Origin of the sequence: Nostoc sp. (assembly GCF_036917635.1) — a bacterium.
In the GTDB taxonomy this organism is placed as follows: Bacteria; Cyanobacteriota; Cyanobacteriia; order Cyanobacteriales; family Nostocaceae; genus Nostoc.
Genome location: NZ_JBALCW010000067.1, coordinates 57,672 through 115,342 on the forward strand (window position 1 = coordinate 57,672; position 57,671 = coordinate 115,342).

General features: G+C 42.3%; 40 protein-coding genes and 1 pseudogene (2 of these 41 cut by a window edge). 25 read left to right on the forward strand and 16 right to left on the reverse strand.

The window, feature by feature from the left end; all coding sequences use genetic code 11:
• Positions 1 to 2,072, reverse strand: partial view of a beta strand repeat-containing protein gene (locus V7K32_RS16690; RefSeq protein ID WP_334994949.1) — the 5' portion only. Its footprint begins 475 nt before the window's first position; only the first 2,072 of its 2,547 coding nucleotides appear in the window; it begins with the start codon at positions 2,070 to 2,072; the stop codon falls past the left edge of the window.
• Between the two features lie 827 nt (positions 2,073 to 2,899).
• On the opposite strand from V7K32_RS16690, the gene thrC (V7K32_RS16695) reads away from it, so the two are divergent.
• Together thrC (V7K32_RS16695) and V7K32_RS16700 are read left to right on the forward strand one after the other, a co-directional pair.
• Positions 2,900 to 4,204: a threonine synthase gene (gene thrC, locus V7K32_RS16695; RefSeq protein WP_334994950.1), complete on the forward strand. Its 1,305-nt coding sequence runs from the start codon at positions 2,900 to 2,902 to the stop codon at positions 4,202 to 4,204.
• Positions 4,205 to 4,305: 101 nt separating this feature from the next.
• Complete coding sequence (locus tag V7K32_RS16700) at positions 4,306 to 4,581, forward strand: ubiquitin-like small modifier protein 1 (RefSeq protein WP_334994991.1); 276 nt, start codon at positions 4,306 to 4,308, stop codon at positions 4,579 to 4,581.
• Between the two features lie 516 nt (positions 4,582 to 5,097).
• Here V7K32_RS16700 and V7K32_RS16705 read toward each other — a convergent pair.
• Positions 5,098 to 6,753, reverse strand: coding sequence for an iron uptake porin (locus V7K32_RS16705; protein ID WP_334994951.1), 1,656 nt, complete (start codon positions 6,751 to 6,753; stop codon positions 5,098 to 5,100).
• A 304-nt stretch (positions 6,754 to 7,057) separates the two neighbouring features.
• Between V7K32_RS16705 and V7K32_RS16710 the strand changes: the two genes are divergently transcribed.
• Positions 7,058 to 9,436, forward strand: a complete 2,379-nt coding sequence (locus V7K32_RS16710; protein WP_334994952.1) for a hypothetical protein — start codon at positions 7,058 to 7,060, stop codon at positions 9,434 to 9,436.
• Between the two features lie 100 nt (positions 9,437 to 9,536).
• On the opposite strand, the gene V7K32_RS16715 is transcribed toward V7K32_RS16710, so the two are convergent.
• Positions 9,537 to 9,728, reverse strand: a complete 192-nt coding sequence (locus V7K32_RS16715; RefSeq protein ID WP_334994953.1) for a hypothetical protein — start codon at positions 9,726 to 9,728, stop codon at positions 9,537 to 9,539.
• 967 nt (positions 9,729 to 10,695) lie between these two features.
• On the opposite strand from V7K32_RS16715, the gene thrC (V7K32_RS16720) reads away from it, so the two are divergent.
• Together thrC (V7K32_RS16720) and V7K32_RS16725 are read left to right on the forward strand one after the other, a co-directional pair.
• Positions 10,696 to 11,787, forward strand: coding sequence for a threonine synthase (gene thrC / locus V7K32_RS16720; protein WP_334994954.1), 1,092 nt, complete (start codon positions 10,696 to 10,698; stop codon positions 11,785 to 11,787).
• Positions 11,788 to 12,038: 251 nt separating this feature from the next.
• On the forward strand, positions 12,039 to 12,629 hold the full coding sequence (locus V7K32_RS16725) for a chromophore lyase CpcT/CpeT (protein ID WP_334994955.1): 591 nt from the start codon (positions 12,039 to 12,041) through the stop codon (positions 12,627 to 12,629).
• Positions 12,630 to 12,821: 192 nt separating this feature from the next.
• Here the strand turns inward: V7K32_RS16725 and V7K32_RS16730 are convergent, their stop codons facing one another.
• Positions 12,822 to 14,063, reverse strand: a complete 1,242-nt coding sequence (locus tag V7K32_RS16730) for a methionine gamma-lyase family protein (RefSeq protein ID WP_334994956.1) — start codon at positions 14,061 to 14,063, stop codon at positions 12,822 to 12,824.
• A gap of 91 nt (positions 14,064 to 14,154) precedes the next feature.
• Here V7K32_RS16730 and V7K32_RS16735 point away from each other — a divergent pair, with 91 nt between their 5' ends.
• The 6 genes from V7K32_RS16735 to V7K32_RS16760 all read left to right on the forward strand — a co-directional run bounded on the left by V7K32_RS16735 (position 14,155) and on the right by V7K32_RS16760 (position 20,730).
• Complete coding sequence (locus V7K32_RS16735) at positions 14,155 to 14,976, forward strand: acyl-CoA desaturase (protein ID WP_334994957.1); 822 nt, start codon at positions 14,155 to 14,157, stop codon at positions 14,974 to 14,976.
• A gap of 216 nt (positions 14,977 to 15,192) precedes the next feature.
• Positions 15,193 to 16,245, forward strand: a complete 1,053-nt coding sequence (locus tag V7K32_RS16740; protein ID WP_334994958.1) for a fatty acid desaturase — start codon at positions 15,193 to 15,195, stop codon at positions 16,243 to 16,245.
• Between the two features lie 217 nt (positions 16,246 to 16,462).
• Positions 16,463 to 17,542, forward strand: coding sequence for a fatty acid desaturase (locus tag V7K32_RS16745; RefSeq protein WP_334994959.1), 1,080 nt, complete (start codon positions 16,463 to 16,465; stop codon positions 17,540 to 17,542).
• Positions 17,543 to 18,024: 482 nt separating this feature from the next.
• The gene (locus V7K32_RS16750; protein ID WP_334994960.1) at positions 18,025 to 18,720 is read left to right on the forward strand and encodes a LabA-like NYN domain-containing protein; all 696 of its coding nucleotides are present in this window, start codon (positions 18,025 to 18,027) and stop codon (positions 18,718 to 18,720) included.
• A gap of 205 nt (positions 18,721 to 18,925) precedes the next feature.
• Positions 18,926 to 19,636, forward strand: coding sequence for a response regulator transcription factor (locus V7K32_RS16755; RefSeq protein WP_324978015.1), 711 nt, complete (start codon positions 18,926 to 18,928; stop codon positions 19,634 to 19,636).
• A gap of 5 nt (positions 19,637 to 19,641) precedes the next feature.
• A complete protein-coding gene (locus V7K32_RS16760; protein ID WP_334994961.1) occupies positions 19,642 to 20,730 on the forward strand; it encodes a sensor histidine kinase in 1,089 nt (362 codons plus the stop codon).
• Positions 20,731 to 21,554: 824 nt separating this feature from the next.
• Here the strand turns inward: V7K32_RS16760 and V7K32_RS16765 are convergent.
• A complete protein-coding gene (locus tag V7K32_RS16765; protein ID WP_334994962.1) occupies positions 21,555 to 23,081 on the reverse strand; it encodes a BamA/TamA family outer membrane protein in 1,527 nt (508 codons plus the stop codon).
• Positions 23,082 to 23,453: 372 nt separating this feature from the next.
• Between V7K32_RS16765 and V7K32_RS16770 the strand changes: the two genes are divergently transcribed.
• The 3 genes from V7K32_RS16770 to V7K32_RS16780 all read left to right on the forward strand — a co-directional run bounded on the left by V7K32_RS16770 (position 23,454) and on the right by V7K32_RS16780 (position 25,215).
• Positions 23,454 to 24,551 (forward strand): Gfo/Idh/MocA family protein, encoded by a 1,098-nt coding sequence (locus V7K32_RS16770; RefSeq protein ID WP_334994963.1) that lies wholly within the window; start codon positions 23,454 to 23,456, stop codon positions 24,549 to 24,551.
• 7 nt (positions 24,552 to 24,558) lie between these two features.
• On the forward strand, positions 24,559 to 24,804 hold the full coding sequence (locus tag V7K32_RS16775) for an HNH endonuclease (protein WP_334994964.1): 246 nt from the start codon (positions 24,559 to 24,561) through the stop codon (positions 24,802 to 24,804).
• Positions 24,805 to 24,969: 165 nt separating this feature from the next.
• Positions 24,970 to 25,215: a hypothetical protein gene (locus V7K32_RS16780; RefSeq protein ID WP_334994965.1), complete on the forward strand. Its 246-nt coding sequence runs from the start codon at positions 24,970 to 24,972 to the stop codon at positions 25,213 to 25,215.
• Positions 25,216 to 25,371: 156 nt separating this feature from the next.
• On the opposite strand, the gene V7K32_RS16785 is transcribed toward V7K32_RS16780, so the two are convergent.
• The gene (locus tag V7K32_RS16785) at positions 25,372 to 28,083 is read right to left on the reverse strand and encodes a DUF3536 domain-containing protein (protein WP_334994966.1); all 2,712 of its coding nucleotides are present in this window, start codon (positions 28,081 to 28,083) and stop codon (positions 25,372 to 25,374) included.
• Positions 28,084 to 28,700: 617 nt separating this feature from the next.
• Between V7K32_RS16785 and cax the strand changes: the two genes are divergently transcribed.
• Positions 28,701 to 29,795, forward strand: a complete 1,095-nt coding sequence (gene cax / locus V7K32_RS16790; RefSeq protein ID WP_334994967.1) for a calcium/proton exchanger — start codon at positions 28,701 to 28,703, stop codon at positions 29,793 to 29,795.
• Positions 29,796 to 30,099: 304 nt separating this feature from the next.
• A complete protein-coding gene (locus V7K32_RS16795) occupies positions 30,100 to 31,305 on the forward strand; it encodes a serine/threonine-protein kinase (protein ID WP_334994968.1) in 1,206 nt (401 codons plus the stop codon).
• A 116-nt stretch (positions 31,306 to 31,421) separates the two neighbouring features.
• Here the strand turns inward: V7K32_RS16795 and V7K32_RS16800 are convergent, their stop codons facing one another.
• The 4 genes from V7K32_RS16800 to gndA all read right to left on the reverse strand — a co-directional run bounded on the left by V7K32_RS16800 (position 31,422) and on the right by gndA (position 36,006).
• Complete coding sequence (locus V7K32_RS16800) at positions 31,422 to 32,462, reverse strand: aldo/keto reductase (RefSeq protein WP_334994969.1); 1,041 nt, start codon at positions 32,460 to 32,462, stop codon at positions 31,422 to 31,424.
• Positions 32,463 to 32,521: 59 nt separating this feature from the next.
• The gene (locus V7K32_RS16805) at positions 32,522 to 33,427 is read right to left on the reverse strand and encodes an SDR family oxidoreductase (RefSeq protein ID WP_334994970.1); all 906 of its coding nucleotides are present in this window, start codon (positions 33,425 to 33,427) and stop codon (positions 32,522 to 32,524) included.
• A 101-nt stretch (positions 33,428 to 33,528) separates the two neighbouring features.
• On the reverse strand, positions 33,529 to 34,248 hold the full coding sequence (locus tag V7K32_RS16810; protein WP_334994971.1) for an AraC family transcriptional regulator: 720 nt from the start codon (positions 34,246 to 34,248) through the stop codon (positions 33,529 to 33,531).
• 324 nt (positions 34,249 to 34,572) lie between these two features.
• A complete protein-coding gene (gene gndA / locus V7K32_RS16815; RefSeq protein WP_334994972.1) occupies positions 34,573 to 36,006 on the reverse strand; it encodes an NADP-dependent phosphogluconate dehydrogenase in 1,434 nt (477 codons plus the stop codon).
• Positions 36,007 to 36,272: 266 nt separating this feature from the next.
• Between gndA and V7K32_RS16820 the strand changes: the two genes are divergently transcribed.
• The 6 genes and pseudogenes from V7K32_RS16820 to hisC all read left to right on the forward strand — a co-directional run bounded on the left by V7K32_RS16820 (position 36,273) and on the right by hisC (position 41,395).
• Positions 36,273 to 37,010, forward strand: a complete 738-nt coding sequence (locus V7K32_RS16820) for a Ycf66 family protein (protein WP_334994973.1) — start codon at positions 36,273 to 36,275, stop codon at positions 37,008 to 37,010.
• Positions 37,011 to 37,719: 709 nt separating this feature from the next.
• A pseudogene (locus V7K32_RS16825) lies at positions 37,720 to 37,987 on the forward strand (RNA-dependent DNA polymerase); the annotation flags it as partial.
• Between the two features lie 67 nt (positions 37,988 to 38,054).
• Positions 38,055 to 39,179 (forward strand): magnesium chelatase ATPase subunit I, encoded by a 1,125-nt coding sequence (gene bchI / locus V7K32_RS16830; RefSeq protein ID WP_334994974.1) that lies wholly within the window; start codon positions 38,055 to 38,057, stop codon positions 39,177 to 39,179.
• Positions 39,180 to 39,315: 136 nt separating this feature from the next.
• Positions 39,316 to 39,612, forward strand: coding sequence for a hypothetical protein (locus V7K32_RS16835; protein WP_334994975.1), 297 nt, complete (start codon positions 39,316 to 39,318; stop codon positions 39,610 to 39,612).
• Positions 39,613 to 39,969: 357 nt separating this feature from the next.
• Positions 39,970 to 40,233, forward strand: coding sequence for a hypothetical protein (locus V7K32_RS16840; protein ID WP_334994976.1), 264 nt, complete (start codon positions 39,970 to 39,972; stop codon positions 40,231 to 40,233).
• Positions 40,234 to 40,333: 100 nt separating this feature from the next.
• Positions 40,334 to 41,395 carry a histidinol-phosphate transaminase gene (gene hisC / locus V7K32_RS16845; RefSeq protein WP_334994977.1) on the forward strand — a complete coding sequence of 354 codons (1,062 nt, stop codon included), beginning with the start codon at positions 40,334 to 40,336 and terminating at the stop codon, positions 41,393 to 41,395.
• 130 nt (positions 41,396 to 41,525) lie between these two features.
• On the opposite strand, the gene V7K32_RS16850 is transcribed toward hisC, so the two are convergent.
• The 6 genes from V7K32_RS16850 to aqpZ all read right to left on the reverse strand — a co-directional run bounded on the left by V7K32_RS16850 (position 41,526) and on the right by aqpZ (position 54,204).
• Entirely contained in the window at positions 41,526 to 46,949 is a 5,424-nt protein-coding gene (locus tag V7K32_RS16850) for a trifunctional serine/threonine-protein kinase/ATP-binding protein/sensor histidine kinase (protein WP_334994978.1), read from the reverse strand.
• A gap of 316 nt (positions 46,950 to 47,265) precedes the next feature.
• The gene (locus V7K32_RS16855) at positions 47,266 to 47,520 is read right to left on the reverse strand and encodes a DUF7219 family protein (RefSeq protein WP_334994979.1); all 255 of its coding nucleotides are present in this window, start codon (positions 47,518 to 47,520) and stop codon (positions 47,266 to 47,268) included.
• Positions 47,521 to 48,375: 855 nt separating this feature from the next.
• Entirely contained in the window at positions 48,376 to 50,901 is a 2,526-nt protein-coding gene (locus V7K32_RS16860; RefSeq protein WP_334994980.1) for a sigma 54-interacting transcriptional regulator, read from the reverse strand.
• Between the two features lie 130 nt (positions 50,902 to 51,031).
• On the reverse strand, positions 51,032 to 51,259 hold the full coding sequence (locus V7K32_RS16865; protein WP_334994981.1) for a hypothetical protein: 228 nt from the start codon (positions 51,257 to 51,259) through the stop codon (positions 51,032 to 51,034).
• A gap of 538 nt (positions 51,260 to 51,797) precedes the next feature.
• Entirely contained in the window at positions 51,798 to 52,583 is a 786-nt protein-coding gene (locus V7K32_RS16870) for a hypothetical protein (protein ID WP_334994982.1), read from the reverse strand.
• A 922-nt stretch (positions 52,584 to 53,505) separates the two neighbouring features.
• Entirely contained in the window at positions 53,506 to 54,204 is a 699-nt protein-coding gene (gene aqpZ / locus V7K32_RS16875; protein WP_334994983.1) for an aquaporin Z, read from the reverse strand.
• Between the two features lie 123 nt (positions 54,205 to 54,327).
• Between aqpZ and V7K32_RS16880 the strand changes: the two genes are divergently transcribed.
• The 3 genes from V7K32_RS16880 to V7K32_RS16890 form a co-directional block, all read left to right on the forward strand.
• Positions 54,328 to 54,963 (forward strand): transaldolase family protein, encoded by a 636-nt coding sequence (locus V7K32_RS16880; RefSeq protein WP_334994984.1) that lies wholly within the window; start codon positions 54,328 to 54,330, stop codon positions 54,961 to 54,963.
• Positions 54,964 to 56,057: 1,094 nt separating this feature from the next.
• Positions 56,058 to 56,612: a type IV pilin-like G/H family protein gene (locus V7K32_RS16885; protein WP_334994985.1), complete on the forward strand. Its 555-nt coding sequence runs from the start codon at positions 56,058 to 56,060 to the stop codon at positions 56,610 to 56,612.
• A 118-nt stretch (positions 56,613 to 56,730) separates the two neighbouring features.
• Positions 56,731 to 57,671: the beginning of an O-linked N-acetylglucosamine transferase, SPINDLY family protein gene (locus V7K32_RS16890; RefSeq protein WP_334994986.1), read on the forward strand. Its footprint extends 1,267 nt past the window's final position; only the first 941 of its 2,208 coding nucleotides appear in the window; it begins with the start codon at positions 56,731 to 56,733; its stop codon lies off the right edge, out of view.

The window sequence follows — 57,671 nt, forward strand, 5'->3', positions numbered from 1 at the left end:
GCACCAACCGCAGGACCTGTTCCTTGTAAAACTCGTGACACCTTCACCAGTTGTAAGAAGCCAGTGTAGACGCGATCGATGGAGATGTTGTTAACTTCACCAGTATCAACGACACCATTACCATTAGTATCAATCAAGGCAGCAACGGATAGTGGGAAACCTTTGCCAGTATCAGTCGATAGTTTCGTACCAGCAGGTAGGTCAACTTCTACACCATAATTAACACTAGCCCCAGGAGCAACAGCAAGGACTTTAACTGCTGTACCGCTTGTTAGGGTAAAAGCACCAGTAGCACTATCGTAATTATAAACAGCAGATACACTGTTATAGGTAACAGTCACCTTTGTATTATTTGGCAAATCTGTCTTAGATGCTGGTGGGGTTGGCACTATTGTGATGTCGTTAGGGCTAGTGCCGTTATTCTTAATCGTGTTAGTGAAACCAACTGATTGGGGATCAACTGTACTACCAGGTGCGGTGTTAGGAGCAACAAAAGAAGATTTGTTGGTGAAGTCATCGTTGGTTAAACCAGATGGGCCAGTAGCATCAGGCGCACTATTAGGTCCGTTTAAAATTGAGTTCGACTGGGCGACTGAAACGGTATAAACGTTGACATCCCCTGTTATAGAGTTAGTACCTTGGTTGTTATTACCTGTGTCAGTTTGAGCGGCGGGGACTGTTCCGGGATAATAACCAGAGTCAGGTGTAGTAGTAAAGGTTCCAGTCGCGGCGTTAAAGTTACCTGGGTTTTGGTCACCTGAATCGTCAACGATTAGGGCGCTAGCTGGATTACCAGCAGTTTTACCGAAGACTTGAGCGACGTTGTTGACATTTGTCGGTGTCGTTGCTGTGATTCCAGTGGTCTTTACTTGCACTGTAAAGCCTGTAAGGGTTGTGCCAGTCGCAACTGTAGAAATAGAGGCAGGATTGTTAATAAAACCAACCCGTTTTACAGTGCTTAGTGTTCCAGGTGCTGTAGTGGTCCACTGAGCATTATCGGCAGTTATAGTTGCAGGATCGTCAATAGTGTAAACTACTATCCACCCTGGAGGTGCGGTTGGAGTTGCATTAAGAGTCGTGGATGCTGGAAGTGCATCAGAAACTAAGATGCGAGTAACTGAAGCACCATCTACCTTAATAGTTGTACCAGCTAAAGCTGCGGGTGTTAATCCGGTATTGGTTACGTCACTGCTCTCAACTCGCAAGCTTAAACCATAGGTCAATAGATCATCATTGAGTACAGTCGCATCGCCAGCACTGTAGGCTGTCCGAGTTTTGAGTATTGTGGCTAAAGCAACGGTTTTAACTGTATTGCCTACTAAAATTTGCTGAGTAATACTAGCTTCTCGTGTACCGTTAATTGGTGCGCCTGCAACTTCTCCAGGACTTCCATCAGCGTTATCTACGGTATAAACGTCACCACCATCGGGACTCCGTAGTTGGTTTTGAGCATCACCAGGAGTGTTACCAAGGGTGACTTTAACTATATCACCGGATACAGCGCCAGCCTGTACGGTGACTGGTACACGTACCAATACAGTACCGCTAACCGGAATTGAGGGTGTATCTACACCACCTGCTGCTACGTTTGTCCAAGTTGCACCACCATCGGTACTGTATTGCAGTGTGCCACTAGCGGGTACAGCACCAGTTTTATCAGCAGGAAGAACACCAGAAACGGTACCAGGACCGGTTGTTGTTGCTTGGTTAGGAATATGGAATTTGGTGGGGTCGTTACCTACGTTTGTGAGGGTGTAGGTGTAAGTTAATAAATCGTTAACTGCAACAGTGCCACCATTATTATCTGTAACACCTGACGCTGTAACGGTGATACCAGCAACTTCTGCAACGGTTACAGTTACAGTGTTAGAAGTAGCATTGATACTTGTCCCTGGGGTGTTGGGATCTTCGTAGGTAGCAGTTGCTGTGTTGCTGATGGATTGACCCCCAGCTGTACCGTCAGCTAGTGCAGGTGCAATAAATTGGAAAAGGCTACCAGTTAATAGCGCTGTTGCTACTAAAGATTGATAACGCTGACGCTGCTTGTTGAGAGATTTGTTTGCGCTTACCATAGAAGTTGATTTGTTTATTTGCTGAACTTGTATCTTGGCTCTTGAGACAGGATCAAGTTCGGCAATTCCTTAAAGAACTACCGGCTAGACCTGCCTAAAACCCTAATGTTTCCGAGATGGCTATCTAAGGAGTTAACTTATTGACACTCCTAAAAAACTAGATTGAGGCAATACGCAGAAATAACTTGCCTACCTGTCTGATACTTACCTTTGATGGTCAAGGCTAGCGATCGCAAATATGCCTAACTTACCACTGTGTCCTGCTGAATCATCCATGTAAGTAGCAATGTAACTTTGGCCGCAAAATAAGTCTTCCGTATAAATAACTAACTTCTTTAACGATGAATTGAGTGCATCAAAGCTGAAAAATCAACTTCATTTTGGCAATACATAGAGCAATTTTAGGGGTTTAATCAGACGTTAAAAACTATAAAGCTTATATATAGAAAGGCTTTTGAGTTTTTACTGTCGTAATATCACTAGCTTGTGGAGTCATTTAGATAAGCTTAACTAAATGATAAATCACTTAAAATTGGATAAAGATTTAAATCAATGCAAGTTCATCATAGATGTAATGCAATTTAATCATATTAAATCGCAGCGTTAACGTTAATACTGATGTACCTGAAGCTATGATCTAATTTTTTAACAAAAGCAGTAAAAGCATAAATACCCAATATAGCGATTACGGATATAAAAATTTTACAGAAATCTATTTTCTCAATACCAAGAATACCCGATATTTTTAGTCGGGTATGTTTGACTGGTATTTTTGCTCGTGTTAGTATCAGGCGACAGCAGACAGACAAACTTATTAAAGCTAGTTTATGACTCAGGCAACCCAAACTCAAACCCAAAGCAGCACTGCCTACTTTAAAGCCTTGAAGTGTAAGGAATGTGGTGCAGAATATGAACTAAAAGCCAGTAACGTTTGTGAGTTATGTTTTGGGCCCTTAGAAGTCAAGTATGACTACAGCGCCCTCCGTCTAACTGTCACTCGTGAAACAATTCAAGCTGGCCCCAATTCAATTTGGCGCTATCGTCCCTTTTTGCCTGTTGCAACTGACAATGTTATAGATGTGGGAACGGGTATGACTCCTTTGGTTCGTTCCCACCGCCTTGCCCGTCGCCTGGGTCTAAATAAGCTTTATATAAAAAATGATGCTGTTAATATGCCCACCCTTAGCTTTAAGGATCGGGTAGTTTCAGTTGCTCTATCGAGGGCGCGAGAGTTGGGTTTCACTACCGTTTCTTGCGCTAGCACTGGTAATTTGGCAAATTCTACAGCTGCTCTGGCAGCTCACGCCGGTTTAGACTGCTGTGTATTCATCCCCGCAGATTTAGAAGCCGGTAAAATTATCGGTAGCCTGATCTACAGTCCCACTCTGATGGCAGTAAAGGGTAACTACGATCAAGTCAATCGTCTCTGTTCGGAAGTTGCTAATACACACGGCTGGGGTTTTGTCAATATTAATCTCCGTCCTTATTACTCTGAAGGTTCCAAGACGCTAGGTTTTGAAGTTGCAGAACAACTAGGCTGGGAACTACCCGATCATGTTGTTGCTCCCTTGGCATCTGGTTCACTATTTACAAAAATTTATAAAGGGTTCCAAGAATTTATCGAAGTTGGTTTAGTAGAAAACAAGAAAGTCCGTTTCAGTGGCGCTCAAGCTGAAGGTTGTTCTCCCATCGCCCAAGCCTTCAAAGAAGGACGCGACTTTATTAAGCCAGTAAAACCGAATACAATTGCTAAATCGCTAGCGATCGGTAATCCAGCAGACGGTATTTATGCTGTGGAGCTAGCTCAGAAGACTGGTGGTAACATTGAATCAGTCAATGATGCAGAAATTATTGATGGCATCAAGCTGCTGGCAGAAACCGAAGGCATTTTCACAGAAACAGCTGGCGGTACAACTGTGGCGGTGCTGAAAAAACTGGTAGAAGCTGGCAAAATTGATCCAGATGAAACTACCGTGATTTACATCACCGGTAATGGTCTGAAAACTCAAGAAGCAATTCAAGGCTACGTTGGCGAACCCTTGACTATTGATGCAAAACTCGATAGTTTTGAACGTGCGCTAGAGCGATCGCGTACTCTGGATCGCTTGGAATGGCAACAAGTCCTTGTATAGTTAGGAGTTATGAGTTATGAGTTATGAGTTTTTTATCCATAACTCTTAACTTTATTCCTAATTCCTCACTCCTTACTCCTCACTCCTCACTTTCTACTTCTATGGCTGTAACAGTTTTAGTTCCTACGACTCTTCAGAATTTGACTAATAACCAAGCTAGTCTACAATCCAACGGTAGCACCATTGCTGAATTGTTGGACTCTTTAGAACAAAGCTTTCCTGGAATTAAATCGCGGTTGTGCGATGAAGAAGGAAAGCTACGTCGGTTTGTAAATTTTTATGTCGATAGCGAAGATATCCGCTATTTAGATGGTATCAACACAGCTCTTAAAGATGGCGATGAAGTAAGTATTGTCCCAGCTGTCGCCGGTGGTTAATACAGAGAATACCAAATAAATTAGAAGCCTGACTAGACAAAGCTTTGAGATATTGCCTCGTTCCCAGTCTCCGGCTGGGAATACTCATTAGTGGGCTGATGGCTCCCTTATTCGTGGCATAGACGATATAACCAGTATTTCCTTCTTAGATCGTGGAAATGAGATTTTCTCCGGTATTTTGGTTGAAGTTGATACAAGGTGAACTTTGTCGCTAGTAATTTTTTCTCTAGTATTATCGACAACAGTCCTATTATAGATATTTGCATACACCCTATGGGAAAATGCCCTATGAGTATAATAATGAGTAAATTAATTTGGGATGTTGTTATGCACAGGATTTATATAGAGGTTTGGCAGTAAACCAAACCTTATTTTTATATATATTTAAAATGAGGTATGGTGTATAAAAAATTGAGTATAGGGGATTGCAAAAGGGATTTTTATTGTTTGTTGCGCCCAATTGGGTATAAGTATCTGTCAATATTTAAGTTCAATAATATTTATTGATAAGCGGAATTAAAAAAGAAAAGTACTCCGTAGAATGCCGATGGTAACTGAGTCACTATCTGGTGTGTGACCAGGCTCTATGATATGAATTATTCCTGGTGTAATGCTGATGTTATCTGTTAGCTGAAAACGATAAAATGCCTCAATTTGAGTAGTCGTCCCTGGTTGTCCACCTGCACGTCCTAAACCAGTATTGACAAAATCAGGAACATTATTCCCTACAGGTAAGTTGCTACTAGTAATTTTAGGAGGTTGACCGACATAAATTCCGCCCAAATTTCCTTTAGCAAATAAATCAGGGAAATTCAGAAACACCATATAATTTGTCGTCTCTACATTTCCCGATTGCCCAGGAATGTAAGATTTAGTATAACCACCCCATGCACCTGCGCTAATGCGGGGTGAAATTTGCCAAGTTACTGTCGCACCCACAGCGTTGGTTTGCAGTGGTGCTGATTTTCCGGTACTGGTATTAACTGTAGTTAAGCATTCATCGCCAACAAAGGTTAGTAAACAACCATCCGAAGAGTAATTGTTAACGTAATACAAACTTAAATCTAGAGTATCCGTTGGTGTCAGCAGCAATTGCACACCTGTAGTGGTGGTTCCATCAAATAAACCGCTACCTTTACCAGAATTTCCTGGTTTATAACTAGTATAAATTGCCTGCAAACTAGCGCGTTTAGCAAATTGCCAATCAATAGCTATACCGCCGTGACCGTATCCCATATTTAAAATTGGGTTTCTTTGGGCAAAATAAGATAGCGGCCCTGTTGCAGCACTTTCTACCCGATTGGGGCCTCGGAAAGCAGCTGGCATACTTACGCCTTCTGTTCCCACCATTACTGCTAATTTATCTGTCACCAGCCAATGAAAATTCAGGTCACTTACAATCAAGCTATCTGTAGGAAATTCGTAGCCAATAAAAACATCATTCCGAGAAACACTATTAGTAAATCTAGGCGAAGTTTTTCCATTACCATCTAAAAGACCTGTAAACAAGTAACTACGGGGAGTTATTTGACTAGTTAAATATAGTTGCGCTAGGGATATGACATTAATGTTTGTCCCCGCATCATCTGTATCTTTTTGTCCATCTCTAGGATTGACATCACCACGATTGCGAGTCCGTCCTTGAATGCCAACTATTAGTAGTCCACTGAGTTTGGTTGTTGTTGAGAATTGGTGGGCTTGGATTTCGGCGGTTCTGGCTTCTAAACTATCGACACGACCCCGCAAAGTTGCTAATTCAGGGGCAAATTCTGACTGCAACTTTTGTAATATTGCTAAATCTTCGTGGGTGACTAAATTGCTGGTGGCTGTAGTGATTAATTCGTTGACTCTATCTAAACAAGCATTTACACCGGCGGCGAATTCATACCGACTTAAGGCACGATTACCCCGATAGTTGCTATCTGGATAGCCAGCTATACAACCATAGCGTTCTACCAAAGATTGTAATGCTTGAAATGCCCAATCGTTGGGTTGTACGTCCTTGAGTTGAGAAACCGATGTAACTTGCGCCATCGGATTTATTGGGGAGAGGAGAGGGACATTTAAATCTATACTCTCCTGCGCCTGAGTAGTCCCTGTATCTGTGTACTCTTGTGCTAGAGCTTTTTGTGCAACCCCATTTACTCCCGCAATTAGTAACCATGCGAGCATCCAGATTTTGCGATGACTGCGGCTAATAAGTCTACCTTTCAACTTTTTACACTCTGCTCACATACTTAAGTGACAAGTGTATTCGCAATCATCTAGCGTTCACATGGGAAAATTTACGTATTTTGTCCCAAATGAGACTTAATGCTTCTGGGCAACTTCTGAAAGGACGAGTATAACAGGGTATTAGGTAATAGGGAGTGGGGAGTGGGGAGTAGGGAATAGGGGAGAAGTTGCATTAAGTGTTTCCCCTCTGCTTCTTGTGTCCAATGCCCAAAAATATCCACTGGATTGATTGAAAACTAATATGCCAAATCGCTCACGCAAGCTGACGCCAAAAACCTCTAAACAAAATAAACCTCATGCAGGTATGGTGAAACGCGTCGTTAAAAAAACCCAGAAAAAGCTAAAACGGGGAAGTTGGTTCTCGTCAATGCTAGTGATGTCTACGACGGGCTACGCCTACGCAATTCTCTTAAGTAGTGCTGGTCTAATTATGGCTTTTGCCTGGATTAGTGTTCTCTTCATTTTCAATCCTGACCAGGTAAGCTGGCTAAATAAAATTTTACCTGTATGGGCGCAAATCCCCCTTAGTAAGCACGAACGCCCCCAAACTATCAAACAAATTCAACTCGATTTGAGTCAAAAAAACCAAATATTTGGGGAAACTCTGCCTTTACATCAAAATGTGGAAAACTCCTTTTTATTACCAGTTTTTCAAGAACGTGCTAATTGTCAATCTGATTGTAAAGAACTTGTAGAACTCAGGGTTTATGAACGCTCAGAAGAGTTAGAGTTTAAATCTCAGTCAGAAAATTACTACTATCTAGCAACTCAATTACCTGTAACTAGACCAGATGAATACTTTGTGATTTCTCCCTCACTTGATGGGACATTAGAACCCCAGGATATCAGCATTCCCCTAACTTTAACTGAAGTGCAACGCTTTGAAGGGGGAACACCATCACCAGGTGTTTGGTTTAATTTGTGGGGTAAACGACAACAAGGAACTGGTGTCTTCGCCTACGGTTACGTTGTATACTACAATCCAGAACGCACAAACTTACTACAAATGTTGTCTTGGACTAGTCCCAATGGACAATTGCCCAAATGGCAGCAGGTAACTGGTGATAGTACCAAAGAGTTAGTTATTAATCAAACTATAGGTTTAGAACCGCACTTACAGGTTTACCAAGTCAAGCCTCTAAAGTTATTCCTCAGACCAATTCAATTGGAGGCGATTACCCTCAAATCACCAGCCCTCAAGGATTATGCATACCAAAACGCCCTGTCAATTGCCCGTAGTGGACTGTGGACACCTGCTTTTGAATGGTTGAAATTCATCAAGAAACAGCACAAAGGAGTTTTACCAGAGGCGGCGCAAGCCCAAATGGATTTGATTCGCTTGCACTCCCAACTTACTAAAACCCAAGCCGAGAAAAATTGGGCAAGTCCTAGTCAACAAGTGCTGGCAGATTTGATTGATGGTGGTTGGGAGAAAGCTTTACAGGTGTTTGAAGCGTCGCCAAATAATGCTCAAGAAATTGCTACCCTACTTAAAGCTGATAAAAAACGGTTGTGGAATCGCATGGCGGCAGCGTTGCGGATGAACCCAAATAGACCAGAGGTGCAATCTTGGTTCGCTTTAATTTTAGCAGTTCAGAAGGGAGAAGAACATGCTAATTCTTGGTTGAAGGCGCAACCAGAAATTACAAAAGATAATCTTGCCCATATTCAAAATTTGTTAGCAAGACTTAATGGTGAGGATGCATCGCAAATATCCTCTACTCACCCTAGTCAAATTGTTGGTACAGTCCAACCAATCACTCAAGTTACTAACACTGAGTGGCTGCAATCAAATTCCTCAGCAGACTTGAAACTCACAGATAACCAAGTTTGGTATCAAGTAGAGGTGAGTGCATTTAATGACGGGAAACGCTGGCTAAATTCCCCCTTTGAGAATTTCAACCTACCCAAAACTGACGCCGCCAAATTTTTATGGAAAACTTTGGGAATCACTTCTGACCCGGAAATTCAAATTGTGGTATGGTTGCCAAATGGAGAACAAAAAATTACTATAGCCGCTATTAAAGCGGTGCAACTACGAGGTAAAGTTTTGCACCTATTAGCTGCTAGCCCAAAAATCCCAGAGAATCAAAACGATGTTCTCCAACCTAAACCTTTAGCCTTGACAAATGCAGCACTGGAATGGGTACAGCCATCTCCTATCACTCTACAACAACTGCATCAACAAAATCCCCAAGGGGTGAAGGTAATGTTATCGAGTGTGTGGCAATCTTTGCAGCAATCTGATGAAGTTCCGGGTGGCGCTATTCCTAGCTTTGAGGAGATGCAGGAAAAGTTGGGTGATTGGCCGGTTCAGGTGATTGATTTAACAAATAACGGTAAACCAGAAATAATACTGACTATCTCAGCAGCAGCAATAGCATCCTTGAATCAGCCTAAACCTGAAATTCAGGGGAAAAACCCAGAGCAACGCCGTGACCGGACTATAATTTTGTCTGATAGCAATGAAGTTATTTATACTGATTTTACAGGAAACGACTTACAAAGACTATCTGCCTTCACCAAGCTTTCAGGGGTGCAATCCTTAGCTTTATTAGTCGAAAATGCTCATAACTACAGTTTGAGGCGCTGGTCAGAGAAAAATCAGCGCTTTGAATAGCACGCCCCTTACTCAAATTTACCCCTCACTTAAATTTAGATTAGAGAGGGGAAAACCGTAGGCGTAGCCCGTCGTAGACATCGCTATCTGCAAAACTGAATTATTCTTTTTGGTTGGTTTCGGCTAGACGTTGCTGCTTCAGGTTTTCCAACTGCTGCAACAGAGAGTCTACCTCTGCTTGTAAATGCATCAACTTAGCTTGCTGATCGTCTTGATAATAAGACTTGGTTAACTTACTAACCCAGTTAGCCTGGGATTCGCGATCGGAAACACTAGATAAACAAGTAGGCATCGCTAATTAAATCCAAAACTTAACTCACACCATTAGCAATATTATAATATTGCTTTTTTAAGCTTTCTTAAAATATTGTATATTTTCAATCAATTACTCTAATGGATTTTAGGTTCAATCATAAGAGACAGCGATTGTAATGGCTATGTTCCTGAGAAAACATTGCCTCAAATGTGCAAAATTTCTTTCCATTCGATGGTACTTAGCAATACTTAATTGATAGCTTGCCAATTCTAGTTGTATTAATTATTCTCGCTGTTATTGAGTAATTTACCTCAAAAATTCCCTGTAGATGATATTAAATTACGCCAGATTAGGAAAAAATCTAGGGGAAAGCACTTGCCTCTGGTGTATAGGACTTACGCAAAAAGGCAATGAAAGCCTTGATTTACCGTAGGGGCAATTCATGAATTGCCCCTACATTTCGTACTTGATGCGTAAGTCCTAGTGTAGAGTCTTTGTACCACTTGCCTACGGCACGCTCCGCGAACGTGGAAGCAAGCTAGCAAGAGCGTCTTTGTCAGCAGAAAGATAAAACTACCGCAAAGCAAAGGCAGATTACTGCGTATTTTAAGTTAAAAAATGCAGAGATGAAAGTGGTAAAATACACATTAAGGTGTTCGCAAAGGGACTAGCACAGAAGTGGCATTTTGCAAAGTATGAATAAGTGTTTCAGAGAGCTATTACGTAAGTCCGAGAAATTTGTCTATCATTTTTCACTTTTTCAGCATCCCCAGGTCGCCGTGGCGGTTATGATAAACTATTCTAAATAAAATAAAAATGGCAAAAATCAAACGCCTGTACCACAAAAAATAATATTCTTACATAATATTCTTTTGGAATTAGGGGACTTTTAACTGGAACAGGGCAAAGAAAAATTCACTTTCTTCCTCATTCCCGATTCTGGGCTTCCCTATGCCACCCTTTCTAAATATCCAATCCAATACATTAAGAAATTTTAAAACCCGTGACTTTGAGCCTGTCTGTTGCTAAATCTCATCGCCAACCCTGGCCAGGGCTGATAGAAGCCTATAGCGAATACTTGCCTGTTAGCGAAAAAACACCGATTGTGACTCTGTTGGAGGGTAACACACCCCTAATACCAGCGCCAGCGATCGCAGGACGCATTGGCAGACAAGTACGGGTTTTTGTAAAATACGACGGTTTGAATCCCACCGGCAGCTTCAAAGACCGGGGGATGACTATGGCAATTTCCAAAGCCAAGGAAGCTGGTGCAAAAGCAGTAATTTGTGCCAGCACCGGCAACACCTCAGCCTCAGCCGCCGCTTATGCAAGGCGTGCAGGCATGAATGCCTTTGTACTGATTCCCGACGGTTATGTGGCGCTGGGCAAATTAGCTCAAGCTTTACTCTACGGGGCAGAAGTGTTGGCAATTAAAGGTAATTTTGATCAAGCCCTCGAAATTGTCCGCGAGATGTCCGAAAGCTATCCGGTGACTTTGGTAAATTCTGTCAATCCCTACCGCCTAGAAGGGCAGAAAACAGCAGCCTTTGAAATAGTAGATGCGCTGGGTGATGCCCCAGACTGGCTCTGCATTCCTGTCGGCAATGCGGGAAATATCACAGCATATTGGATGGGATTTTGTCAATATCATCAAGATGGTAAATGCGATCGCTTACCCCGAATGATGGGATTTCAAGCCGCAGGTGCAGCCCCCTTAGTACACGGTCAGCCAGTAGCAAATCCCGAAACCCTAGCGACAGCAATTCGGATTGGTAACCCTGCGAGTTGGGAGTTAGCTGTTGCAGCCCAAACCGCAAGTCAGGGTAATTTCCACGCCGTTACCGATGCAGAAATTCTCGAAGCTTATCGACTTTTGGCAGCATCAGAAGGTATCTTCTGCGAACCTGCTAGCGCCGCTTCGGTAGCCGGATTGTTGCAGGTAAAAGACCAAATTCCTACAGGGGCGACAGTGGTTTGTGTCCTCACAGGGAATGGTCTAAAAGACCCAGATACAGCGATTAAACACAATCACAGTCAATTCAAACAGGGTATTGCAGCAAAATTGGGTGCAGTAGCCGAAGCAATGGGATTTTAAACACTCTAGAACTAAATGCGATCGTAATAGCTAATTGAAAAATTGCTTCGGCAAAGTCCAACAAAGGTATCGCAGCCAGGATTTTTCAGTCTGGGAAGTGTCAAAATAATCCTAGATAATTTTTAAACAACTAGTTGATCGTCTTGTAATGACGGAAACACACTCATGAATACAAGCCTCTAAATTTATTTATGGGGATTAAAAATTATTGAATTTTGAATGCGTGAATTTTGAATTTGGAGCAAAGCAACGTGACTCATTCTACTGATATTGCCACTTTAGCCCAGTGGATGGCAGCTGACTTTAGCAATCAAGAACAAGCTTTTGAAAATCCGCCTTTTTATGCCCACATTCGCGTGTGTATCCGTCCCCTTCCCTTAGAATTGTTCTCAGGAGTAAGTTTGTTTCTCGAACAAGCTTATGATTTTATGCTCAATCAACCCTACCGGATGCGGGTAATGAAGTTGATTCCGGCAGAAAACCACATTGTTATTGAACACTACACGGTTAAAGAAGAACAAAAATTTTACGGTGCATCTCGCGACCCCGAACGTTTAAAAGGTTTATGCGTTGACCAATTGGAAAAAATGTCAGGTTGCAACATGCTCGTAGAGTGGACAGGTAAAAGCTTTAAAGGCAAAGTTGAACCTGGAAAATGCTGCATTGTGGTTCGTGACGGCAAAAATACTTATCTGGATAACGAATTTGAGATTAGTGCTAAAGAATTTTCCAGCCTCGATAGGGGAAGAGATTTAGAAACCGATGAACATCTATGGGGTTCTATCGCCGGCCCATTTCACTTTGTCAAATGGGGTAGTTTTGCCGAAGAAGTCAAGGTGTAAGAAGTGAGGAGGGAGGAGGGAGGACTTGTCACAAGATAAGTAATACGATCGTCGCCTTTCACTAATTTATCAATAAACCTCATGCCCTGTGGAATAGACATCTCCGACAATGAATGTAGAGACGCGAAATTTCGCGTCTCTACAAGGGTTTCAGGTTACGCATATTTAATTTATGGAGATGTATAATATATGCTATAATAAAAAATCAGCACTTCCTACTGCATCGATCGCAGCCTCTAATGCGATCGCTACATGAGTCCAATGAGTCCCACCCTGACAATAAACCACATAGGGTTCACGTAAGGGTCCATCTGCTGATAATTCCAAGGTACTGCCTTCAATAAATGTCCCCCCAGCCATGACTACCTGGCTCTCATACCCCGGCATATCATCTGGAACAGGATCAAGATAGGAACCTATAGGAGAATGCTGTTGTATCGCCTTACAGAAAGCAATTAGCTTTTCGGCAGAACCAAGTTTGATTGCCTGAATTACATCTTTACGGGGAGCCAGAGGTTCGGGATTAACTGGATAACCGAGTTTGTCAAATACATAACCAGTTAAGTATGTCCCTTTCATCGCCTCTCCTACCATTTGTGGAGCCAGAAATAAGCCTTGGAACAGCAGACGATTTTGGTCAAAAGTAGCGCCGCCATAACTACCGATACCTGGAGCAGTCAGGCGACAGGCCGATGCTTCCACTAAGTCGGCACGACCGGCAACATAACCACCAGCGCTGACAATAGTACCACCAGGATTTTTAATCAATGACCCCGCCATTAAATCAGCACCTACGGCTGTAGGTTCCCTGGTTTCGATAAATTCGCCGTAGCAGTTATCCACAAAGCAAACGCTGTTCGGGTTTTGCTGTTTTACCAAATGGATGATTTTTTCAATATCGGCAATTGATAAACTAGGACGCCAAGAATAGCCACAAGAACGCTGAATTAACACTAAACGAGTGTTTTGGTTCACACTAGTAGTTAAAGCTTGCCAATCTATAGTTCCTTCTGGGGTTAGCTCCAATTGACGGTAATTTATGCCAAACTCGATAAGGGAGCCTTGACCTTGACCCCGTAAACCAATGACTTCTTCAAGCGTATCGTAGGGAGAACCGACCACTGCTAACATTTCATCTCCAGGACGGAGTACACCAAACAAAGCACAAGCGATCGCATGAGTTCCCGAAACGAACTGCACCCGCACGGCCGCAGCTTGGGCACCCATAACTTCAGCAAAAACTTTATCTAAAGTTTCTCGTCCTAAATCATCATGGCCATAGCCACTTACACCAGCGAAGTGGTGTGCGCCCACACGGTGATTACGAAAAGCATCCAGCACTCGTTTTAGATTATGCTTGACCTGAGTGTCAATTCCAGAAAAAATTTCTAATAGTGCCTGTTCTGCTTGCCGCAGCTGTTCTAAACTGTTCATCAGTTCCTCGTTCAAAAAAAATTAAATTTATAGATATGCGGATTTTAAGATCGCGCAGACTAGGCTGGAAAAATCAAATTCAGGTTACTGCATGACAATTGCTACCTCAACAAAACCTCAAATTAACTGGGTTAATACCCTGTTTTTCATTGGACTGCACATCGGCGCTTTATTTGCCTTTGTTCCTGGTAACTTTAGCTGGACGGCAGTTGGTGTGGGTTTCTTGCTGTACTGGGTAACTGGCGGCTTAGGCGTTACTCTAGGATTTCATCGCCTTGTCACCCACCGCAGTTTTCAAACTCCCAAGTGGCTAGAGTATCTCCTGGTTTTCTTTGGGACACTCTCGTGTCAAGGAGGCCCAATCGAGTGGATCGGGACACATCGCATTCATCATCTAAACTCTGATAAGGACACTGATCCCCATGATTCTAATAAAGGCTTCTGGTGGAGCCACATGGGTTGGCTGACTCATTATTGTCCCGCTCACGCTGATGTTCCTCGTTTCACCAAAGACATTGCCGAAGACCCAGTTTATCAGTTTTTAGAAAAATATTTCATTTTGATCCAGGTTGCTCTAGGCGTATTGCTTTTACTTTGGGGTGGCTGGCCTTTTGTTATTTGGGGAATTTTTGTTCGCATTGTCTGGGTTTACCACTGCACTTGGTTGGTGAACAGCGCTACTCATAAATTTGGCTATCAGAGCTATGATTCTGGCGATCGCTCAACTAATTGCTGGTGGGTAGCCGTACTAGTTTTTGGTGAAGGCTGGCATAATAACCATCATGCTTTTCAATACTCGGCTCGTCATGGGCTGGAATGGTGGGAAATCGATTTAACTTGGATGACTGTTCAATTGCTGCAAGCAGTTGGTCTGGCTACTAATGTGAAGTTAGCCCCAACAAAAGTTAGTTAGGAGTTAGGAGTTAGGAGTTCGGAGTTCGGAGTTCGGATGTGTAACATTTTTAACTCCTCACTCACCACTTCTAACTCCTAATTTTTCAAAAAGCTATTTACGGGTGCGCTTGTGTCGGTTAGATTGCTATAATCCAAAGCGCTAATATTAAGAATTTTTGCTGGAAGTCACTTTTTGAGTGACTTTGTAGAGGAGTTTGTTGTTTTTCAGGTGTCCATGACTACATCAATAATTAATAGCCAGAAACTAAGTGACGAGCCTGGTAATTCCGACTTTAGGCTCAAAGATATTGTCAAAACCCTGCCACGGGAATGTTTTCAGCAGAACCGTCGCAAAGCTTGGACACAAGTACTGCTCAGTGTCTTGGCGGTTGCCTTGGGCTATTACAGCCTGATCGTTACTCCTTGGTTTCTCTTGCCCCTAGCTTGGATTTTTACGGGTACTGCTTTAACAGGTTTTTTTGTAATTGGCCATGATTGTGGTCACAGGTCTTTTGCCAAACGTCGTTGGGTAAATGATTTGGTGGGGCATTTCTTCATGATGCCGTTAATTTACCCTTTTCACAGTTGGCGGATTAAGCATAATTATCACCATACTCATACCAACAAGCTGGATGAGGACAACGCTTGGCATCCAATCAGACCAGAAGTGTTTGAAAATTGGGATAAAACCCGGCAGTCTGCTTTTAAGCTGTTCATGCGTAAACGCTTATGGTGGGTAGGTTCCATTGGACATTGGGCTGTTGTGCATTTTGATTGGCGGAACTTCAAAACTAAAGACCAATCGAGTATCAAGCTTTCGGTGGCTGTAGTAGTGGTGTTTGCTGCGATCGCTTTTCCGATTCTCATCGCCACAACTGGTATCTGGGGATTTGTCAAATTTTGGCTAGTACCCTGGATGATTTACCATTTTTGGATGAGTACTTTTACTATTGTTCACCACACTGCCGCAGATGTTCCTTTTAGGACAGCGAATAAATGGAACGAAGCTTTAGCACAGTTATTTGGCACTATTCATTGCGATTATCCGCGCTGGGTAGAAATCCTGTGCCACGATATCAATGTTCATGTCCCTCATCATATTTCCACTGCGATTCCTTCTTATAATTTGCGGTTAGCTTACAGCAGCATCAAAGAAAATTGGCAGCCTTATCTCCATGATGAGTGTCAGTTTTCTTGGCCTTTAATGAAGCAGATTACAGACCAATGTCAACTATACACAACTGATGTTGGCTATAAGACTTTCAACGAACATTACAGAGAGCAATAAATAGCGCTGTGATTACACTCATGCTCTTGAATCAACGAGAGCGTTTATCATGCTGTGTTTAAATAAAATCTGGCAGTTTTTTACTGAATAAAATTTTAGATAAATTGCCAGAAATTATCCTCTTGTGTGTTAGCGATCGCTAGTTTCGTGGGCATCCTAGAAATGAGATAATTTTGTCTCAAATAAAGTTCCGATTTATATCTAACAAAAGAATCCAGTGCAATTAGATACCATCAGTTTGAACAATCCTCTTAGCAGTGAAACCTCTGAGGATACGACTAAATTACCTTTCACTCTTCAAGATTTAAAAGGTGCAATTCCTGCTGAATGCTTTCAGCCCAATGTGACAAAATCACTTTTTTACTTCTTTCGTGACATCTTGATTATCGGTCTGCTTTATGCAGCTGCTCATTACCTGGATTCTTGGCTTTTCTTCCCGATTTTCTGGCTAATGCAAGGAACGATGTTTTGGGCTTTGTTTGTAGTCGGGCATGACTGTGGACACCAATCTTTTTCTAAGCATAAATGGCTCAATGATTTGATTGGGCATCTTTCTCACACACCAATACTTGTTCCTTATCATGGTTGGCGGATTAGTCACAGAACTCATCACAAAAATACTGGCAATATTGATAACGATGAAAGCTGGTATCCTGTGACAGAATCACAATATAAGGAGATGCCTTTAGCCCAGAAGATAGGCAGATATTATGTTTTTCTCTTGGCTTATCCTGTCTATTTGTTTAAGCGTTCTCCTAATAAGGAAGGCTCACACTTTTTGCCCAGCAGTTCGCTTTTCAAACCCTCGGAAAAATGGGATGTCATCACTAGCACTGTACTTTTGATTGGCATGGTAGGTTTGCTAGGTTTTCTTACCTACCAATGGGGTTGGATATGGTTGCTCAAATATTACGCTGTGCCTTACCTTGTATTCATAGTTTGGCTAGATTTGGTGACATTCTTGCACCACACTGAGCCAGAGCTTCCTTGGTATCGTGGAGAAGATTGGACTTTCTTAAAAGGCGCAATTTCTAGTATTGATCGTAATTATGGTTTGGTTAATCATATCCATCACGATATCGGTACTCATGTTGCTCACCATATATTCCTTAACATCCCTCACTACAATTTGCTGAAAGCAACTGAGGCAATAAAACCACTGATGGGTGAATATTTCCACAAATCGGAAGAACCAATTTGGAAGTCAGTATGGAATTCATGTATCAGTTGCCATTTTGTCCCTGATACTGGTAGTAAGGTTTACTACACATCCAATAATAAGTTAGCTAAAGACTAAGATTCAAATTCCCGGCTTCTTTAAAAAAGTCGGGAATCTTGTATTTTCGTCAATGCTTTCTGACTATTGACCATTTAGCACTGCCTGTAGATAAACTTTTAGAAAAGTTGTATTAAAGATTACTTAAATACTTTACTAAAACTTACCTTTTGAGGCGCGTTGGCGTAGCCCGCCGCAGGCATCGCATATTACATTATTAATGATTCTAATTCTGGCAGTATTTGAGCGTCCTTAGCCTGCGGTAAATTTCAACTTCCTAGCTGTAAAATAAAATATAGATGACGTTTGCCGATTCTAGGGCAGATCGTAACTTTTGCGCTAGAACTTATTCCCCGCTTGTGCAGAAGACACCAGTTAAGTTTATCTAGATGTAGTGACTTAATACGATTACCTGCTAGGGTTATAAATCAGCACAGATTAGACTATATATAGTATAGAGAATTTACCCAAAAGTGTTTCCAACTTTAAAATCAGAGGTATCAATGATTATAACTAATTTTAGTAAACAAAGAAATGAATTTAAAGAACCTAAAGTACTTAAAGCTAAACCACATTGGCAAGGGCAAAATTTGAGCGATACTCCTGTCAAAGGTAAAGATACCAAGACGGAAGATCCTGCACCTGATAGCTCGATTTTAAATAGCTTGAATCGTGGTCGAGTTGCTATTTTTATTGATGGCTTAAGCTTATTTCATACAGCTTTACAACTCGGTATAGAAATCGACTATGTTAAATTGCTTTGTCATTTAACTAACGGTTCAAGACTGTTGCGTGCGTTCTTCTATACTGGGGTTGATATTACTAATGAAAAACAACAGGGTTTTCTATTGTGGATGCGTCGTAATGGCTATCGTGTAGTAGCTAAAGATATCACGCAACCAGCAGAAAATTTCAAAAAATCAAATCTGAACGTAGAAATTGCTGTAGATATGATAACTTTAGCTCCTTATTATGATACTGCGATTTTAGTCAGTGGCGATGGGGATCTAGCTTATGCTGTAAACGCTGTTAGCAGAATGGGGGTTCGGGTGGAAGTGGTGAGTCTACAAAATACCATTAGTGAAAGTTTGATTGATGTTGCTGACTGCTTTATTGACCTTGATAGTATTAAAACACACATTCAAAAAGATTCTAATGTTGGCTATAGTTATCGCACGCCGTCAAATTCAAACCTTTAACTATAGCGATTCTCACTTCGGTGCATACAGTAGTCACCTCACCCCGTATGACACAAAGCACTCCCCTCTCCTTGACAAAGAGAGGGGTTGGGGATGAGGTTAAAAAATATACATCATGCAAACAAGAATACGCAAAGACTACCAGACGCGGTGAAAGAACTCTCCTTTGTCTTCTTCAGTCCCATTTTGCTCAGACCTAATTTAAATGGATATTTTAATCGTTGAAGATGAACCAGAAATTGCTCATTTAATCGAACTCTCTTTAGAAAAAGAAGGATTTTTTTGTCGCACTAGCCGCGATGGCATGAATGCTTTGCGGATGTTTCAGGAACAACCACCTGATTTAATCATTCTAGATTTAATGATTCCTGGTTTGGATGGGTTAGAAGTTTGTGCAAGAATTCGTCAGAAACCAGGTGCAAAAGATCCTTACATTTTGATGCTTACGGCTAAGGGTGAGGAAATCGATCGCGTCATTGGTCTGTCTACTGGTGCTGACGATTACATGGTCAAACCCTTTAGCCCCAGAGAGTTGGTAGCTAGGGTACGGGCATTATTGCGGCGTAGCCTCCGCCAAGGGGGACAGCATCAAGTCAATCGTACTCAACACTTTATTGTCGATGTAGACCAACGCACTGCTAGTCGTCAGATGGATTCTCAGGAGGTTGAAATTTTGGATTTAACTACCCTAGAATTTAACTTGCTAACTACCTTTGTCAGCAATCCTGGTCGAGTTTGGAACCGCACTCAACTAATTGATAAACTTTGGGGAGATAACTTTTTTGGGGATGAACGAGTGGTGGATACTCATGTAGCTCGGTTGCGAAAAAAGATTGAGCCTGATTCGGCAAATCCTACTTTTATTAAAACTGTTGTTGGGGTGGGCTATAAATTTGAAGATCCTCTGGTAGGCTAAATCTTATGAAAATAGGGCTGAGAGGGCGCCTATTTCTCTCCCACTTAGTAGTCATGATCGTGGGGGTAGCTAGTTTGGTGAGCATCAGCAAAATTTCTTCCCCTCGTTTGTTTGTACTGCATTTGGAACGATTAGAAAATCAGGGGTTTGACTTAATCGATGTTCGTACTGAATTGGTTGCAGGATTTGAACTTGCTTGGCAACGAAGCACTATTTGGTCAGTGTTAGTTGGCACCACTGCCGCCGGAGGATTAAGTTACTGGGTGTCCAGACGGATTATGCAGAGGTTGACCGAGATGGAACAAATCACCCAAAAATTTGCTGCTGGTCAGATGGATGCACGACTACCGATGTCTGACATTCCAGAACTTAATGGATTGGGTGCTAGTTTCAACCTGATGGCAGCCAGTTTAGAAGGGGTAGAAGCGCGGCGGCGAGAAGTAATTGGAGACATGACCCATGAATTACGGACACCGTTAACAGTGGTGCGCGGTTATTTGGAAGAACTGGCTGATGGAGAAATTGAAGCGTCTCCTGAAATTTATCGGCGTTTAGCTAGAGAAACTAGGCGGTTAGAGCGGTTGGTAAACGATTTACAAGAACTGTCTAAGGCAGAAGCTGGTTATTTGCCAATTAATATCCAACGGGTAAATTTGCGTCCGTTGTTAGAGTCATTAGTGGAGAAATTCACTGACCAGCTGTTGGAAGATGGGCCAGTTCTGGTATTGGAATGTCCATCTGTGCTGCCTCCTGTATTGGCAGATATTGACCGCACAGAACAGGTGTTGGTTAATTTGCTAGGTAATGCAGTACGTTACACGAATGAAGGTTCAATTACTATTCGTGTTGGGACTGAAGCTTCTCTTCTCTGGATTGCGGTTATAGATACAGGTATTGGTATCGCTCCAGAGAATTTGCCCCATGTGTTTGAGCGCTTCTGGCGAGCCGATCAATCGCGCGATCGCCATTCGGGAGGTACTGGTATTGGCTTAACTATTTCCCGTCGTTTGATTGAACTACAAGGCGGTCAGATTCAGGTAGAAAGCGAGTTGGGAGTTGGCAGTACGTTTCGGTTTTTTCTGCCTTTGGCTTAAGTTCAGGAGGCAGGAGGCAGGAGATACAAGGGATTGACATAAAGTAGTCACTGCTGTGTCATACGCAATTGCTAATTTGAAAGTATCCAAAGTCTTTGTTTTTTGATGGATGCCGAGATTTTGGAAGTGCATAGAGTATAACATTATGTCTGCTTTTATTTTGGCTGCTTTTTTGGTTAGTTTACTCAGTGTTTCGGGTTACGCTGCGATCGCTTACCTGTTCCCTCGAAATGGTTCCCAAGACTGAGCAAATAACAATTCAAAATTCAAAAATAGGAATTTTGATCGATTGCAATGTGATACAAACCGTTTCAATCTATAATAGGGATTTTGATGAATTGCAATAGGCATTAAAAAATATTGACAAATCATATTCTGCCGTTTCAATCCCTAATAGGGATTTTGATGGATTGCAATTCGCAGTATGGAAATATTTAGGGGCTGAAACTTTACGTTTCAATCCTTAATAAACCGACTTTCCGCACTTCATCGTGTAATATGCGTAGATTTCCCATAGGTGGAAAAAAATGGTTAAATCAACAACATAAATCGCCAATGGTATTCAATATTAATACTTAATAATTTGAACATTATTAGGAATTTTTATTGAAAAGATAGATAATACATTTTGAAGTGCGGAATGTGGGATAAACATCACCGAAAGATACCAATACCACTCTGTTAGGCAATTCCAACAAGCGATGGCCAATTGCAAACCTCAGTCCTGAAGAGTTAAGGATATGGGAAAACTCTAGGTAACTATTCCCGCAGGGTAGGAACCCGAAGGTTAACGCTGTCGGTTCGCAGAGTAAAAACTAATGGGATTAAAATCGCTGACCTGTGGTAACTTCAAATCTAACTTCTCCTTGGTTGCTAATTCCTAAGTCGCCTCGAATCAACCCAAAAGATGACTTGACTCGCAATCCTAAGCCGTAACCAAAGCCACTTCCAGGCTTGTTTCGCAGGACTCCTGGTTCTCCTAATACGGTTTCGCTAGACCCAAAATCTGAGGCGAGGTCAGTAAAGAGAACTCCTCCGATTGACTGTAAAATTGGAAAACGATATTCAACCGAAGCTAAACCATAACTGCGACCACTGGCAACTTTACCATAACCATAACCTCTGACAGAATTTAGCCCACCAATATTAAAGGCATCTGCTGGTGGAAAGTCTCCAACAGTCGTACCAATTTGTAAATTAATCGCCAACATTTCTGGATTGTCAGTTAGTCTACCATTCCCTATCCAACTGACTGGTAAATACTGAATATAGTCTCCCTGTAGGCGGTTGCTGGAAATATTGCCTAGTCCAATAGGTATCGCTTGTTCTGTGCTGAGGGTGAGGATTGATCCTTGAGTCGGATTGTCTTTGCGATCGCGTTGATCTCTGGATACAGCAAATGATACTGTAAATAGATCATCAATACCAGTACCGCTCACAGATAGGGGACTCCCTAATCTATCCACTTGTACAACGTTATATTCTCCATCGCGTAGGCTAATTCTGGTATAGTTGAGAGCCACTGATGTATTCCACTTATCAAAACCTCGTAAAAGTGCCACAGAACCGCCAAATCTTCCCTCTCGCACTTTGTTGCCGTTAGACAATCTGATATCTTCGTTGAACGTTCCCGATATATTTCGACTACGAAAACCTCTAATGCTATAGCCTAAGCGGTTTGGTTCTCCAGGACGATAAGGACTAGTGAATTGACCATTAAACTGGACATCTTTACTGCTCAACTGTACAGTTGTATCTAATTTATCGTTAAGACCGCTAATATTTGCATCTTTGTAACCCACGCGACCGTATAGCCCAACATCATCGTTATTTCCGCCTCCTAATATTAGAGAAGGAAAGTGACGCTCTTTGATTTTATAGATGATATTAACACTGTTTGCATCTTCTTCTCGATCGACATTTACTTGATTAAATGACTCTAATCTCCTCAATCGTTGCAAGTCTGCTTGAAGTAAATCTTCACGGAATACTTGACCAGGTTTGAGTCTTAGCAAACCAATGATAAAATCTGTCTGAGTCCGCCCTTTGATCGGCTGACCTTTATCATCAAACAACTCACCTTTGTCATTAATAAAACGAATTTGGATGTCTTTGACAACTTTTTGGGAAAATTCAAGGGTCTGGTTATCTCCTGAAGTCCCCCCTATATAATCAGCATATTTGGGATACTCTCCTATATGGATCGTAGCTTGTGGGGTCACAATACCACTAGATGTATCCTGAGTAGAAGATTGCGAGTCTGCAAGAGCTTCTAGATTTTTAGCACCCACTAACATTAGTGCGATGCCTACGGCGGCAAGCAACGCAACTACAGTTATTTGAACTTGCATATTGAAAATCCGTTAGTGTTATTAACTTTACCACGTAGAGCGGATATCTTGTGCGTAACTTCTAGATGAACCTTGCTATTGGGTATCCCAAAATCCGGTTGCTTGTGCCAGTACTCAGTCTATGGCAGACTGTCTTCAGATTGCGACGCCGAATAAATAGCCCGTCGTAGACATCGCTCTTGATAAAGTCCTCAAAGCTTTAGAAGTTGCGCTGCTGCCAGAAAAAGGTATAGTCTGGGAAATATAACCTCTTACCGAAAACTATGACAGAGGAATACTCAGGTTTTAAGCTCTTATTTGGCTTTTTTAGAGACAATATTCTGACGACTGACGCCTTTATTCTGTTCAATAATTATAGGAGTAAATAATGATATGATTGGGATTGCGATCGCAGGCACTGGATTTGGTCAAAAAGTCCACATCCCTGGATTCCAAGCACATCCTCAAACTGAGGTAGTTGCTGTTTATCACCGAGATATAAATAAAGCTAAAACTATAGCAGAATCCCATAATATCCCCCACGCTTCCGATTCACTTACAGATATTGTGGCATTACCAGAAGTGCAAGCAGTTAGCATCTCGACGCCGCCATTTTTGCACTATGAAATGGCAAAAACTGTATTGCAAGCTGGGAAACATTTATTTTTAGAAAAACCGACAACTTTAAATGCAGTTGAGGCTAAAGAACTTTATCAGTTAGCTAAACAAAAAAGCGTAATTGCGACTGTAGATTTTGAATTTCGCTTTGTACCAGGATGGCAGTTGTTTGCTGAATTGTTGTCAGAAAATTATGTGGGTAAGTTGCGCTTAATTAAAATTGATTGGTTAGGTTCTTCTCGTGCTGATACTTCCCGCCCTTGGAATTGGTATTCTGATAAGAATAAAGGAGGCGGTGCATTGGGATCTTTGGGTTCCCACGTCTTCGATTATATTCACTGGTTATTCGGCCCAGTCCGTAGATTAAACGCCCATTTAACTACTGCTATTCCTACACGAGTTGACCCTGTTAGTGGGGAATCCAAGCCAGTGGATACAGATGACAACTGTATATTAACACTGGAATTAGCAGATGGTACACCTTGCCAACTTTCTATCAGTGCGGTGGTTCATGCACCAAGAACTCATTGGGTAGAAGTATATGGCGATCGCGGTACATTAATTGTAGGCAGTGAAAATCAAAAAGATTATATCCACGGTTTTCGTGTTTGGAGTTCCCAGGTAGGTAAACCTTTGACGGAAATAGAAATACCAAATCGGTTAATTTTTCCCAAAAATTATGCTGATGGGCGCATTTCGGCATTTATCCGCGTAGTAGACCAATGGATGCAAGGAATTGACCACAATCAAGAAATTATACCATCGCTGCGAGAAGGAATTTATTCTCAGTTATTGATGGATTTATCTCATGAATCGCATCAAAAAGCAAGTTGGGTAGATGTTCCCAGCTTGGAAGAATTTCTTAGCAACTAGAGAGAAAATGAGCAAAACTCCCCGTATTCGTATCCCGCCGGAAGTAAAGAAATATGTTTTTCAACGTGACAAATACCAGTGTCAACGCTGCGGTAAAACTACTATAGAAACTAACCTCAGTATTGACCATATCATTCCCCTTGCCCCTAGCGGTCAACATGATATCAGCAATTTACAAACCCTTTGTTTAACCTGCAATCAGCAGAAAACAGATAACATTGATCCCCGCTTCCGGCGATATTTTCAGCTTTAGGTTAGGATCGGATGGGCTATTAGTTTCTGATTATCTAAGTAAGTGGGCGCAAATAATCATCACTGGCTCGTAGTTGCGCTAAAGCGCAAGAGGGCGCAACTACGAGCCAAATACAGAGATTTTACTTTTCGTTACATAGTTTGCTTTTATCTTGCCTACCTACTTATGCCACAAAATCACAATAGCAATTCCCTAAGATTCCTCAATATTAAAACTACAATTCTCTACCTCTTCGCTGTCATAGCTGTTTTAGTAGTAGGCTTTCCGTGGTTATATGAGATTAAAACTAAAGCTGGGATCGATATATCACCTGGGCGCCATGCAGGAACCTTTTTTGAGAAACATACCCACGGACTCTTCAAGTGTGAGTGGCTTTATCCCTACCATTGCGATCGCTCCCACGTTAAGTAATATCAAGTTTAGTTAAACACTTGTCTGGTAAATCAAGCTGAATAAAAATGTTCGTTCGTAGTAAGGACTTTAGTCCTGTCTTGGGGGACTTCAGTCCCCACTACAAACTGCTTATTATGGCTGAAGTTGACACCAATGTACTGCTTGCCACTACATTTATGCCAACTGATTTGAGATCGCGCTGACATCAACGGCTAACTTTTTGCCCAACTTGAGCAACTGAAGACACTGATTATCTGCTTCATTACCAAAGCTAGTTATACACACCGGCGCTATCTGACTTTGCAGACAACTAAAGTATAGTTCCTGCGATCGCTGTAGGGAAACATCAATATTTAGTTGATCCCCGACATCAATCAATCTCTCCAACAGTTGGATATCTGCATTAAAACTACCATTGGCGTCGTGCAACAATTGCCAGAGCGATCGCGCAATTAATTGTTCTAACATCTGCTTACCGTCGGGAATATTCAGCCGACAACGCAGATGTTTTGCTTCAGTAGCGATCGCCTCCAATTCTAAGATGTGATTCCAACTCTTTTGGGGATCAGCGATATCTTGCTCAAGCGATCGTAATGTCATCAAACAGCGATGCCCTAAAGCAATATCTGCTGCAACCTGTAATTCTTGCGGTACTGCTATTTCATCTCGATGAAACGCCATCAGCACACCATAATTATCACGGTACGCTTGGGTATACAACTGTCCTAAACGTGACAGTGTTTCCTCACTAAGCAGCCGCATAATTCGGTGGCGTTCTTCAGCAAATAGATTCTGTAAACTGAAAGCTTCTTCGCCAAATAGCTGTGTCATCACCAAGATAGTATGAGCCGCACTCGCTTGTTTTAGCGCCCCAAACAGCTTTTCTTTTAATTGGCTGTAGTTACGCCGCCCAGTAAATTGTTGAATGCAGCAGTGGAAATCCCAGCCTCCCAAATGCAGAACTGCAAACACCAAATGCTCACTTTCCCAAGTAATCTCTGATACCAGCTTTAAATTTCCTATAGCCAGAGTTAGCGATCCCATGCGTTGCATTTGGTAATCTAACTCATTGGCTGCATAGCAATAAACCTTTTTGTGGTATCGCTGAGACTGTTTATCAGCAGCATCTTTTCTAGGTAAGGAATTGTGCGCCTCTGCTGGTTTCTGATTGGTAAATAGGGAAGTAATGGCGTAATGGGCTGCTACTTGCTTAAATCCAAGTTGGGCAGTTAATACGAGTTGCCGATAAATTTCCGCACCGTGTTTGAACTGATCTACATTACTGGGGGCTAAACCAAGACGTTTGACGAAGCCTTTTTCCAACTGCACACCAGCTACATCCCCTGCCAATTCCAAAGCACGGGCGGCGTAGCGCAGAATTTGTGTCCCCTCTGGACGGGAAATTTCTTCAAAAAACCAACCGCAACTAGTGAACATCAACAAAGCGTGACGCTGCATTTCTAGCAAGCGCAAAGCGTCTACTTGTTCGGCTGCGGTTAGTTTGTGGGTTTGATGACGGGCGAGGAAACGGTTCACATTGGTAGCAGAGCGATCGCGCAATACTTGGATATATTCATCTCGTGCTAGCCAGGGATCGCGAAATAACTGTTTACCATGTTCTACATACACCTCAGTTAGCTGATCCCGCAGCCAATTTAGGGAATCCCGCAAGGGACGACGCCATTTCTGATGCCAAACTGAGCCTTCCCCACCGCAACCACAGTCATCTTCCCATCTGCCGACACCGTGGGCGCAACTCCAGGCTGTGACTGACTTTAATTCCACTTCCCAACCAGGAGGATTTAAGCTGAGGTAGTGGGCGAAGTTCGTTACTGTCCAACCCTGTTGAGGAAACTCTTTGGTAAAGGCGTAGGCTAAAGTTTTCTCAGTTCCCTTTTTGTGATGTCCGAAGGTTTCTCCATCTGTCGCCACAGAAATCAACTGTGCCAGACGATGATCCCCACGCACCGCTGAACCAATCCGTCCAGCAAAGTGACTGGAATTATAAACGACATCACTAAAACCCATGTCTCGTGATATAGGGCCATCGTAGAAGAAAATATCAATGTATGGGAGGGAGTGGTTAGTATCCCCATTGCCCTCATTGATCGCACTCAGAGGTGAAGATGAAGGTAAGAGTGTGGGCTGCAAATAACAACGATAGGGACGGGTAGAATCAATCTGACTACCGCCGACTTCGATCCATTCAGGATCGGGATGATCTTCAGTGGGGAGGGGACGGCAACGCAGGGCTTGAGACGGTGCAAGGACAATGAAGCGAATACCCTCAGCAACAAGAGCTTCTAGGGTGGGGTAGTCTACAGCAGTTTCTGCTAGCCACATCCCTTCGGGATCGCGGCCAAAGCGGGAGCGGAAGTCTTCTTTACCCCAGCGAATTTGGGTATATTTGTCGCGTTCGTTCGCCAGAGGCATGATGATGTGATTGTATACCTGCGCGATCGCATTCCCATGACCATCCAAGCGATCGCTACTCTTGGCATCCGCCTCTAAAATTCGCTGATAAACCTCCACATCGTAGCGTTCTAGCCACGACATCAGCGTTGGCCCAATATTAAAACTAAAATACTCATAATTGTTGACGATCCCCACCACTTCGCCTTGGTCATTTAAGACTCTGGCAAAGGCATTTGGACGATAGCACTCCCAATGAATCCGCTCATTCCAGTCATGGAAAGGTGCAGCGCTCGCTTGGCGTTCAATTGCGTCCAGATAAGGGTTTTCCCTTGGTGGCTGGTAAAAATGACCATGCACCGTCACATAAACACCATTCGCCTTTCTCAGGGGATCGGTTTCTTTGGTGTTATTGGGATCTGAATGTAATGTTAACGTTGAGCCACTAGCTGGCATTTGGTCAGCAGAAGTCATGTATATTTATCCAAAACAAAAAACTTGCAGTTGCACCGAAAACATTGTGCGTAAACCTTTCTACAATAGTTGGAACACAAAATCCGGTATAAATAACAACTATGAAATCCCAGCAAATTTTGATAAAGCTGTTTTATTGTAGTGGGAAATCTGCCTTATCGCACAGCCCTTTTTCTGAAGGCTTAAAGTAATTAGCCATTAGACATCTCCAGAAATTAAATATGCGTAACCTAAAACCCTTGTAGAGACGCGAAATTTCGCGTCTCTACATTCATTCTCGGAGATGTCTATTGAACAAAGCCTCAGTTAGGGGTTTTCTCTTTTTGGGCGCTAATCAAAATTTTAATTGTCTTTTAATATATTAAACCCCATTTTGGGTGTAAAATTTTGACTTAAATTCATACTTTTGCAACAAAAGATTACAAAAACTCCTTATATCGCAATCTTATTTTACATACACAGCAGTGAACTGAAAACAGTACAATTTCTGAATTGCTCTACAGACGGTTGAGAGTACCATATCGGAGTGATGAGTGAAAGTAATTTTTAATTCAACACTCCAAATTTAAAATTTAGGATTGCTCGCTGTGAATGATACCTTCAACCCAAAAGAACAAATGTCAACCAAAAACATTATTCTTTTCGTTTTATTACTATTTATCCCAGTTTCCCTAGCAGCCCACTTTCTGGAGTGGGGAGAATTGATAGTTTTCATTACAGCTGGATTAGCAATTCTGCCCTTAGCAGCTTGGATGGGTACAGCCACAGAAGAAATTGCTGTCGTAGTGGGGCCATCATTGGGGGGCTTGTTAAACGCCACCTTTGGCAATGCTACAGAACTAATCATCGCCCTAGTAGCACTGAACGCTGGGTTAATAGATGTAGTCAAAGCTAGTATCACGGGATCGATTATTAGCAACTTACTACTGGTGATGGGTTTTTCCATGCTTTTGGGGGGACTGCGTTACAAAGAACAGACATTTCAGCCAATTGTGGCGCGGGTGAATGCTGCTTCGATGAATTTGGCGGTGATTGCCATTTTAATGCCAACGGCAATGAATTATACCTCTCAAGGAATTAACGAAGAAACACTGCAAAATCTTTCTATTGCTGTTGCTGTAGTATTAATCCTGGTTTACGCCCTAACGCTGCTATTTTCGATGAAAACCCACTCCTATTTATATGATGTGGGTGTAGCGGAGACAGAAGAAGAGGAAACCCCTCACGTAAAACCTAATATGATGTTGTGGGTAGGTGTGTTGCTAGTATGTACCTTGCTAGTGGCAATTGAATCAGAAATGCTAGTGGATTCTCTGGAAGTGGCCACATCTCAGCTAGGTTTGACGGCACTATTTACAGGTGTAATTTTGGTTCCCATCGTTGGTAATGCGGCTGAACATGCTACAGCAGTCACCGTGGCCATGAAAGATAAAATGGATCTTTCCCTTTCGGTAGCTGTGGGATCAAGTATGCAGATTGCCCTATTTGTCGCGCCCGTGTTGGTAATAGCAGGGCGGATATTGGGTAAACCAATGGATTTGGATTTTAAACCCTTTGAATTAGTAGCTGTGGTTGTGTCAGTGTTGATTGCAAATAGTATTAGTTCTGATGGTAAATCCAATTGGCTCGAAGGCACTTTATTATTAGCTGCTTATACAGTGTTGGGGTTCGCCTTCTACTTCCATCCAGTTGGGGAAGGTATGGGGATGTAATCAGCAAGGCAGAAGTCACGCATTAACGCATTCAAAAGTTTTGTATATCAAGGCTTTTGCAAGTTTTAAAATGGTAGCTTGATTTTGGCGGCGCTGTAGTAGTTAGTAGTGCGACGCCGAATAGCCCGCACAACTCTTCGAGACACTCTTGCTAGCTTGCTTCCACGGGGAGCAAAGCGTCTCCAAGAGTTGTGGTACGGCAAGCTCAGTGACCATCGTAGACATCGCTCATAGTTTAACCCATTTGCGGAAGTCTCCACCCTCAACGCCAGTAAAATAAAGAGATATAAGAGCGATCGCCTATATGAGCTACTGCCTTAATCCCCATTGTCCCAAGCCGGAAAATCCTCATGATGTCAAATTTTGCCGGACTTGCGGTTCTAAGTTACTCCTCAAAGAACGTTACCGTGCTATCAAACCAATCGGACAAGGTGGTTTTGGCAAAACCTTCTTAGCTGTGGATGAGGATAAACCCTCAAAACCACGCTGCGTAATTAAGCAATTTTATCCCCAAGCCCAAGGCACTAACACACTTGCCAAAGCCGTAGAGTTATTTAACCAAGAAGCTGTGCAGTTAGATGAATTGGGCAAACATCCTCAAATTCCCGAACTACTGGCATATTTTACCCAAGAAGACCGGCAGTATCTTGTACAAGAATTTATCGACGGGCAAAACTTAGCCCAGGAATTAGCACATAGGGGTGCTTTCAATGAAACGCAAATCTGGCAACTATTAAACGATTTATTATCAGTATTAAAATTTTGTCACGCTAGACACGTAATTCACCGCGATATTAAGCCAGAAAATATTATTCGTCGATCCCCCCTCAGTCCCCCCTTGAAAAAGGGGGAAGAAAATATTGCCCCCCTTAATAAGGGGGGTTGGGGGGATCTAGTTTTAGTAGATTTTGGTGCTGCTAAATCTGCCATTGGCACTGCCTTAAATAAAACTGGTACAAGTATTGGTAGTCCAGAATATGTTGCACCTGAACAAATGAGAGGTAGGGCTATTTTTGCCAGCGATATTTACAGCTTGGGTGCTACTTGTATTAATTTATTAACTCAGCGATCGCCCTTCGATTCATACAATACCAATGATGGTACATGGGTTTGGCAGCAATACTTGCAAACTCCCGTCAGTAATCAGTTGAGTCGCATTCTCAACAAGATGCTAGAAAGCATTCCAATTCGGCGTTATCAAACAGTAGACGAAGTTATCAAAGACTTAAATCAACAGTTGCAAGTAGCAGCCACACCAGCTATAGCGCCAAAAATCATCCCTCAATCACCACCCAATTCTCCAGCCGCTTTTGTCTCGAAATCTCCTAGTCAAATTGACCAAGAATTAGAAGAAATGAAAACTCAATTTTTGGGTAGCAGCAAACCTCAACCAAATAAAATACAGCCACAAAACCCCACACCTCAACCTGAAAGTAAAAGTGTAATAGACGAAGAATTAGAGGAGCTGAAAGCCAAATATCTTGGGAAGAATAATACGCCAAATCAATAGTCAGTTGTTAGTTGTTAGTTGTAAACTGATTCTACCGCTTGCCGTCTGCATAATTGGTGAGGCAGAATTTTTATGATCTGCTGCATATAAATGATTGCACTACAATCAGGGTGAATTTAACTGCCTGATTCAGAATCCAGTCCGGCTTTAACTTTGGCATCCCAGCCCATTGTCTGCATCCAACCAGGGTAAAGAGGTTGCGGCTTGGTTAATATCTCTAACTGGTCAAGTTCAAAAGCAGATAGCTTCAGTTTTACAGCACCCAAGTTATCATCTAAATGCTGTATCTTATTTGCGCCGATGATGATTGAAGAAACGAAAGGTTTGGTCAGCATCCAGGCGATCGCCACCTGTGCTGGAGTTGCACTGTGATTTTGGGCAATCTGCTTCAGCATATCAACGACTTCATAGCCCTGCTCAACATTAATCGGGGGAATCTTAAACTCGTTGAGCCTTGCTCCTGCAGGAGTAGGATTCTCGCGGGTATATTTTCCGCTTAAGAAACCACCTGCTAGCGGACTCCAGACCAACACCCCCATGCCTGTCTCTTCGACAAACGGTACAATTTCATGCTCCAGATCCCGCCCCAGTAGCGAATAGTACATCTGCGCTCCCACAAATCGGGCATAGCCCTGCCGTTCCTGAATCCCTAACCAGCGAGCTGCTTTCCAGGCGGGGAGGTTACAGAAGCCCACATAGCGCACCAATCCGCGTTGTACCAAATCATCTAAAGCTCGCACAGTTTCTTCGGGTGGAGTTAGCGGATCGGGAATGTGGATTTGGTAGAAGTCGATGTAGTCAGTATCTAACCGCTTCAGGCTAGCTTCCGCAGAGGCAAGAATATGGCGATAGGAAAGCCCAGTGTCGGTAATAGCATTGCCAGTGCGAAATCCAACTTTAGTAGCAATTATGGCTTGATTGCGGCGATCACTTAATGCTTTACCCAAGATGATCTCTGATTGTCCATTAGTATAGGCATCCGCCGTATCAAAGAGATTGATACCTGCATCTAAAGCTCGATCGACCATTTGATCGGCGATCGACTGATCAATGTTGTTCGTCACGCCCGGTACGAGTTGTCCTTCCCCAAAGGTCATTGCCCCAAACGCCAGCCGCGAGACGACTAAACCTGTGTGCCCCAATGTTGTGTATTGCATAGTGCATATTCCTGGTTAATAAGTTCGCAAATAAGAGATTGGTTGTTGAAAAGTTTGAGTTATTTGGTGAGATAACCGCCTGTGACATCGATATCGGTACCAATAATACAAGTGGGATCAGCAGAACTTAACCACAAAACGGTTTTTGCAATTTCATCTACCTGAACAATGCGCTTAATTGGATATTCTTGAGCAACCGTTTCAAAGTCAGTTTTCCAAGCAGCTAAAGCACGTCGCAGCATAGGCGTATCGACGGCACCCGGAGATATCGAATTAATCCGAATATTCTTGTTCGCATACTCTAAAGCGGCAACTTTAGTCAGAGACATAATAGCGTGTTTGCTGGCGCTGTAGGGCGCGATCGTGGCAAAACCAACATGCCCTGAAACAGATGCGTTATTGATAATCACGCCATTTCCCTGTTTGAGCATGACTGGGATTTCATATTTCATGGATAGAAATGTCCCTGTTGCATTCGTTGTCATGACGTTCATCCAACCCTCTAGAGATTGCTCGGCAACCGTGAGAGGCTTACTTTCAATACCTGCATTGTTAAAGGCGATATCGATGCGACCATATTTTGCAACACAAGTTTCAACTAGCGATCGCATATCCTGCTCATTGCGGACATCAGCTCTTTGATAAGTGGTTTGTCCACCTGTCGATCTAATGCTTTGAGCAACTTGTTCTCCAAGCGCCTCTCGCCGACCACAGAAATGCACGATCGCCCTTTCTTTAGCGAACGCTCTCGCGGTGGCTTCGCCAATGCCTGAAGTGGCTCCCGTAATCAGCAGGATTTTGTCTGCAAACCTGCCGTTAGAACTAGTTTCGATTGTGGAAACCAACGGTTGTTGAGTATTGGCTTGAGCCTTGGGAGTGACAGTTGCGAACGCTGTCATTCCAGCGATCGTGCCACCACCTAAAATGAGTCTGCGGCGATTGATTGGGTTTGTCTTACGAGCCATTTGGGTTTCTCCTAATCTGTTGCTAATGTCAGGTTAAAGAAATAGGTTTGACAAAGCACGACCAATTCTTGCTGCGCTTTATCAAAATCTTGCTGATTCGTTCAAAACCGATCGCGATAGGCTTTCGGAGTGGTGCCTGTGGCTTTGCGGAATTGCGCCGTGAAGTGACTTTGATTCGAGAAGCCGACTCGATAGGCTACCTCTGATACTGAAAGCCGCGTTACCGAGAGCAGCAGTTTTGCCCGCTCGATTCGTTGCTGAATCACATAGCGATGCGGTGCTTGACCTGTAGCCGCCTTAAACTCACGGGCAAAGTGAAATGGACTGACATGCGCGACCGTTGCTAGTCTAGCAATCGTCAAGTCTTCAGCCAGGTTCTCTTCAATAAAATCTTTGAGCTGTTTCAGCATCAGCCCGTCTAATGTCCCTGCTTCCAGCTTGGGCTGCGTCATCAATCCACTGTAATTTCGCAGCAGATGTACCGCCAGTACATTTGTCAGCGACTCAGTTAACAGTTGTCCAGCCAGTCCACCGTTGAGTAGCTCGGATTTAAACAGGTGTGCTATGTGCAGAATCGTTGGATCTGCAAATAAGACCTGGTATTCAATTTCTACACCCTTCGAGGTTGAAGACTCTGCTGCCACTCGGTTTAGCAAATGAGGATTGAGGGTCAGATGTACACATTCACTATTGCCCTCACGATATGACCAGATAAATTCGCTTGATGAGTAAAGAAAAACGCTTCCGGGCATCAAGGGTGTTGTCTGGCTAGAGCCTCCATCCACACGCCACACCACCCGCTCTTGAGGAGCCAGTGCCACTCCTATCGTCTGTTTTGGAAACGTGGCATCATAGTCGCCGGTTTCGTTCGAGCGCATGTACTCAACCGTGATGCCGTCCCAAATCGCTTTCAGATAGTCTTGGTGATGAGGGATACCGATCGGTTCCATAGGTCATCATTCCTGCTCAATTTTAGGCTACATTTAGTCGCTTCATCTGCCAATAGCGATTTTAACAAAGCGTAGCCCTCTATATTTTCCTTAAGCGAGCAGTATCGTCCTGTGTCTTCTGTAATTTGTTAAAAAAAGTGACCCTAGTATCTAGAGTCACACGTAAATAAACTGAGAATTTAGAGGCGTGAAAGCCTATTTTTTCTTAGCCTCATCAATTGGTACCCATTCGGTATGGAAACTTCCAGGCTTATCAAGACGCAGGTAGGTATGTGCGCCGAAGTAATCGCGTTGTGCTTGAGTCAAGTTTTGAGGTAGGCGATCGCGGCGATAGCTGTCAAAATAATCCAAGGATGCACTAAATGCGGGTACTGGAATTCCTACTGTTGCAGCTGTCGCAATCACTTCCCGCCAAGCAGTCTGTCTGTCGAGAATTGTCTGCTTAAATTCGGGAGCTAACAGCAAGTTAGGCAAAGCTGGATTTTCGCTAAAAGCCTTCTTAATCTTGTTCAAAAAGCGAGCGCGAATAATACAACCACCTTTCCAAATCCGCGCCATTTCGCCCAGATCCAAATTCCAGTTATATGTTTTTGAAGCTGTGGATAGCAAGGCCATCCCTTGAGCATAAGAACAGATTTTTGAGCAATAGAGAGCATCGCGGACTTTGTTGATAAAGTCTTTGGTTTGCCCGTCATACTTGCCACTGGGGCCTGTAAGGACTTTCGATGCTGCAACGCGCTCATCTTTAATCGAAGATATAATCCGGGCATTAACTGCTGCTGTAATTGTGGGAATAGCAACTCCCAATTCCAATGCAGTTTGCACAGTCCAGCGTCCAGTTCCCTTTTGACCTGCTGCATCAACAATCAAATCCACCAGGGGTTTATTTGTTTCTGGGTCAATATATGGGAAGATATTCTTCGTAATCTCAATCAAAAATGAATCGAGTTCATCGGTAGTGTTCCATTCAGCAAACACGTCATGTAGCTGACTAGGGTTTAATCCAGCGACATTTTTCAGCAAGTCGTAGGCTTCAGCAATTAGCTGCATATCGCCGTACTCAATGCCGTTGTGTACCATTTTGACATAGTGGCCAGAACCACCAGGGCCAATATAGGTTACACAAGGGCCATCATCGACTTGGGCAGCAATTTTGTTGAAAATTGGTGATAGAAACTCGTAAGAGCTTGTTGTACCTCCAGGCATCAGCGAGGGTCCATTCAGCGCCCCTTCTTCACCGCCACTGACACCCATACCAAGATACCGAAGCCCAGCGGGTTCTAATTCCTGAGTGCGTCGTTCCGTATCTTCAAACCAAGAGTTGCCACCGTCGATAATGATATCGCCTTCGTCTAACAAGGGTTTGAGTTGAGCAATCACCGCATCCACTGGCTTACCAGCTTGCACCATTACTAGAATTTTGCGGGGACGTTCCAATAAGGCAACGAATTCTTCCAGAGTAAAGGCGGCTTTGACGTTCCTTCCTGGCGCACGCTGCGCCATAAACGCATCCGTTTTTTCTCGGGAGCGGTTGTAAACTGCAATTGGGAAGCCATTGCGCTCCACGTTTAGAGCGATGTTCTCACCCATAACGGCTAATCCAATCACACCAAAGCTTTGTAGTGTCATAAAAAATTTCTGGCTAACTCTTGCAGATCCTTTTACTTTAAGGGTAGTCCGATATTTTCCCTTCTCCCCTAAAGAAGACCTTAAGACTTGATATAAATGACAAAAATCCACAACTAACAGGGATAATTAATTTTAATTTGTATCTAAATCAACAATTGACTTGCAAAATTGTTAATTAAGGGATTGGGGACTGGGGAGTGAGAAATTCTTTCCTAGTACCCAATACCCAATCCCCAATCCCCAATAATGAAAGGAGTAACCAAATAATGCTGGCATTTGTCCTAGCTTTGGTGGTCGGTTTTGGTAGTTTAGCTATTTACATAGCAGCTTTCTTTTTTCCAGAAATCCACCGCAAGAATGACTTTATCTGGAGTGGTGTAGGACTTTTCTACGCCTTAGTTTTATGGGTATTTGCACCACGCATTACTGGGGGTTTATTACTGGGTCATGTAGCTAGTGTGGCTCTTTTGGTCTGGTTTGGCTGGCAAACTCTATCATTACGTCGCCAATTGACTCCCCAGCCACAGCAAACCCAAGTACCCAGTGCTGAGACGGTGAAAACTGGCATTCAGGAACAGGTAAATAAGTTCTCCCTTCAGGAACGGCTGGGCCAGTTGCAAAAAGGTCTTGGTAGCACCTTCAGTGGCGTGAAAGATAAAGTGCAACAGACTGGGAGTAAAAAAACACCCACAACCCCCAAACCTGAAGGCATTACCTCTGTACCAGCAAAGAAACCTGCTGTTGAGATTATCGACAAAACTACTACCATACCAGAACAACCAGTAGAGGAGACAGTTACTACTGACACCGAAGCAAAAATCGAGAGTGTACCGAAAGCGATTCCACCACATCCCCCATCTCCTGAATTGGTGGAAGCAGCGCAACCAGATTTTGAAATTGAGGATAAGCAACCGATTGCTGTAGAAGAAATTGCTCCCGATGCGGTACTCGCTCCCCCGGCCCAAACGCCACCGGAAGCAACACCGCCTAATCAAGCTAGTTGAATTTAGTGAAACCCAACGTTAACCTGATATGATTTTGGGTTTCACTATTTCCATGTTCTGCATTAGACATCTCCGAAAATGAATGTAGAGACGTAGCAGTGCTACGTCTCTACAAGGGTTCTGGATAACACATATTTAATTTAATTTCTGGAGATGTCTATTTGATTGGGAAATCAGGAGAGATTAGCTAATCAACCATTCTGAATGGAGAGTTAAAGTCTTACAATAAGTGCAGCAAATCCCAGATGCTAAGTTAGCACAACTCTATGAGATGATTCACGGATTTCGACTAAGGCAGCATGTAAAAATAAGTTGTACAAATTTGATTTGGAATAGGTTGCTAAATATAGCTTTCACATGAAAATTGTTCAGGTTATTTTTACACAAGCCCTTAGCTCAGAAACTAACAGCCACAACGCTACCGCTGCCTCTTACTGAACAATCAGTCACCCTATCGGCAGATATCTACGCAGACTTGCGCCTCCAAGGGATTCCCATCGACGATATTGACTTGCTCATTGTTGGGGTTGCGTAGACGCAAAGCGGCTTGTCGTAAGACATCGCTAATAATCTAGTTATGATTACTCATAATCAGCGTCATTTCGGTAGAATTGAAGCACTATTGCAAGATTGGAGTCAAGCTTGAAGTTGTTTGATTGCAATTAAAATTACCATGTCGATTTTATGCAGCGATCGCAGTACCATCAGAAATCTAGAGCAAGAGTTATTTCAACTGCAACAAGAATTACAGTCAAAAACATACTCTCCTGGGAACTACACCACATTTCAAATTTTTGAACCCAAACCGCGAATGATTTCAGCCGCTCCCGATCGTGACATCGTTGTGCATCATGCTCTCTGTAAAGTAATTGCTCCTATATTTTGAAGGGACATTTATTAGTGATTCCTACGCAAATTGTGTTGGTTTTGGCTCTCATCGCGCTTTACGTCGCTTTACAAAATTTGCTCGTTCCACATTCCCTCACACCCCACCTGTGTCACAATAGAGAACTGTAATAAGAAAAATATTGTTAAGGTAATTTAGTGAGTCCAACTGCTCAATCCACGGCAAGTGCGCGTCGCGTGGTATTTCCTTTTACGGCAATTGTGGGCCAGGAAGAAATGAAACTGGCGTTGCTATTGAACGTGATTGACCCCAAAATTGGTGGTGTAATGATCATGGGCGATCGCGGCACCGGAAAATCCACAACTATCCGGGCGCTAGCGGATCTGCTGCCAGAAATTTCTGTGGTTGCCAATGACCCTTTCAGTAGCGATCCTAGCGACCCCGACTTGATGAGCGATGAAGTCCGCCAAATGTTAGAACAAGGGGACCAAATTCCTGTAGCTCACAAAAAAGTCCAAATGGTAGACCTACCGCTAGGAGCCACAGAAGACCGAGTTTGTGGCACAATCGATATTGAGAAAGCTTTATCTGAAGGTGTCAAAGCTTTTGAACCGGGACTGCTGGCAAAGGCCAACCGAGGCATTCTCTATGTGGATGAAGTCAACTTACTAGATGACCACCTCGTAGACGTGCTACTAGATTCCGCCGCGAGTGGATGGAACACTGTAGAACGAGAAGGTATTTCTATTCGTCACCCTGCGCGTTTCGTTCTTGTGGGTTCTGGAAACCCAGAAGAAGGCGAACTACGCCCGCAATTGCTCGATCGCTTTGGGATGCACGCAGAAATTCACACCGTAAAAGAACCAACCTTGCGGGTGCAAATCGTAGAACAACGGGCTGATTTTGACCAAAATCCTCCAGGATTTCTCGAAAATTACAAACCCCAGCAAGAAGCACTGCAAGAGCAAATTGTCAATGCTCAACAGCTTTTGCCAGAAGTCAAAATTGACTATGAACTACGGGTAAAAATTTCTGAAGTCTGTTCTGAACTTGATGTAGATGGTTTACGGGGTGACATTGTTAGTAACCGCGCCGCCAAAGCCTTAACAGCTTATGAAGGACGTACAGAAGTTACAGTTGATGATATCCACCGCGTAATTACGCTATGCTTGCGTCACAGGCTGCGGAAAGACCCCTTAGAATCGATTGATTCTGGCTACAAAGTCGCCAAAGTTTTTAGCCGCGTCTTTGGGGTTGAACTACCAGAAAGTGATATTGCACAAAAAAACGGCACAGGTCAAAAGTTAGGAGCTAGGAGCTAAAAGTTAGGAGTGAGGATTTAGGAGTGAGGAGTTTTGAATGCAAAGCTGCTTCATGACTCACAATTTTAATTCCTCATTCAGCACTGACTACATAACTCATAACTCATAACTCATAACTTTTAAATAAACACTGATTATGAGATTTTGGTCTTTTTGGTTTAACAGCTTTGTTCTATCTAGCCAATACAACCCGCCCAGGTTTGTAGAATTATTGATGCTCTTATTAGCGATCGCTATGTTGGCAATAGCCAGTATTTTACCCGATAGACCCTATTTAATCTTAGGCTTGAGCTTAGTAGTTGGGGCATCTATTTCTATCTTAGTGCGAGAAGCGATCGCCCCCTCACCCCAGAGGCGAATTACCCAACTAACAGCATCGCTATTACTCATCATCAGCCTCTATGGTTTTGCTGATTTAATGTACACTCTATAAAATTTAGTTATGAGTTATGAGCAAAATAATTAATTAAAAACTCCTAACTCCTAACTCCTAACTTTTTCATTTACCAATTCTGCATTTCCACCAATTCCATACACAACTTAATAGGATGGTTGCCTACCAAGCACTTCAGGCGGTTGTCAGGCTTTTGCTACTCATCCGCTACTCAATTAAGGGACTTCCAAATAAAAAAATATACAACTATTTATTGTGGGGTGGGCGTCTCGCCCGCCCATAGTCAAAGGCGGGCAAGTTGCCCACCCCACAAGATTGGATAATTTATTTCCTGGAAGTCCCTAAGTATGTAATCCTTCATTTTTAGCGTTCGCAACCAGTGATCGTGCTACTCAAATGCTACTCATTCGGAACGATGCTATAGATGGTACAGCCGACAAGAGACAAAAACGAAATTTTGACATGACAGTACTCTACGAAAAACACCAAGAAATACTGCTAGAAATTTTTTACACAGAAGACGGCTACTGTTACGCCTCCTGTGAGCCTTTTAAGCTTGAAATACTTGAATCAGAATTATGTAATTCTCCCAAGAGGGTTTTTGATAGGTTGAAAGAAAAAATCAATTTTATCGATACTGATTATGAGGAGGGCATCTGAAAATCACTCAAGTTTTTAAAGTCTCAAATCGCTAGAGTGAATCTAAAATTTAAAATCTAAAATCCAAAATTGAATCTGTTTTTTCCATTTCTCATGCTCTATGATCAAGTACTTTCGCTCTAATGTTGATGCAATGGCTAGCTACATTCCTGGTGAGCAGCCTCAACGCGGTACACAGATTATTAAACTCAACAGTAACGAAAACCCTTATCCTCCTTCGCCGGCGGCGCTAGCTGTGCTGCAAAATATCGATGGCGAGTGGTTGCGGCGGTATCCAGAACCTTTCGGGGGGGAGTTTCGGGAAGCTGCAAGTAAAGTTTTAGGTGTTCCTAGCGATTGGATAATTGTAGGAAATGGCAGTGACGAATTGTTGAGTGTGGTGATTCGAGCCTGTGCAGAACCTGGAAAGAAAGTACTTTATCCGATGCCAACTTACGTGCTATATCGCACGTTATCAGAAATGCAAGGTGCGGAAATTATTGAGGTTCCTTACAGCGATGACTACAGTTTACCTTTGGAAGAACTGGTTGCTGCCAATGGAACTGTGACATTCATTGCATCGCCTAATAGTCCATCGGGGCATGTGGTAGCAACAAATGATCTGCGAAAATTAGCTAGCGAGTTATCTGGAGTTTTAGTGATTGACGAAGCATATATAGATTTTACAGAAGAGAATGCATTGGTTTTGGTAAAGGATTACGAAAACGTCATCGTAATTCGCACACTTTCTAAAGGGTACTCGTTGGCTGGATTGCGGTTGGGATTTGGGGTGGCAAATCCCAAGCTGTTGCAGGGATTGTTTAAAGTGAAAGATAGCTATAACATTGATGCGATCGCTTGTGCAGTTGGCACGGCTGCTATTACCGATCAAGCTTATAAAAATGCTTGTGTGGCAAAGATTAAAGCATCGCGGAATCAGTTAGCAACAGACTTAAAACACTTAGGTTTTCACCTTTGGGATTCCCAAGCTAACTTTTTGCTGGTACAGCCAAGAGAAGCAAACGCAGAATATCTCTATCAAAAACTCAAGGAACGGGGAATTTTAATCCGCTACTTCAAGCAGCCTGGATTAGATGATAAATTACGCATTACTGTTGGTACTGATGAACAAAATCAGGCTTTAGTAGAAGCACTAATTTATTTGTTAGAGACTGGGGAGTAGGGAGCAGGGGGAGAAAAGTTGGTTGTGTAGGTTGGGTTGCGCTTTGCTTAACCCAACATTTCGAGGGCTTTATTGGGTTAAGCAAAGCGCAACCCAACAAAGCAATTTTTCACTGCTCCCCCTGCCTCCCCTACCTTGCCTGAAGGGGGATAGAGACAATAAATTCAGCCCCTTGTCCTAAAACCGATACACACTCCAACTGCCCTCGATGCTTATTAGTCACAATCTGGTAACTAATAGATAACCCTAAACCAGTGCCTTTACCAACAGGTTTGGTGGTAAAAAAGGGTGTGAAGAGTTGCCGCCCCACATTTTCACTGATGCCAGAGCCGTTGTCAGCAATGCGGATGACGGCAAAATCGCCTTCAACAGTAGTACGAATTGTAATGATACTTGGCTCACGTGCGATATCGGCATAAGTCCGATATTTGTTAAATTCTTCTAAAGAGTCGATAGCATTTGCGATCAGGTTCATAAATACCTGATTCAGTTGCCCAGGGTAACATTCTACGGGTGGCAGGTTGCCGTACTGCTGTATTACCTGAATTCCGGGAGAATCTGGTTGGGGTTTAAGCCGATTTTGCAAAATCATCAGGGTGCTATCAATGCCCTCATGGATATCAACGGCTTTGACTTCAGCTTCATCTAGGCGGGAAAAGTTTCGTAAAGATAATACAATCTGGCGAATGCGATCGGTTCCGACTTTCATAGAAGCCAACAACTTAGGTAAGTCTTCCATCAAAAAATCTAAGTCAACCGCATCTATCTCATCCTGAACTTTAGGCGGTAAATTCTGGTTTTGCTGCTGATAAAGTTGTACTACGCTCATCAAGTCTTTGACATAATTATTAACGTAAGTAAGGTTGCCGTAGATAAAGCTGACTGGGTTATTGATTTCGTGAGCAACGCCTGCCACCAACTGCCCCAAGCTAGACATTTTTTCGCTTTGCACCATCTGAGACTGGGTGAGCTTCAATTCATCGAGGGTGTGTTCTAACTCTTTTGCTTTTTCACGCGCTTGTGTTTCTGAAATCTCTAACTCCTGGGAGTAGATGTGCAAATTTGTGTAGAGCCGAGCATTTTCTATAGAGATGGAAACTTGCGAAGTTAATAAGTTTAGTATCTCTAATCGCTCTGCGGTAAAAACTCCGGTGGTGAGGTTATTTTCCAGGTAAAGAACTCCAGTTAGCTTACCCTGATGAGCGAAAGGCAAACACAAAATTGATTTGGGTTGATTGGCAATAATATATTTGTCACTCACAAAACGCTCTGTGTGGCTAGCATCGTCTAAAACCAAATTTTCTTTTGTTCTTTCAACATAGTTAATTAGCAAAACTGGTAGTTTATGCTTTACTTGAAACAGACTCGACGATCGCACTGTCACTTCATCTCGATCAATGCTTCCTTCGGCTTCAATCACCCACTGGTTCTCCCGTTTTATAAGTAGATAACCCATTTGGGCCCCAGCATTCTCGATCGCAATCGTCATCATCTTCTCCAGCAGAGGATTTAACTCCATCTCGCTTGAGAGTGCTTGGGATGCTTTAATCGCTGTGCTGATATCTAGAGTTTGGGTTTTAACTTCAGAAATATCCTGAATCTGCTTTGTAGCTATACGCCGCTCGACTGGATCTCTAAAAATTTGGGAATATTGTTCGTCCAGTTGCCGAACTTTACCCGTAGCTTGCCACTTTAAATAGCAATAGCGGGCTTCTTTTAAATAAATTTTGGCAAAGTTTTTCCTATCCTTGGCTAAGTAAAATCGAAATGCGAGTTCGTTTGCTAAGGCTTCATTTTGTAAATAACCGTTTTCAGCAGCAGAAGCGATCGCCTTGTCATACAGTTCCATTGCCTGATAATCTTGTTTACCAATTCGAGCAATTTCAGCTTGAATCAGCAGGAACTTGTGTTGATAATTGCTTGGGCAGTGCATTGCCCATTGTTGGAATTTTTCTAAATTTGCATTTAGTTTATGCAGATAAATAACTTGAGTTGCGGTATCTAGCTCCGCATAAGCCCCTGCTAAGGCAATACTTTGGTGAAAATAGAAAACAGGATTAATAAAAATCCCTCGCGCTCCCCCAACAAATTGTTCTGCATTCTCTCCATACTCAACAGCTTTGGTATATTCTCCATACCAGTTACAGAGCGCAAGTTTATAGATGTAAACTACAAAGGCACTCAACATATCCGAAGATGCCAGTGCAAACTCTAACACTTGCCGTTCATCTGCCCAAGTTCCCACAAGTTCGTCAATCTTTTTTGCTGGCTTAGTCAGGTTAGCGATCGCTTCCATAGCCAGCAGATGGTAGTTCAACATATTTCTGTCAATCTTGCGGAGGCTAGGAATAAAATCTTCGGCTACTTCTGCGGTTTTTTCTAAAGATTCATTTCCAAATAAACATTGCCATAAAAAATTAACTGAGCAATAACCAGACCATTGATAAGAACCTGTTTCTAAACCACTATTAAATCCCTTCAATAAATAAGGTTTACTCTCGCTAATATGGTCTTTGTAGTGACAAACTAAACCGCCCCACATATTTAAAATATTTGCTTCTAATTCCTTAGTTCTTAAAACTTCATGTAAATGTAAAGATAGCTCCCCAAACTCATAACCCGAATCTACCTCACCATATTGAAACACCAAATTAAAAGCATAAAGCATATAGCCAAATACCGAAATTGGTGAGTTGCCATACTGAACTGAAAGTTGAGTTATATTCATTGATGTGATATGCAACGCTTTAGATCCTAAAAAGTAGGCAATAGGCCAAACTTCTTTTAAAATGCGTTGAGCCATTAACTTCTCTTCGTCTTGCATTGGCGGTAATTCTGCAAGACTAAAAGTTGAGCGATCGCCAATCACTTTTTTGGTTTGATTAAGTTTTTCCAACAGATATGCATCATCGGGATAAGCTGTAAACTCCAAGCCTAAAAGTTCCAAGGTGTTTAACCCAATTTTATATGCAGAGTTTAAATCATTCTCCATCCGATAACATATAATTCGATATTCATTCACTCGACACATATCAAGAGTAGTTTTAACCTGGCTGAAAGTCTGCTCAAAAATCAGCAAAGCTTCCTCATATTTTCCATTTAAAAATTCTGCTTCTCCAACTTGTAAATATAGATTAAAGGTAAGTAAATAATTATCTTGCCAGCTATTTTCAGGTAGATAGCTCATCCCTGTTTCTAGCAATTTGAGTGCAGTTACAAACGCCGAAGATGATTTTGCCCGTTGACCTGCTTTCAGATTTAATTCTGCCAGTTCATATCTTTCTGCTGGTTCCACAATCAATGAACCGCCAGCATTGAGATGATTGACGATATCAAAAAGATGTTCTTCTAACTGGGCTTTTTCAGTATTATGTAATAGTAATTTTCCAACCTTTAGGTGTACTTGTTGCTGCTGGTCAGTTGGAATTAAAGAATAGGCAGCTTGCTGAACGCGATCGTGCAAAAACTTATAGTCAACTTGTACCGCAGTATTACAGTATATTGCCAATTCCGACTGATTCAACAACTGAGGAATTTTGTAAGTATCACTCAAAGGAAGAATTAATCCTGCGTGCAAAGCTGGCCATAAATCAACTGCTGTTGCCGATGCAGATTTTTGGTTTACTACAGCTAGAATTTCTAAATTAAAACGGTTCCCAACACAAGCAGCTAATTGTAAAACTTGCTGCGTTGGTTCTGAGAGTCTTTGAATTTTATTCACCATTAAATCGACTACATTATCGGTAATGGCTTGTTCCTGAATTTTGTTAAGATCCCACTGCCAAAAACCCGAACGATAATCAAATGTCAAAAGATTATCTTGATGTAGTACTTTTAGTAACTGAGTCAAGAAAAAGGGATTCCCTTGGGTTTTTTGAAACAGCAAATCTGCTAAAGGTTCTGCTTGAGATGATTCGCAATTGAAGGTATCAATAACTAGTTGAGTAATATGAGGTGTTGCTAATGGCTTCAAAAACAACTCTTCAACGGTAGCCCCAGATGCTCGAATTGCCTCTAGCATTAATATCAGGGGATGGGTGGGACTAACTTCGTTATCTCGGTAAGCTCCAATCAGTAATAGATACCGACTTTCTGGGTCAGTCATCAAATTTTCGACCAACTTCACAGAGGCAGCATCTGCCCATTGGAGGTCATCTAAAAATAGTACTAAGGGATGGAGAGCAGCAGTAAAGGCATGGATAAATTTCTTAAACACTCGATTAAAACGGTTTTGAGACTCAGCAACGCCCAACTGCGGTACAGGCGCTTGCTGCCCAATAATCAGTTCTACTTCCGGGATGACATCAATAATAACTTGACCATTAGCTCCCAATGCTTGTAGTAATTTATTTTTCCAAACCTCAACTCTGGCTTGGCTTTCAGTTAACAGTTGTCGCATCAATTCTCGAAATGCTTGAATCAAAGAAGCATAAGGAATATCTCGCTTGAGTTGGTCAAATTTGCCACCGATAAAGTAACCTCGTTGGCGGACAATCGGTTTGTGGACTTCGTTAACTAATGTAGATTTGCCGATACCTGAATATCCTCCTACCAACACAACTTCGCTCGAACCAAGGCTAACTTTTTCAAAGGCAGCCATTAAAGCTGCCACTTCTACTTCCCGACCGTAAAGTTTTTGAGCTATTTGGAATTGATGCGAAAAATCTTGCTGGCCTAAATTAAAAAGGTCAATGCTGCCTTTTGTTTGCAGTTGTATCGCTGCTTGCTCTAGGTCAGCCTTTAAGCCGTAAGCACTCTGATAGCGGTCTTCAGCAGTTTTGCTCAGAAGTTTCATGGCGATCGCAGAGATTGCCAATGGTACATTAGGATTAATCTCGTGCGGAGCTACTGGAATTTTCGCAATGTGACAATGCACCAATTCCATTGGGTCTTGAGCATTTTGGAAGGGCAGCCGACCCGTGAGCATTTCGTAGAAAATGACACCTAATGAGTAAAAATCTGTACGATAATCTAAAGTTCGGTTGATGCGTCCGATTTGCTCTGGCGACATATAAGCCAGCGTTCCTTCTAGGAGGCTGAGGCTACTGATTTCTGGGCTTTCTTTTGACAGCAGCGAAGCGATGCTGAAGTCAATCAATTTTATTTTTTCGGTATTGGGGTTATAAAGAATGTTTTCTGGCTGAACATCCTTATGAATAATGTGATGATTATGTAACTCTCCTAAAGTTTCAGTAATTTGACCGGCGATGTTGAGAAATTTCCTAAGTTCAAAGCCTGTATTAGATATCTGAGCTTTTAAAGATTCTCCACCAAAGTCTTCTAAAACCATTGCTAGACCATTACTGTAGCCGTTATCGTAACTGATTAATTCATAAGCTCTGATGACACCTGCAATGTTCAACTTTTGGATAATTTCGTATTCGTGCTTAATCTGAGCAATCTCTTTGACAGTCGGATACTCTGCTTTGAGCAGTTTGATAACAACTGAATGCCCGTTAGCCTTGGAGTATGCTCGATAAATTACTGTGGCAGTAGCTTCATAAATTAAACTTGCAATAGTATAATCCGGGATACGAGCAATTAATTTAAGCATTATTACTTGGCTAAATGTTGTTTTATAATAGATTTTGGTAGTTAGTATAATAATTCCCGAAATTCAAGTTAAATTAACTCTTCAAATCCTAGAAATCTCCGAAAAAGAATGTAGAGACGCGAAATTTCGCGTCTCTACACAAGGCTTTGGGTCTTAACCAAGCAGTAAGTAGGTAGGCAAGATAAAACCAAACTATGTAACGAAAAGTAAAATCTCTGTATTTGGCTCGTAGTTGCGCCCTCTTGCGCTAAAGCGCAACTACGAGCCAGCGATGATTATTTGCGCCCACTTACTTATTGCATTCGGTTCTATTAAATTAAATTTCTTTATTTACGCCAATAATCAGTTCCTTTTTGCTATGTTTCAATTTTTTCCAAAGCGCCCTAATTTGCTCGTAAGCTTCTTCTGAAGACAGCTTTCCAGCAGTTTCTAGGCAAGTAATGTAACTAATTTTTTGGGCAAATTCTTGGAGGTTGGCATTAAATGCTAAGGTTTCTGGCTGGAATTTACCATAATATCTGCTACGAGGATAAAGAAAGCTATTTTTATCTTGGAAGCTAGGCTGTGTCATTAGTTTGTTGTATGTAATTTTTATTAAGAGTTTTAGACTTGATGTATTCTACGTGTAATTACACAGTAGAAAATTCAAATTCCAGAATAAGTTAATATTGTAGTTAAAAATATATTTATATGGCTACTGCAAAAAGATAGAAATAACTAAGTAAGTCTGCACGATAAAACTTATGTATGTTTAGTTTTGCAAATTGTGCGGACTTACTTAGCTGCATTCCGATTGAGTAATAAATCTCTGGCTTCTTGCTGCCAATATTTCCGAAATCCTAACTGTATTGACATCATCATGCCACTTTTGAGACTATGAATAATCGCGTCTGGTAAAATATTTGCGATCGTCGAAGACGTACCGTAGTTTATTGATTGCTTTAAAACTGCTTTGGTGTCAAGTTAAGCTGAAATCTTCTGACTGTATGAGTTTTGCCCTCACCCCCAGCCCCTCTCCCAAAAATGGGAGAGGGGAGCAAATTTTCTAGTTCCCCGAATCCCAAGTTGGGAGAGGGGATGAGGGCAACTCTGGAACGCTTTCTCTTACATGACTTCTACGTTAACTTGACACCAACAGCTTCTTGCCTGTCCTTTGTATTTCGGGGCGCTCATCTTGCCCACCCTACAAGAATCATCCCTGAATTCAGCAATGCCATATAGTTAGGACTTACGCAAAAAAGCACTGAAAGCCTTGATTTATCGTAGGGGCAATTCATGAATTGCCCCTACATTTCGTACTTGATCAGGACTTACGCACAAGGAACGGAAAATCGAACCTTATTAGGACGCAGAGGCCACGGAGGAATAAGAGTTTGAAAGTTTTTTTGCGTAAGTCCTATTGATGCGTAAGTCCTAATAGTGAAGTTCAAAACACGATAATCGCCCACATACTACCTGCTAACGCGATCGCTGCTAGGTGTTGCGGGATTAGCGATCGCACTGGTTGTTTGGCAATCTTTTGCGTTAACAATATAGTCATTAACACTGAGAAAATTATCGTTGCACCTTGCAAAAAGGCAATCACGGCGGGGTGAGCAACTAATATCGGCAATTGTTCACCACTTAAACCAAGGGTAGTAAAGGTCACGGGTAAAATCCGTCCGCCTTCGCCTAAGCCCAAACTCAGATAGTGAGCCAAGTTTCCCCCTAACACTAATGGTAGGTAGCCATAAGCAAGTTCTACAAACGATCGAGACTTACGGTTAAAGTTGAACAGTTGCAGCAAGCCATAAGCCCCAAAGGTAAAAATCGCTGGGATAATTAACACTAGCAGCGATAATCCCAAATGCTGCCAAAACTGAGTTAAATTCAGTTGTAACCGCAACCAAGATTGCAATTCTGCCAAGCGATGCAGATATATTCCACCCAATAGCAAAAACAATAATGCTACTTCATAGGTGCGGGGTACATGAGTTGTCCACAGTTCAATTCCAGGGGGACGCAAGTTGAACTCAACGGAACGATGGGGACAGGCTTTTAGGCAAGTCATGCACAGTACGCAATCTCTGTTATCTTCTAATTGCGCTGGGTGGGAATATAAAGGACATCCATTAGTTTCCATGCCTTCGCCCTTTTGCGGCCCACCTTTATAGCACTGATATGTGGTGCAACTGGCAGAACAAATACCTTGCTGGGCGCGAAGTTCCGTCATTGAGAGTTTGGCAAATAAACCATTCATCCCGCCGATGGGACAAAGATAACGACACCAAAATCGCCGCTCAAAAAGAGCAGAGAAAATCATCGCCCCAGCCGTAATTAACAGTAGCAAACAAGCGCTGAGATAGGCGGTATTTTCTAAATGCCAGAGTTCTTCCCATAAAAAAATTAGGGTGAACAAACCAAACATGAACCATCCGCCCCATTTCTCAGCTTCCTCTCTGGGCCAGCGTTTGAGTTTTCGAGGCCACAGCCAGAGGGATAACTTTTGGGTAATTTCCCCGTAAATCATGAAGGGACAAACAGAACACCACACACGTCCTAAAAAGGGAAAGAGAAAGAGGAAGAAAGGCCACCACCAAGCCCAAAATAGATTTAATACGAAATTGCGATCGCGGGTTTGCGGCCCAATAAATAATACTGCAACTATAATTGCAAAAGCCGTTGCAGTAAAACCATAGTTAATGCGATCGGGCCACCACTGACTCCGTAAAAACTGCCGCAAACGAGGATAGGCATTTAACAGATTCACCCGAAATCGTTTTTTCTTCGCTTCGGCTGGCCAGAAAATTTCTTCTGTTAATTCATTAGCACCCTCCGCTTGCACGATCGCTCTTTCTACCAGATTTTTTAATTCCTTGAGGTTCCCAGGGAAATCATAAGATTGGAGGCGACGTAAAGCTTCTGGGGTGATGTGCGGTTTCGGAACGCCTCTAGCTCGAATGTAGAGACTAGTATAATATTCAACCTGTGCCTGAACATCAGCTTTCCGCACCCGTAGCGGTGGTACTTTAATAATGTGACCAACAGAACGTTCAATTGTCGGCTGAGTTTTTTCGGAAACAATCAGAATTCTGGCTTTACTGGGACGCGCTTGGGGTGCTGCTTCTCCCGAACGACTGACGGGGGTATATGTGCCAGTTTTGAGCAGCTGCGTCACCGGAGGTAATAATTCTTCGGGCAATTCTTGGATGTTATTGAAAACTAAAGTACCTTCTCCCAACCATTCCAACAATCCTGGTTTACCGCCAGCGCGACCGAATAAATCTGCACCGCTAGTTTGCAGAATACCACAATTTACTTTAATAATTGGTTCTCGTCGTTTTGGAGAACCAAAGTGGATAAGGGCTGCTATATTGTCTTTTTCTAACCCTGGTTCTCCAAAAATATCTACTGATTTGCGGTCAGCCGCGGCTTCTCGAATTTGCTCTCGCAGCCGCACAGCATAGCGACTTGTACCGACAATTCCGCGTTGGGCTTTGGTAACTAAATATGGTCGCAAAGCTACAGAACGTTCTTGTTCATAGCCAAGTGCAGATGTAGCCTGAGCTAATTCTTGAGCCAATTGACGCGAAAAAGCCTGAGCAATTTCCGGGTATTGGGTGGCTAATTCCCGAAATTTATCACCAGGCACAACCCACAAGTGACATTCAGTTACCGTAGTAATTGTGAATGCAGTTAATTCATCTAACAGCAATTCTTTGAGTTCAATCACTGCACCGGGGAGGAATCCACAAGCTAAGGCTGGGTTGGTTTCATTGGTGCTATTGCTTTCGAGTTGACCTTCTACAAGAATATAAAGGGCTTTTGGAGAACTGCCTTCGCTAACTAAGTCAGTTTCGGCACTTACTATTTGTTCTTCAATTACTTGAGCGATCGCATTTAACACTTCAGGTGAGAGAATTCCTAAACTCGTCCGTTCTTTTAGCCATGTAATCGTTTCTGGAGATGTCATATTAATAATTTCTCCGTGTAGGCTGCTGTATAACCAGAATTATCCCTCAAAGGGTATATTAAAATATCTGTGTTCAGTTGTTGTGCATTAATACACAATGTGCAATATTTGTTCTTACTATTAAGGTGAACTACCTACACCGATTTGGAGTACCAGATAAAGTATAGGCTTTTAGCACATTTACCAATGTTTCTAGAACTTCCTTCGAGATACTATTAGTAGTAGAGTTAATTACTATCGGATTCCCTTTACGGTGATTTATCGTCGGGAAAAGTACCAGCCCGACGCGCTTAATATTTACAGCAGAATTAATATCGCGATCAACATTAAGCAATTCTTGAGGGTCAAAATATGCCACTGGAGAAATAGACTTTTGCTACTCAGGTTTTTATTTTGTCTGATCGCACCCAAACAAATATCGCCAACCCTGGAGCTACCCGTGTTTAACTGATTCATCCCGCATTTATGCAACGCCTAATTTAAATACCCGTTGGCGCTAACACCACAATGTTTCAATCCACTGGCTTGCGATACCTACAGCGAGCTACGCTAACGCTAGCGAATATGTCTTCCCAGTCGTAGAAGCTTAATAACAGAATAGCTTCATCTTAAATTGGTACAAGTGTGTTCAAATCATATCCCGTTATTCATCGCCAGCTTCAAGGTACTCCTAAGGGACTTCCAAATAAAAAAATACTCAACTACTTCTTGTGGGGTGGGCATCTTGCTCACCCCACAAGATTGGGTAATTTATTTGTTGGAAGTCCCTAAGCTGGCAATGAATAGCGAGGCATTAAAGCTTCAAGCCGTTTTTAACCTGATTGTAAAGTTTGTGAAATAAATCGCTTCACAAAATCAAGGTTTTTAGGAAGTAATTAAAAATTAGATTCAAATTATCAAACAATAGCAATTACCGCTCCTACTAAACCTACTGCCTTACTTGCTAAATCAATTAGACCCCCTATACCATCAATATTCAAATTTACACCATATTCCACAGACGAACTATAGCTACTTGATAATCCCTTCCAGGCATCAGCTAATACGGGATTATTACCAGATATATTCCAATCATCATTCCTAGAACCAGGCTCCCAGCCATGAACTCGTCCTTGATGCGGGAACACAAAAATTGAGCCACCTACGTTATCTTTAAGTGCAAAAACAAGTTCTGTGTTATAGCTAGGAACGCCACTATCATGGTAATGACCCGTAAAGTTATAATTTCCATCTGGAAACAAACTTAGGTGCGAATAGCCTCCTACTGGAATTCCATTATTAAAAGTAAGATAACCAGTATCAATTTCTATGTTTGGCAGTAAAGGATCTGGGGGTTGAGGTACTGGGGGTTGAGGTGCTGGGGGTTGAGGTGCTGTAGCTGTCGATGTAAGTGCATCTTTCGATACAAGTGTAGGTTCCAATACAAATCTATCTGTCGATGTAAGTGCAGCTTTCTGTGTAAGTGCAGCTTTCGATACAAGTGTAGGTTCCAATACAAATCTATCTGTCGATGTAAGTGCAGCTTTCTGTGTAAATGTAGCTTTCGATACAAGTGTAGGTTCCAATACAAATCTATCTGTCGATGTAAGTGCAGCTTTCTGTGTAAGTGTAGGTTTCAGTGTAAGTGCAGCTTTCGGTGTAAGTGCAGCTTTAGAGGGAAATTTACCTTTTGCAAAGCTCATTTTACAAAGTCAAAAATATATGGATAAAAATAATCTACCTAGTTATATTTATTAGCTTAAAAAGATAAATATATCTTTACAATATGCAAAAAACTATCTTAATTAAATTAAATAAAATAAGTCAATTCACTACACATAATTGTAAAGACAAGGTTAAAATCTTTTACCTTTAGTATTATGTTTGAAAAATTAAATACCCGGTGGCGATGTCTTCTCTTGTCGGAGACGCTGCGCGAACGACAACGCGAAGCGTGATCACACCACAAGGTTATTCAGTTAATACACTTTCAGTCGCAATCCCCGCACCAATCCCCATTTCTAATCCCGCTTAATCTCGCAATTCTCACAATTTTCGCAATTCCCGCAATTCAATACAAACCTACCCAATCCCTGCGATGCCTACGACGGTAAGCTACGCACCACACCAAACCCAATCCCCGCCGAGCAGGCCGCCCCCCCCACAAAAAGCATTTGTAGTGGGAATTATTCAAAAAATTTCCCACTACAATTCTTTCACTTTCATCACCCCCCCACACCCTCCAACTTTCCCGTTTCGGGAATCCCCTCAACTCACTATTTCTTTTGCAGATTTATTCCAGACCTACGCCTACGCACTTCGGTATCCCCCAAAAATTTACCTACTCTCCTGCTCTCTACCATCTCCGACGACAAAGGCACTGTGTTAGTTGATGACAAACTTGGCATCGCCTTTGAGTTTGCACAATCTACCGACAATTCGCCCTGCATCGCCATTTCGGTTTATTCACCTAGTGATCCACATGTGACAAGAGAGGATCGAGTTCAATACCTTCTGGATCATAATTGCAATCAAAAATCTTGCTAAGGACAAACAATCCTCATTAATTACCCTGCCACCGCCTCCGGTGAAGTTGTTAAGTGAGAATGCGCCTGTGATTCTGTATTAAATGTCTGGTTCTTGCAGCCATCGGGCAACCATACCCGCCAAAACTCCACCTAAAATTGGAAACACGATGAAAATCCAAAGGTCAGCCAATGCCCAATCTTGAGTAAAAATAGCTGTGGCTAGCGATCGCACCGGATTAACGCTGGCATTTGTCACCGGAATCAGGATAAGATGCGCTAAGGTAAGCCCTAAACCTATGGGGATGGGTGCAGACTGCTTAAAAGCCGGAGAAGATGTTACGCTCAAGATCAGCAGCACAAAGCCACACGTAACAATGAATTCGGCTAATGCACAAGCCCACCAGCTATAGTTACCAGGCGAGTGAATTCCCACCCCATTAGAACCAAAGTCGGCTATTGTAAACCCAGGCTTGCCCATGCAAATCAAAAATAGGATAGTAGTTCCCCAAATTCCGCCGAGAACCTGACTTCCTATATATGGCAAAACGTCTCGCAAAGAAAACTGCTTGGCTACCCAAAAACCAATTGTGACTGCGGGGTTGATGTGACATCCGCTAATAGAACCAAAAGTATAGGCAGCAGTCAACAAACTTAAGCCAAAAGCGATCGCCACCCCAGTAACTCCAACCCAAGGTACTGTACCAGAAATAACCGCAGTACCCACGCCCATCAGAACCAACCAAGCTGTACCTAGAGCTTCCGCAAAACATCGTTTTGGTAACGAGTAACGATTCATGAGATAATGCCATAACTGGCTAGACGTGATTGATATTTGTACACATTAGCCCAATCAGACTAAGATAAATACTCGCTTCTGGATTATTGCATATTAAAATCGGGGAATTAATCGGGAGAAACTATGGCAATTTATCTAGACTCTGCGATCGCATCTGAAGCTGAAGTTGTGAAACTTTGGGGATGGGTGAAAGGCATTACCACTAATCCCACCCTGTTGTCTCAAAGCGATACGCCACCAGAAACCACGCTTCAAAATTTGGTTGCCTTGACAAATGGGCCGTTATACTATCAACTTGTGGCATCTGATAAAGCCGGGATGCTAGCTGAAGGTAGAAAAGCTTTCGAGATTATTGGTTCACAAACAATTTTAAAGATTCCCGCAACACCATTAGGTTTTGAAGTGGTGGCGAGTCTATCACCAGAAATTACCTGTTCGGTGACAGCAATTTACAGTGCAGCACAGGCAGCAGTAGCACGAGAAGCAGGAGCTAAAATTGCTATAGCTTATGTAAATCGTGCTACGCGGTTGTTAGGTGATGGTATTGCTTTGGTGCGGGATATGGCTAGCGTCCTCAAAGGCAGTGATACAAAAATCTTGGCAGCTAGTATCAAATCTCCAGAAGAAGCAGCCGCCTCATTGCAAGCCGGGGCGGATCATTTGACTTTACCATTGGCAATGTTGCAGGCGATCGCAACTCACGAATTCTCACAAAAAACTGTTGAAGAATTCGCTAAAGGAGGCATCGGCTTAAGATAATTCGTAATTCCTAATACTTCGGCTACGCTCAGTATAAGTTCGTAATTCGTAATTAAATATGAGTTTGTCAGATATTCCTAATCTTTGGGTTCCTCTAGCACTTTTAGGTTTAATTGTTATAGCTGCTGTATTTTTCAGCCGCACTAGTTGATTACCAAAGCATTACAAAAGTTACGTATATTTATGTAAATCGAGTTCGGGATTTTCCCATCAATGAACAACTAGGCGACCTCTCCTCTCCTCTCCTCTCCTCGCATTAAGTATCGAGATGGAGTTCAGTGTAGAGGTTTACGAGAAGCATCAACTGGATGCAATGCTTTCTGGAGCAGGAGGTATTGTCTTTTCTTCTTCCTTAAATAATATCTGGGTAAAATTAAGGCGGAACTCACGCATTCACCCATTCAAAAGTATTTAGGTGACGCGATCGCAATTTGTAAAAAAATTCTAGCAACTGAAAAAGCCCATGCCTTAAGATATTTAGCCTACATTCCGCACCATAACTGTCACAGAGGGTTTTTTGCGGAGGATTTACTCTATTTAAATAGTAAGATAATACTTTTTCCACGTAAAATGTCAGATTTTTTACCGACTCTAGATGAGATTTAGATTCTCAATACAGCACTTGCGTCTGTTGTGATTTGTGCGGTGTCTAAAATGCTCAAAATCTAAGCCTGATAAAGGTTTTGTAATAGCGATGCCGTTCGCCCTGGTCTCCAAGAGTTGGCAGCAAGCTACGCACTGCTTGTGATAAATCCGGGATTCCACCCTGTCAACTCTCCCATAGAGTCTTCGTAAGTTGGAAAAAGGGTTAAGTGATCTTTAGTAACCCGCAACCAGTATCAATCCTATTTCCCCAGATGGCTTCAATATATAGCTTTTTTTAACTGAACATACCGAACTTGGAGGGTCTGCAACTGATAAAACCCTTTATAGATAAGGAACATAGCCTAGAAGCTAGCGCGATCGCAATATAAATAAAAACGCAGTTGAATAGTTGAAAAAAAAATTTTTCGGTGGGGTGATATGAAACTAAATACGAGTGGGTAAGTTATATCTAGAACACACAACCACATCCTACACCAGGGAAAACACTTATGAAAACCGAACTAAAAGCAAAGTTTCTCCAACACATCATCGGCAAAAAGAAGGAAAACGAAGGTTTCACACTTATTGAATTACTAGTAGTAATTATTATTATCGGTATTTTGTCTGCGATCGCACTACCTTCTTTCTTGAACCAAGCTAACAAAGGTAAGCAGTCAGAAGCTAAACAGTATACTGGTTCCATGAACCGCGCTCAACAAGCATACTTTTTGGAAAATGCTGCATTCACTAGTACAATGGATCAGTTAGGACTTGGTATTAGAACCCAAACTGAGAATTATGCCTATGCTATTAATGGCGGTAGTACTATGGTTGCCAACAATGGTATATCTCTGAAGGCGGTGCTCAAATCTTACCAGGGTGTTGTTATTAAATCAACAGTATCATCTACCAGTGAAGCAACTACTTTAGCCGTGTTATGCCAGTCTAATAGTGTTGGTGACCAAACTAGTCAAGTAGCAACTTATGGCGCTGCTGGAGCTTCATCAGGCACTCCACTGCAACCAAATTGTAACGCCAGCTATGCAGAGTTGACTTCTAAGTAAGAACTTGAGTTCTATATCTAATTGCAAGCTTTATAAAAGTGGGTAGTTTAGGCTACCCACTTTAATTTTGTTCTCAATTTTGGGAATAGTACTAGTACTATCCTGAAAATTCTTGACTATGACTTCTGTGCAAATTCCTACTAACATCACCCCATCAGAGCAGCAAGCCCAGCAATATTTTATCAAAGGTAAATATACTGAAGCTGCTAGCTGCTATGAACAAGCTATCGAAACAGAACCAGAAGTGAAATCTCACTACTGGAACTTAGGATTAATGTTGCTATTGCAGGGACAAGAAGCAGAAGCGCAAATGACTTGGCTACTGGCTATGGAAGAAGGAGAAGCGCAACTTGAGCAATGGACTGTAGAATTGATAAAGGTTCTGCAAACCGAAGCCGAACGCAGAGAGACACTGACAGATTATTCAGTTGCTTGGGCAATTCGCCAACATATACGAGAAATTTCTCCTATATATGTGAATAATCTTCTGTATTTGATTCAGCTATCTATCAAGCTAAAAACTTTTACTGGTGATGAATTAACTTCTTTAGAGGTAATTGAGTTAATTCAGTCAGAAGCAATTATAGATATTGAGTTATTGTTGCAAGTATTGGGGAGTATCATCAATGATGACCCTTTGCATCCCTCTGTTATAGAGTTTGCAGAATCTTGTCTAACCCATGTTAGTGAGCCTCAATCTTTCATTAATATTTTGCTACCAGCCGCAGTCAAAATTGCCCATTCTATGCAGCAACCTAAAGTAGCAATATCACTGGTTGAGCTATGTTTACGGCTGGAACCTGAAAATACAGAACTTCTGCGCCATCTCGCAAGTTTTTATCTAAAAGATTACAATTATTCTCAAGGAATAGAAATTGCTAAATTATGCTACTCACTTTCAAAGAATTTAACCGATCAAGTCTTTGCTAAACACCTAATACAGCGAGGATTAATGGAAGCTCCTGCTTATTGGAACGAAGCGTGTACAGTTTTCCTAGAGCAGGAATTTTTACTAAAATCTTTAATAGAAGAACAACCTATAAATCTTGAATCAGCTAG

What these genes read in the sequence shown, in the direction of transcription:
- V7K32_RS16835 (WP_334994975.1), top strand. Translation starts at nt 39,316, where the DNA reads ATGAGATTTTGGTCTTTTTGGTTTAACAGCTTTGTTCTATCTAGCCAA.
- V7K32_RS16880 (WP_334994984.1), top strand. Translation starts at nt 54,328, where the DNA reads ATGGCAATTTATCTAGACTCTGCGATCGCATCTGAAGCTGAAGTTGTG.
- hisC (WP_334994977.1), top strand. Translation starts at nt 40,334, where the DNA reads ATGATCAAGTACTTTCGCTCTAATGTTGATGCAATGGCTAGCTACATT.
- gndA (WP_334994972.1), bottom strand. Translation starts at nt 36,006, where the DNA reads ATGACACTACAAAGCTTTGGTGTGATTGGATTAGCCGTTATGGGTGAG.
- V7K32_RS16750 (WP_334994960.1), top strand. Translation starts at nt 18,025, where the DNA reads ATGATTATAACTAATTTTAGTAAACAAAGAAATGAATTTAAAGAACCT.
- V7K32_RS16715 (WP_334994953.1), bottom strand. Translation starts at nt 9,728, where the DNA reads ATGCCTACTTGTTTATCTAGTGTTTCCGATCGCGAATCCCAGGCTAAC.
- V7K32_RS16700 (WP_334994991.1), top strand. Translation starts at nt 4,306, where the DNA reads ATGGCTGTAACAGTTTTAGTTCCTACGACTCTTCAGAATTTGACTAAT.
- V7K32_RS16860 (WP_334994980.1), bottom strand. Translation starts at nt 50,901, where the DNA reads ATGACATCTCCAGAAACGATTACATGGCTAAAAGAACGGACGAGTTTA.
- thrC (WP_334994950.1), top strand. Translation starts at nt 2,900, where the DNA reads ATGACTCAGGCAACCCAAACTCAAACCCAAAGCAGCACTGCCTACTTT.
- V7K32_RS16760 (WP_334994961.1), top strand. Translation starts at nt 19,642, where the DNA reads ATGAAAATAGGGCTGAGAGGGCGCCTATTTCTCTCCCACTTAGTAGTC.
- V7K32_RS16775 (WP_334994964.1), top strand. Translation starts at nt 24,559, where the DNA reads ATGAGCAAAACTCCCCGTATTCGTATCCCGCCGGAAGTAAAGAAATAT.
- V7K32_RS16705 (WP_334994951.1), bottom strand. Translation starts at nt 6,753, where the DNA reads ATGCTCGCATGGTTACTAATTGCGGGAGTAAATGGGGTTGCACAAAAA.
- V7K32_RS16730 (WP_334994956.1), bottom strand. Translation starts at nt 14,063, where the DNA reads ATGAACAGTTTAGAACAGCTGCGGCAAGCAGAACAGGCACTATTAGAA.
- V7K32_RS16795 (WP_334994968.1), top strand. Translation starts at nt 30,100, where the DNA reads ATGAGCTACTGCCTTAATCCCCATTGTCCCAAGCCGGAAAATCCTCAT.
- V7K32_RS16735 (WP_334994957.1), top strand. Translation starts at nt 14,155, where the DNA reads ATGACAATTGCTACCTCAACAAAACCTCAAATTAACTGGGTTAATACC.
- cax (WP_334994967.1), top strand. Translation starts at nt 28,701, where the DNA reads ATGTCAACCAAAAACATTATTCTTTTCGTTTTATTACTATTTATCCCA.
- V7K32_RS16755 (WP_324978015.1), top strand. Translation starts at nt 18,926, where the DNA reads ATGGATATTTTAATCGTTGAAGATGAACCAGAAATTGCTCATTTAATC.
- V7K32_RS16785 (WP_334994966.1), bottom strand. Translation starts at nt 28,083, where the DNA reads ATGACTTCTGCTGACCAAATGCCAGCTAGTGGCTCAACGTTAACATTA.
- V7K32_RS16805 (WP_334994970.1), bottom strand. Translation starts at nt 33,427, where the DNA reads ATGGCTCGTAAGACAAACCCAATCAATCGCCGCAGACTCATTTTAGGT.
- V7K32_RS16840 (WP_334994976.1), top strand. Translation starts at nt 39,970, where the DNA reads ATGCTACTCATTCGGAACGATGCTATAGATGGTACAGCCGACAAGAGA.
- V7K32_RS16850 (WP_334994978.1), bottom strand. Translation starts at nt 46,949, where the DNA reads ATGCTTAAATTAATTGCTCGTATCCCGGATTATACTATTGCAAGTTTA.
- V7K32_RS16820 (WP_334994973.1), top strand. Translation starts at nt 36,273, where the DNA reads ATGCTGGCATTTGTCCTAGCTTTGGTGGTCGGTTTTGGTAGTTTAGCT.
- V7K32_RS16740 (WP_334994958.1), top strand. Translation starts at nt 15,193, where the DNA reads ATGACTACATCAATAATTAATAGCCAGAAACTAAGTGACGAGCCTGGT.
- aqpZ (WP_334994983.1), bottom strand. Translation starts at nt 54,204, where the DNA reads ATGAATCGTTACTCGTTACCAAAACGATGTTTTGCGGAAGCTCTAGGT.
- V7K32_RS16800 (WP_334994969.1), bottom strand. Translation starts at nt 32,462, where the DNA reads ATGCAATACACAACATTGGGGCACACAGGTTTAGTCGTCTCGCGGCTG.
- V7K32_RS16770 (WP_334994963.1), top strand. Translation starts at nt 23,454, where the DNA reads ATGATTGGGATTGCGATCGCAGGCACTGGATTTGGTCAAAAAGTCCAC.
- V7K32_RS16870 (WP_334994982.1), bottom strand. Translation starts at nt 52,583, where the DNA reads ATGAGCTTTGCAAAAGGTAAATTTCCCTCTAAAGCTGCACTTACACCG.
- V7K32_RS16780 (WP_334994965.1), top strand. Translation starts at nt 24,970, where the DNA reads ATGCCACAAAATCACAATAGCAATTCCCTAAGATTCCTCAATATTAAA.
- V7K32_RS16710 (WP_334994952.1), top strand. Translation starts at nt 7,058, where the DNA reads ATGCCAAATCGCTCACGCAAGCTGACGCCAAAAACCTCTAAACAAAAT.
- V7K32_RS16885 (WP_334994985.1), top strand. Translation starts at nt 56,058, where the DNA reads ATGAAAACCGAACTAAAAGCAAAGTTTCTCCAACACATCATCGGCAAA.
- V7K32_RS16765 (WP_334994962.1), bottom strand. Translation starts at nt 23,081, where the DNA reads ATGCAAGTTCAAATAACTGTAGTTGCGTTGCTTGCCGCCGTAGGCATC.
- V7K32_RS16855 (WP_334994979.1), bottom strand. Translation starts at nt 47,520, where the DNA reads ATGACACAGCCTAGCTTCCAAGATAAAAATAGCTTTCTTTATCCTCGT.